52 protein-coding genes and 1 riboswitch (1 of these 53 cut by a window edge) are annotated in these 55,342 nt (G+C 59.3%); of the genes, 24 read left to right on the forward strand and 28 right to left on the reverse strand.

Annotated features, from left to right (window positions below; all coding sequences use genetic code 11):
• Positions 1-199: 199 nt before the first annotated feature.
• A complete protein-coding gene (locus tag OE750_RS17030; RefSeq protein ID WP_263765515.1) occupies positions 200-1,066 on the reverse strand; it encodes a branched-chain amino acid aminotransferase in 867 nt (288 codons plus the stop codon).
• Positions 1,067-1,221: 155 nt separating this feature from the next.
• On the opposite strand from OE750_RS17030, the gene OE750_RS17035 reads away from it, so the two are divergent.
• Positions 1,222-1,737: a MarR family winged helix-turn-helix transcriptional regulator gene (locus OE750_RS17035; RefSeq protein WP_263765516.1), complete on the forward strand. Its 516-nt coding sequence runs from the start codon at positions 1,222-1,224 to the stop codon at positions 1,735-1,737.
• A complete protein-coding gene (locus OE750_RS17040) occupies positions 1,734-2,435 on the forward strand; it encodes a response regulator (RefSeq protein WP_263765517.1) in 702 nt (233 codons plus the stop codon). Before OE750_RS17035 ends, OE750_RS17040 begins: the two co-directional genes overlap by 4 nt.
• Before the next feature lie 92 nt (positions 2,436-2,527).
• Here the strand turns inward: OE750_RS17040 and OE750_RS17045 are convergent, their stop codons facing one another.
• Positions 2,528-4,024, reverse strand: coding sequence for a malonate--CoA ligase (locus OE750_RS17045; RefSeq protein WP_263765518.1), 1,497 nt, complete (start codon positions 4,022-4,024; stop codon positions 2,528-2,530).
• Between the two features lie 111 nt (positions 4,025-4,135).
• Here OE750_RS17045 and OE750_RS17050 point away from each other — a divergent pair, with 111 nt between their 5' ends.
• From OE750_RS17050 to OE750_RS17060, 3 genes are read left to right on the forward strand one after another with little or no spacing between them, the layout of a single operon-like run.
• A complete protein-coding gene (locus OE750_RS17050; RefSeq protein WP_263765519.1) occupies positions 4,136-5,059 on the forward strand; it encodes a DMT family transporter in 924 nt (307 codons plus the stop codon).
• A 9-nt stretch (positions 5,060-5,068) separates the two neighbouring features.
• The gene (locus OE750_RS17055) at positions 5,069-6,658 is read left to right on the forward strand and encodes a 5-guanidino-2-oxopentanoate decarboxylase (protein WP_263765520.1); all 1,590 of its coding nucleotides are present in this window, start codon (positions 5,069-5,071) and stop codon (positions 6,656-6,658) included.
• A 10-nt stretch (positions 6,659-6,668) separates the two neighbouring features.
• Entirely contained in the window at positions 6,669-7,175 is a 507-nt protein-coding gene (locus OE750_RS17060; protein WP_263765521.1) for a 2-dehydro-3-deoxygalactonokinase, read from the forward strand.
• Here OE750_RS17060 and OE750_RS17065 read toward each other — a convergent pair.
• From OE750_RS17065 to OE750_RS17075, 3 genes are read right to left on the reverse strand one after another with little or no spacing between them, the layout of a single operon-like run.
• Positions 7,172-8,134, reverse strand: a complete 963-nt coding sequence (locus tag OE750_RS17065) for a sensor histidine kinase (RefSeq protein ID WP_263765522.1) — start codon at positions 8,132-8,134, stop codon at positions 7,172-7,174. The genes OE750_RS17060 and OE750_RS17065 overlap by 4 nt on opposite strands.
• Positions 8,119-8,805 carry a response regulator transcription factor gene (locus OE750_RS17070; protein ID WP_263765523.1) on the reverse strand — a complete coding sequence of 229 codons (687 nt, stop codon included), beginning with the start codon at positions 8,803-8,805 and terminating at the stop codon, positions 8,119-8,121. Before OE750_RS17070 ends, OE750_RS17065 begins: the two co-directional genes overlap by 16 nt.
• On the reverse strand, positions 8,790-10,289 hold the full coding sequence (locus OE750_RS17075; RefSeq protein ID WP_263765524.1) for a DUF4153 domain-containing protein: 1,500 nt from the start codon (positions 10,287-10,289) through the stop codon (positions 8,790-8,792). The genes OE750_RS17070 and OE750_RS17075 overlap by 16 nt, the downstream gene beginning before the upstream one ends.
• A 162-nt stretch (positions 10,290-10,451) precedes the next feature.
• Between OE750_RS17075 and deoC the strand changes: the two genes are divergently transcribed.
• Positions 10,452-11,441: a deoxyribose-phosphate aldolase gene (gene deoC / locus OE750_RS17080; protein ID WP_263765525.1), complete on the forward strand. Its 990-nt coding sequence runs from the start codon at positions 10,452-10,454 to the stop codon at positions 11,439-11,441.
• A gap of 4 nt (positions 11,442-11,445) precedes the next feature.
• A complete protein-coding gene (locus OE750_RS17085; protein WP_263765526.1) occupies positions 11,446-13,794 on the forward strand; it encodes an aldehyde dehydrogenase family protein in 2,349 nt (782 codons plus the stop codon).
• 252 nt (positions 13,795-14,046) lie between these two features.
• On the opposite strand, the gene OE750_RS17090 is transcribed toward OE750_RS17085, so the two are convergent.
• From OE750_RS17090 to OE750_RS17120, 7 genes are all read right to left on the reverse strand, one after another.
• Complete coding sequence (locus OE750_RS17090; RefSeq protein ID WP_263765527.1) at positions 14,047-15,345, reverse strand: M16 family metallopeptidase; 1,299 nt, start codon at positions 15,343-15,345, stop codon at positions 14,047-14,049.
• Positions 15,342-16,682 (reverse strand): M16 family metallopeptidase, encoded by a 1,341-nt coding sequence (locus tag OE750_RS17095; protein WP_263765528.1) that lies wholly within the window; start codon positions 16,680-16,682, stop codon positions 15,342-15,344. Before OE750_RS17095 ends, OE750_RS17090 begins: the two co-directional genes overlap by 4 nt.
• A gap of 99 nt (positions 16,683-16,781) precedes the next feature.
• Positions 16,782-17,309: a DUF3035 domain-containing protein gene (locus OE750_RS17100; protein WP_263765529.1), complete on the reverse strand. Its 528-nt coding sequence runs from the start codon at positions 17,307-17,309 to the stop codon at positions 16,782-16,784.
• Between the two features lie 51 nt (positions 17,310-17,360).
• The gene (lspA, locus tag OE750_RS17105; protein ID WP_263765530.1) at positions 17,361-17,840 is read right to left on the reverse strand and encodes a signal peptidase II; all 480 of its coding nucleotides are present in this window, start codon (positions 17,838-17,840) and stop codon (positions 17,361-17,363) included.
• Positions 17,841-17,893: 53 nt separating this feature from the next.
• Positions 17,894-19,495 carry a bifunctional phosphoribosylaminoimidazolecarboxamide formyltransferase/IMP cyclohydrolase gene (gene purH, locus OE750_RS17110; RefSeq protein WP_263765531.1) on the reverse strand — a complete coding sequence of 534 codons (1,602 nt, stop codon included), beginning with the start codon at positions 19,493-19,495 and terminating at the stop codon, positions 17,894-17,896.
• A gap of 13 nt (positions 19,496-19,508) precedes the next feature.
• Complete coding sequence (locus OE750_RS17115; protein ID WP_263765532.1) at positions 19,509-21,245, reverse strand: heparinase II/III family protein; 1,737 nt, start codon at positions 21,243-21,245, stop codon at positions 19,509-19,511.
• 94 nt (positions 21,246-21,339) lie between these two features.
• Positions 21,340-22,596, reverse strand: a complete 1,257-nt coding sequence (locus OE750_RS17120) for an RsmB/NOP family class I SAM-dependent RNA methyltransferase (RefSeq protein WP_263765533.1) — start codon at positions 22,594-22,596, stop codon at positions 21,340-21,342.
• A 63-nt stretch (positions 22,597-22,659) separates the two neighbouring features.
• Here OE750_RS17120 and OE750_RS17125 point away from each other — a divergent pair, with 63 nt between their 5' ends.
• The gene (locus tag OE750_RS17125; protein WP_263765534.1) at positions 22,660-22,839 is read left to right on the forward strand and encodes a DUF1674 domain-containing protein; all 180 of its coding nucleotides are present in this window, start codon (positions 22,660-22,662) and stop codon (positions 22,837-22,839) included.
• A gap of 100 nt (positions 22,840-22,939) precedes the next feature.
• On the opposite strand, the gene dapB is transcribed toward OE750_RS17125, so the two are convergent.
• Positions 22,940-23,749, reverse strand: coding sequence for a 4-hydroxy-tetrahydrodipicolinate reductase (gene dapB, locus OE750_RS17130; RefSeq protein ID WP_263765568.1), 810 nt, complete (start codon positions 23,747-23,749; stop codon positions 22,940-22,942).
• An 88-nt stretch (positions 23,750-23,837) separates the two neighbouring features.
• Here dapB and rbfA point away from each other — a divergent pair, with 88 nt between their 5' ends.
• The 4 genes from rbfA to OE750_RS17150 are packed head-to-tail and all read left to right on the forward strand — an operon-like array spanning position 23,838 to position 26,475.
• Positions 23,838-24,233 (forward strand): 30S ribosome-binding factor RbfA, encoded by a 396-nt coding sequence (gene rbfA / locus OE750_RS17135; RefSeq protein ID WP_263765535.1) that lies wholly within the window; start codon positions 23,838-23,840, stop codon positions 24,231-24,233.
• Positions 24,217-24,963, forward strand: coding sequence for a phosphodiester glycosidase family protein (locus OE750_RS17140; RefSeq protein ID WP_263765536.1), 747 nt, complete (start codon positions 24,217-24,219; stop codon positions 24,961-24,963). Before rbfA ends, OE750_RS17140 begins: the two co-directional genes overlap by 17 nt.
• Before the next feature lie 16 nt (positions 24,964-24,979).
• The gene (truB, locus tag OE750_RS17145) at positions 24,980-25,885 is read left to right on the forward strand and encodes a tRNA pseudouridine(55) synthase TruB (protein WP_263765537.1); all 906 of its coding nucleotides are present in this window, start codon (positions 24,980-24,982) and stop codon (positions 25,883-25,885) included.
• 8 nt (positions 25,886-25,893) lie between these two features.
• The gene (locus OE750_RS17150) at positions 25,894-26,475 is read left to right on the forward strand and encodes a hypothetical protein (RefSeq protein ID WP_263765538.1); all 582 of its coding nucleotides are present in this window, start codon (positions 25,894-25,896) and stop codon (positions 26,473-26,475) included.
• Here OE750_RS17150 and OE750_RS17155 read toward each other — a convergent pair.
• The 5 genes from OE750_RS17155 to OE750_RS17175 are packed head-to-tail and all read right to left on the reverse strand — an operon-like array spanning position 26,472 to position 29,815.
• The gene (locus OE750_RS17155) at positions 26,472-27,188 is read right to left on the reverse strand and encodes an LrgB family protein (RefSeq protein ID WP_263765539.1); all 717 of its coding nucleotides are present in this window, start codon (positions 27,186-27,188) and stop codon (positions 26,472-26,474) included. The genes OE750_RS17150 and OE750_RS17155 overlap by 4 nt on opposite strands.
• On the reverse strand, positions 27,181-27,528 hold the full coding sequence (locus OE750_RS17160) for a CidA/LrgA family protein (protein WP_263765540.1): 348 nt from the start codon (positions 27,526-27,528) through the stop codon (positions 27,181-27,183). Before OE750_RS17160 ends, OE750_RS17155 begins: the two co-directional genes overlap by 8 nt.
• Before the next feature lie 54 nt (positions 27,529-27,582).
• The gene (locus OE750_RS17165) at positions 27,583-28,407 is read right to left on the reverse strand and encodes a substrate-binding domain-containing protein (RefSeq protein ID WP_263765541.1); all 825 of its coding nucleotides are present in this window, start codon (positions 28,405-28,407) and stop codon (positions 27,583-27,585) included.
• Entirely contained in the window at positions 28,404-29,117 is a 714-nt protein-coding gene (locus tag OE750_RS17170; protein ID WP_263765542.1) for an ATP-binding cassette domain-containing protein, read from the reverse strand. Before OE750_RS17170 ends, OE750_RS17165 begins: the two co-directional genes overlap by 4 nt.
• Positions 29,111-29,815, reverse strand: a complete 705-nt coding sequence (locus OE750_RS17175; RefSeq protein WP_263765543.1) for an ABC transporter permease — start codon at positions 29,813-29,815, stop codon at positions 29,111-29,113. The genes OE750_RS17170 and OE750_RS17175 overlap by 7 nt, the downstream gene beginning before the upstream one ends.
• A gap of 136 nt (positions 29,816-29,951) precedes the next feature.
• Between OE750_RS17175 and OE750_RS17180 the strand changes: the two genes are divergently transcribed.
• From OE750_RS17180 to OE750_RS17190, 3 genes are read left to right on the forward strand one after another with little or no spacing between them, the layout of a single operon-like run.
• Complete coding sequence (locus OE750_RS17180; protein WP_263765544.1) at positions 29,952-30,677, forward strand: 5-oxoprolinase subunit B family protein; 726 nt, start codon at positions 29,952-29,954, stop codon at positions 30,675-30,677.
• A complete protein-coding gene (locus OE750_RS17185; protein ID WP_263765545.1) occupies positions 30,670-31,680 on the forward strand; it encodes a biotin-dependent carboxyltransferase family protein in 1,011 nt (336 codons plus the stop codon). Before OE750_RS17180 ends, OE750_RS17185 begins: the two co-directional genes overlap by 8 nt.
• Positions 31,681-31,683: 3 nt before the next feature.
• Positions 31,684-32,442 carry a LamB/YcsF family protein gene (locus tag OE750_RS17190; RefSeq protein ID WP_263765546.1) on the forward strand — a complete coding sequence of 253 codons (759 nt, stop codon included), beginning with the start codon at positions 31,684-31,686 and terminating at the stop codon, positions 32,440-32,442.
• On the opposite strand, the gene dapA is transcribed toward OE750_RS17190, so the two are convergent.
• Positions 32,439-33,314, reverse strand: a complete 876-nt coding sequence (gene dapA, locus OE750_RS17195; RefSeq protein WP_263765547.1) for a 4-hydroxy-tetrahydrodipicolinate synthase — start codon at positions 33,312-33,314, stop codon at positions 32,439-32,441. The two genes, OE750_RS17190 and dapA, sit on opposite strands and share 4 nt — an antisense overlap.
• 117 nt (positions 33,315-33,431) lie before the next feature.
• On the opposite strand from dapA, the gene OE750_RS17200 reads away from it, so the two are divergent.
• Complete coding sequence (locus OE750_RS17200) at positions 33,432-35,384, forward strand: lytic transglycosylase domain-containing protein (RefSeq protein ID WP_263765548.1); 1,953 nt, start codon at positions 33,432-33,434, stop codon at positions 35,382-35,384.
• On the opposite strand, the gene OE750_RS17205 is transcribed toward OE750_RS17200, so the two are convergent.
• The gene (locus OE750_RS17205; RefSeq protein ID WP_263765549.1) at positions 35,381-36,271 is read right to left on the reverse strand and encodes a DMT family transporter; all 891 of its coding nucleotides are present in this window, start codon (positions 36,269-36,271) and stop codon (positions 35,381-35,383) included. The genes OE750_RS17200 and OE750_RS17205 overlap by 4 nt on opposite strands.
• A 1-nt stretch (position 36,272) precedes the next feature.
• Complete coding sequence (gene mnmD, locus OE750_RS17210; protein WP_263765550.1) at positions 36,273-36,941, reverse strand: tRNA (5-methylaminomethyl-2-thiouridine)(34)-methyltransferase MnmD; 669 nt, start codon at positions 36,939-36,941, stop codon at positions 36,273-36,275.
• Between the two features lie 55 nt (positions 36,942-36,996).
• On the opposite strand from mnmD, the gene OE750_RS17215 reads away from it, so the two are divergent.
• Entirely contained in the window at positions 36,997-38,037 is a 1,041-nt protein-coding gene (locus OE750_RS17215; RefSeq protein ID WP_263765551.1) for an NAD(P)/FAD-dependent oxidoreductase, read from the forward strand.
• 205 nt (positions 38,038-38,242) lie between these two features.
• A complete protein-coding gene (locus OE750_RS17220) occupies positions 38,243-39,568 on the forward strand; it encodes a UDP-glucose dehydrogenase family protein (protein WP_263765552.1) in 1,326 nt (441 codons plus the stop codon).
• Between the two features lie 9 nt (positions 39,569-39,577).
• On the opposite strand, the gene OE750_RS17225 is transcribed toward OE750_RS17220, so the two are convergent.
• From OE750_RS17225 to OE750_RS17240, 4 genes are all read right to left on the reverse strand, one after another.
• Positions 39,578-41,461, reverse strand: a complete 1,884-nt coding sequence (locus tag OE750_RS17225) for a polysaccharide biosynthesis protein (protein ID WP_263765553.1) — start codon at positions 41,459-41,461, stop codon at positions 39,578-39,580.
• A gap of 189 nt (positions 41,462-41,650) precedes the next feature.
• Complete coding sequence (locus OE750_RS17230; protein WP_263765554.1) at positions 41,651-42,442, reverse strand: carnitinyl-CoA dehydratase; 792 nt, start codon at positions 42,440-42,442, stop codon at positions 41,651-41,653.
• Complete coding sequence (locus tag OE750_RS17235; protein WP_263765555.1) at positions 42,439-44,463, reverse strand: acetate--CoA ligase family protein; 2,025 nt, start codon at positions 44,461-44,463, stop codon at positions 42,439-42,441. The genes OE750_RS17230 and OE750_RS17235 overlap by 4 nt, the downstream gene beginning before the upstream one ends.
• Before the next feature lie 101 nt (positions 44,464-44,564).
• A complete protein-coding gene (locus OE750_RS17240; protein WP_263765556.1) occupies positions 44,565-45,728 on the reverse strand; it encodes an acyl-CoA dehydrogenase family protein in 1,164 nt (387 codons plus the stop codon).
• Between the two features lie 75 nt (positions 45,729-45,803).
• On the opposite strand from OE750_RS17240, the gene OE750_RS17245 reads away from it, so the two are divergent.
• Positions 45,804-46,742, forward strand: coding sequence for a GlxA family transcriptional regulator (locus OE750_RS17245; protein ID WP_263765557.1), 939 nt, complete (start codon positions 45,804-45,806; stop codon positions 46,740-46,742).
• A gap of 79 nt (positions 46,743-46,821) precedes the next feature.
• Here the strand turns inward: OE750_RS17245 and OE750_RS17250 are convergent, their stop codons facing one another.
• Positions 46,822-47,565, reverse strand: coding sequence for a class II aldolase and adducin N-terminal domain-containing protein (locus OE750_RS17250; protein WP_263765558.1), 744 nt, complete (start codon positions 47,563-47,565; stop codon positions 46,822-46,824).
• Positions 47,566-47,667: 102 nt separating this feature from the next.
• Here OE750_RS17250 and OE750_RS17255 point away from each other — a divergent pair, with 102 nt between their 5' ends.
• The 3 genes from OE750_RS17255 (at position 47,668) to OE750_RS17265 (ending at position 50,517) form a co-directional block, all read left to right on the forward strand.
• Positions 47,668-49,137, forward strand: a complete 1,470-nt coding sequence (locus OE750_RS17255) for an AMP nucleosidase (RefSeq protein ID WP_263765559.1) — start codon at positions 47,668-47,670, stop codon at positions 49,135-49,137.
• A 129-nt stretch (positions 49,138-49,266) separates the two neighbouring features.
• Entirely contained in the window at positions 49,267-49,554 is a 288-nt protein-coding gene (locus tag OE750_RS17260; protein ID WP_263765560.1) for an HU family DNA-binding protein, read from the forward strand.
• 87 nt (positions 49,555-49,641) lie between these two features.
• The gene (locus OE750_RS17265; RefSeq protein ID WP_263765561.1) at positions 49,642-50,517 is read left to right on the forward strand and encodes a DMT family transporter; all 876 of its coding nucleotides are present in this window, start codon (positions 49,642-49,644) and stop codon (positions 50,515-50,517) included.
• Here OE750_RS17265 and OE750_RS17270 read toward each other — a convergent pair.
• Positions 50,514-51,488 (reverse strand): AEC family transporter, encoded by a 975-nt coding sequence (locus OE750_RS17270; protein WP_263765562.1) that lies wholly within the window; start codon positions 51,486-51,488, stop codon positions 50,514-50,516. The genes OE750_RS17265 and OE750_RS17270 overlap by 4 nt on opposite strands.
• The gene (aroC, locus tag OE750_RS17275) at positions 51,460-52,575 is read right to left on the reverse strand and encodes a chorismate synthase (protein ID WP_263765563.1); all 1,116 of its coding nucleotides are present in this window, start codon (positions 52,573-52,575) and stop codon (positions 51,460-51,462) included. Before aroC ends, OE750_RS17270 begins: the two co-directional genes overlap by 29 nt.
• Before the next feature lie 153 nt (positions 52,576-52,728).
• Positions 52,729-52,827: riboswitch (TPP riboswitch) on the forward strand.
• Positions 52,828-52,863: 36 nt separating this feature from the next.
• Here aroC and thiB point away from each other — a divergent pair.
• On the forward strand, positions 52,864-53,847 hold the full coding sequence (thiB, locus tag OE750_RS17280) for a thiamine ABC transporter substrate binding subunit (protein ID WP_263765564.1): 984 nt from the start codon (positions 52,864-52,866) through the stop codon (positions 53,845-53,847).
• A protein-coding gene (locus tag OE750_RS17285; RefSeq protein WP_263765565.1) for an ABC transporter permease subunit crosses the window boundary here: on the forward strand, positions 53,823-55,342 show its 5' portion. The gene runs 25 nt beyond the window's last position; 1,520 of the gene's 1,545 nt are visible here — the first part of the coding sequence; it begins with the start codon at positions 53,823-53,825; its stop codon lies off the right edge, out of view. The genes thiB and OE750_RS17285 overlap by 25 nt, the downstream gene beginning before the upstream one ends.

Here is a 55,342-nt window from a genome sequence, read left to right on the forward strand (position 1 = left end):
TTTGCGCGGCTGGCTCCGCCCGAATTTGTGCGCCGCCTTTGGGAACGCTTGCGCGGTTTGTCCCGGGGCTTAAAAAATGGGGTTTCGGTTTTCGTTTTGCAAACCCCGAACCCGCCGGGGGGCTTTGCCCCCCGGACCCCCCAGGATATTTTTAGCAATAAGAAAGGCTTTGGGGGAAGGACCGTTGCTTCGGGGGCTTTTAGCTGCGCACGAGCTTGTCGTAGGCCTCGGCGATTTCGCGGGTGAGTGTGCCCACTTCGAAAGTGTAATCACCGATCTGGCCAACGGGTGTGACCTCGGCAGCCGAGCCTGTGAGCCAGCATTGCTCGAAGCTTGCAAGCTCTTCGGGCATGATGTGGCGCACGTGGACCTTGACCCCGCGTTCTTCCAGCATTTTGATCACGGTCTGGCGGGTGAGGCCATTGAGGATTGCGTCAGGATCGGGTGTGTGGACCTCGCCGTCTTTGACGAAGAAAATGTTGGCTCCTGTCGCCTCTGCCACATAGCCGCGGTAATCCATAAAGAGCGCATCGGAGCAGCCCTTGGCCTCGGCGGCGTGTTTGGACATGGTGCAGATCATGTAGAGGCCTGCGGCCTTGGCGGCTGTCGGGATTGTCTCGGGCGAGGGGCGCTTCCATTTGGCGATGTCGAGCTTGGCGCCTTTGAATTTGGCATCGCCGTAATAGCTGCCCCATTCCCATGCGGCCACCGCCATGCGCACAGGGTTGCGTGAACTTGCAACACCCATATCTTCGCCGGCACCACGCCATGCAACCACGCGAACATAAGCATCGGTGAGGCCGTTGGCATCAAGCACTTCACGTTTGGCCGCTTCGATTTGATCCACTGTGTAGGGGATCGGCATGTCGAGCAGATTGCCCGAGTTGAGCAGGCGTTCGGAGTGTTTGCGGCTGAGGAAAACCTTGCCGTTGTAGCAGCGCTCGCCTTCAAAGACAGAGCTGGCATAGTGAAGGGCATGGGTTAGAATGTGGACATTGGCATCGCGCCAGTCGACGAGTTTGCCGTCCATCCAGATTTTGCCGTCACGGTCATCATAGCTTGACATAGTGGTCTCCTCCGCATGCCATTTTGTAATATTGCGCAAACAACGTCCGAAACGGACATAAAGTTGCGTAAAAACTGAGAATCGCTACCAGTTGCGTCTTGGAATGTCAATAAAGCTGACATAAAACTGTTGGACGAACTGAGGGAGGCAATTTTATGAGTGAGCCAGTCAGCGGCGAGAGCCTGTTGTTTTTGACAGACGAGCAGTTGCAGCAGGGTATCGAAGGTATGTTCTTTGCCTATCGCGGTTTCACCGCCGACCCGGACCGCATTCTGGAAGAGCTGAACCGTGAGCGTGACACGAGCTATGGCCGTGCGCATCACCGCGCTGTGCATTTCATTGGCCGTGCGCCCGGAACGACTGTGAAGAACCTGCTGGAAATTCTTGGTGTGACGAAGCAGTCACTTAACCGTGTCTTGCGCACCTTGATGGAGGATGGCCTTGTGGAAGGCAAGGTTGGCGGGAGCGATCGCCGCGAGCGCCACTTGTTTCTGACGGAAGAGGGGCGCACACTGGAGCGTCAGCTCTCGGAGGTGCAACGGGCGCGGATGCGGGACGCTTACCGCGCGGCGGGGCCGGAGGCTGTGCGCGGTTTCAGGCAGGTTCTGGAAGCGATGATGGAGAAGGAGTTGCGCCGCAAATACGGTGCGCTGAGGGACAAGAGCGAATGAGTGAAGTAGACGCGCATCTTTTGATTGTAGACGATGACGAGCGGATCAGAACGCTTTTGCAGAAGTTTCTGATGCGGGCGGGTTTTCTTGTTTCGGGAGCGCGGGACGCGGCGCATGCGCGGCGGCTTATGGCGGGGCTCGACTTTGATCTCATCGTTCTGGATGTGATGATGCCCGGTGAGACCGGAATTGACCTGACGCGTGCTGTGCGGGAAACCTCGCAAGTGCCGATATTGCTTTTGACCGCCAAGGGCGAGACGGAAGACCGTATTATCGGGCTTGAGGCAGGCGCGGATGACTATCTTTCCAAGCCGTTCGAGCCGAAGGAGCTTTTGCTGCGGATCAACGCGATTTTGCGGCGCATGCCTGAAGTTGTGGTTGAGGCTGTGCGCCCCAAGGTGCTTGGGCTGGGCGGGTATCAGTATGATATTGAGCGGGGAGAGCTTTGGGAGGGGGACGCGCTTGTCAGGCTGACCGCGACGGAAAACCAGCTGATGAAGATTTTTGCGGCCTCAGTGGGTGAGGCCATCAGCCGTGTGACGCTTGTTGAGGAACTGGGCCGTGACCACGGGCAGGCGCAGGAACGCGCGATTGATGTGCAGATCACAAGGCTGCGCCGCAAGATTGAGCGCGATCCGAAGCAGCCGCGCTATTTGCAGACGGTGCGCGGGGCCGGGTATATGCTGGCGCCTGACTAGGGTTCGAATTGCGCTTCGCGCAATCCGACCGGCTGGGGGCGCTGCCCCCAGACCCCCGAGGTATTTTTGAACAGAAGAAGAGCTGCGGGCGTTCAGGTGAAGAGGTTGGCGTAGGCTTCGCGGAGGGCCTTTTTCTGAACCTTGCCCATAGTGTTGCGGGGCAATTCGGGCAGAAGCAGGATATGCTTTGGCTGTTTGAACTTCGCGAGTTTTTCGGTTGTGACCGCTTGGACAGCTTCGGTTGTGAGGGCCTTGTCTGACGGAACAACCACGGCAACGACGCCTTCGCCGAAATCGGGATGTGGCACGCCGATGACGGCGCTTTCGAGGACGCCATCGATATCATCAATCAGGCTTTCGAGCTCTTTCGGGTAGACGTTGAAGCCGCCTGTGATGATCAGATCTTTGCCGCGACCGACGATGCTGATGTAGCCGTGGTCATCAATTATGCCGAGATCTCCGGTGATGAACCAACCATCTGCGCGCAACTCTTCGGCTGTTTTTTCGGGCATTTGCCAGTAGCCCTTGAAGACATTGGGGCCGCGCACTTCAATTGTGCCGATTTCGCCTTGAGCAACTTCGCCGTCACTGTCCATGATGCGTAATTCAACGTCGGGCAGAGGCAGGCCGACCGTTCCGGGACGGCGCGCGCCCGAGTATGGGTTTGAGGTGTTCATGTTGGTTTCGGTCATGCCGTAACGCTCAAGGATGGTGTGGCCGGTGCGGGCCTGCCACTGCTCATGGGTATCGACCAGCATGGGGGCGGAGCCTGACACGAACAGGCGCATGTTGGCGCAGAGTTCGGGGGTGAGGCGCGGATCTTGCAAGAGGCGGGTGTAGAACGTGGGCACGCCCATAAGCACAGTGGCGCGGTGCAGGGCTGCGATGATGCTTTCTGGTGAGAAGTTTTGCAGGAAATGCAGAGTTGCGCCCGACACGAGGGCGATATTGGTGGCCACAAAGAGACCGTGGGTGTGAAAGATCGGCAGCGCGTGAATGAGCACGTCCTGATCGGTGAATTGCCAGTAACCTTGCAGGCTTTCGGCGTTTGAAAAGAGATTGCCGTGGCTCAGCATCGCACCTTTGGAGCGGCCTGTTGTGCCGGAGGTGTACAGGATTGCTGCGAGGTCGTCGGCGTTGCGGGGCACCGGAGTGATGACCGCATCTGACAGTGCGCCTGTGAGGGAGCCTTTGCCGTTGGCAGCGAGGGTGAAGACATGCGCCTTGCCGGCGAGTGGGGTGATTTCGGCTTCGCGCGCAGGGTCGCAGACCACAATGCCTGGCGAGGCATCGGTGAGGAAATAGGAAAGCTCGCTTGCCGTGTAAGCTGTGTTGAGAGGCAGAAAGATACCGCCTGCCGCGACTGTGGCGAGGTAAAGCTCGATGGCAGTGAGAGATTTTTCGACCTGAACGGCCACACGATCGCCCGGCGTGAGGCCTGCTTCGGTGAGCACGGCGGCAAGGTGCAGGGCGTTTTGCAGTGTTTCGCCATAGCTTTGCGAAGGCTGAGAGGGCTGCTCGGCAAAGGGCTTGTCGGGGTGGGCTTCGGCATAGGCGGTGAGCCGCGAGAAAAGGTAGTTGTCTGTCATGGGAACCCTCGAAATTGCTGCGTGATGGTGCTGTTTTGGGCGCTTGGGCGCAAGAGGGGAATTGACCTTCGCGTGAGGGATGCGCAAGGTCGGGCAGGAAAAGGAAACCGCATGAACCCGCTCAAAGGCATCGCTCTCAAGCTTTGTTCAGTTGTCACGTTTATCACCATGGCATCGCTCATCAAGGCGAGTGCGGAACATGTGCCGGCGGGGCAGGCTGTGTTCTTTCGCTCGGTCTTTGCCTTGCCTGTTATTCTGGCCTGGTTGGTCATGCGGGGCGATTTGCGCACCGGGTTGAAGGCAGCTTCGCCCATGGGGCATTTCTGGCGCGGATTTGTCGGCACGGCGGCTATGGGTCTTGGTTTTGCGGGGCTGGGGTTGCTTCCTCTGCCCGAGGTGACGGCGATCGGCTATGCCGCGCCTTTGCTTACGGTTATTCTGGCGGCGATGTTTCTGGGCGAGCAGGTGCGTGTCTTCCGGCTTGCCGCAGTTGCGCTCGGGATGTTTGGTGTATTGATTATTTTAGGCCCGAGACTGAGCGCATTTTCGGGTGATACCGTTGAAAAAACAGCCGCACTTGGCGCGATGCTTGTGCTGACGGGTGCGCTGTGTGCGGCTTTGGCGCAGATATACATTCGTAAGCTGGTGGCGACAGAGCAGACCTCGGCGATCGTGTTTTATTTCTCGGTGACCTCGGCGTTTCTCTCGCTGCTCACTTTGCCATTCGGCTGGGTGATCCCGTCAGGGCAGGAGGCTGTGCTTTTGATTATGGCCGGGTTGCTGGGCGGGTTGGGGCAGATATTCCTCACTTCGGCCTACCGTTTTGCGCCTGCTTCTGTCGTTGCGCCGTTTGACTATGCCTCGATGCTGTTTGCGATTCTTATCGGCATGTTCTTTTTCAATGAAATTCCCGATGCGCGCACCATTGGCGGTGCTGCTCTTATCATTCTGGCGGGAGTGATCATCATCTTGCGTGAACACCGGCTTGGAATTGAGCGCGGCCGCGCGCGGCGCGGAATGACACCACAGGGTTAGGAGGCACAAATGCCAACAGTTGGAGAAGCGCTGGTTGCGCGACTTAAGGCTCATGGGGTGAGCCATGTTTTTGGTATCCCCGGCGTACATACGGTTGAGCTGTATCGAGGGCTGGCAAGCTCCGGCATTGCGCATATTACGCCGCGCCATGAGCAGGGCGCAGGGTTTATGGCTGATGGCTATGCGCGGGCCTCGGGTAAGCCGGGGGTGGCGTTTGTGATTACCGGGCCGGGGCTGACAAACACGCTGACACCGATGGCGCAGGCGCGTGCCGATAGTGTGCCCATGCTTGTCGTTTCGGGTGTGAACAAGACCCATACTTTGGGAAAAGGTCTTGGCTGCTTGCATGAACTTCCCGACCAGTTGGCCATGTCAAGAACAGTCTCTATTAAAGCGGAACAGGTGGAGAATTCCGAGAGCCTGATACCCGCGATTGACGCAGCTTTCGAGGGGATGGCTGCTGAACGCGGCGGGCCGTATCATATCGAAATTCCGATTGATGTGGCCAGGCACGAGCACAGCAAAGTGGGTAAAGCGCCTGAGTTGCCTGAGCCGATGGCTGCAGAGGCAGGCCAGATTGCAAAGCTGGCCGAGGCGCTGATGAGTGCGCAGAAAGTGGTTGTTCTGGCAGGTGGCGGAGCCAAACGGGCCGAGGACATGTTGGGCCAGCTTGCCGAGAAGCTGGACGCGCCTGTGGTGCTGACGGTGAATGCCAGAGGCATGATGCACAGGCATCCGCTGGGTATTCCTGCGAGCCCGAGCCTGAACGCCGTGCGCGCCGTGATTGCGGAGGCCGATATGGTGCTGGCCGTTGGCACAGAGTTTGGCCCGACGGATTATGACATGTATGCGCTGGGCAATATGCCCGAGATGAAGCGCCTCGCGCGGATTGATATTTGCGCAGAGCAACTGGCGCGGCATGAGGCCGAGATGACCCTGAAGGCCGATGCGGGCGCGGCGCTTGCGGCGCTCTTGGATGCTGTGAGCGACAAGCCGATTGCGGACGGCGCCGAACGCGCAGAACTTGCGCGCAAGGCGGCCTGGGCCGAATTGAGCGATGACTACCGTCTGATGTGTGGCCTGCTTGATGTGATCCGGGATGCGCGCCCCGGGAGCCTGATTGTGGGCGATAGCACGCAACCGATTTATGCGGGCAATCTCTATTACGATCACGACATGGCTGGTGGCTGGTTCAATGCAGCCACGGGTTTTGGCGCACTGGGCTATGGGATTCCTGCGGGGATTGGCGCACAGTTTGCGCAGCCTGATCGTTCCGTGGTTGTGATTGCGGGTGATGGCGGCGCGCAATTTACGCTGCCCGAGCTTATGACCGCCGCGCAGGAAAACCTGCCGATCACGTTTATCATCTGGAACAATGGAGGATATGGCGAGATCGAACTGACGATGGAAAACGCGGATATTGATGTTGTCGGATGTGATCCGAAACCGCCTTTGTTCGGGCATGTGGCGGCAAGTTGCGGCATGCCTTACACGAAAGTTGCGGCAGAGCCTGAAGCGTTGCGCGAGGCACTTATGCCCAAGGCGGGGCAAAGCGGGCCTGTAATGATCGAGATCGACGCGCCGTTTATTGCAAGCTAAGGAGGCGATTTTGGCCAAGTTAGAGACTGTTCCTGCGAAGGCTGTGCCTGAAAACGGGCTCTGGTGTGACCTGCATCAGGAGCGCCCGCGCGGGCTGCTTCCTATGGAGGAGCGCAAGCGCGTTGCGGCCTATTTGAAGGCGCTGCCCGAGTGGGGCGGAGTGGTCCTGATTGTGGGTGATGTGAGCCATTGGGTGCAGATTTCTGCAGGTGAGATTGTAAGCTTTCAATCGTTTCTCACGGGGCGTCTGGCGCAGGCTTTGGGCGTGGAAGGTGCGCCTGATGATGCGGCCGTGGCCGATGTGATGAGCCAGCCGGAGCGGTTGGCGGGGCTGTTGCGCAGCGCCGAGATTGCGGGCGAAAGCGGTGCAGCTCTTGGCGCTTTGATTGGAGCAGAGCTTGCCGCAACGCGGGCCTTTTGGCTGGGCGCTGATGTGCGCTTGATGGGTGAAGGCGCTTTGGCGGATGGTTATGAAGCAGCTTTGCGCGCGCAGGCGGCCTGGGTGACGCGGGTTTAGAAAACAATCTGGAATTTGGCGCCTGCCGCGGACGGTAGAAGCGTGATTTCTGCGCCGTTGGCCTCGAGCATGGCGCGGGTGATGGCGAGGCCCATGCCTGTGCCGCCAGTGTTTCGGCGGGTTGTGAAAAACGGATCAAAGATGCGGGCGCGGTCGCCTCCGGCGATGCCTTTGCCGTTGTCAGCGATTGTGAGGGTGCTGTCTTTCGCCGAAAGGTGAAGTTCTGTCGCGCCATGGCTGGCCGCATTCTGGGCGAGCTGTTCGAGCACAGCGGTGAGGCCAGTGGCGTCAAACGGGAGCGGCTCGTTTTCGTGCAGGGTGACTTTAAGCGTTTCGGGGATACCTCCCAACACATCAGGCAAGCTTGTTGGCCCTCGTCCGTAGGGCGCGCGGGCAGCAGCGAGGGCGCGCAGGCTGTTGAGCAGGCTCTGCATCCGTTGCGACGACGTGTGGATCGAGGCGAGGAGCTGTGCGCGATCGTCGGCATCATCTACGCCGGCTTCGAGCAGTTCGGCGGCGGCGGTGATGCTTGTCAGGGGCGATTTCAGCTCATGGGTGACATGATCGGAATAGGCACGGATGCCTGCCTCGCGGTTTTGCAGAGACTTGGCCATATCATCGACCGAGGCGGCAAGCGCGGTGAATTCCGGTGTGCCGAAGTGCGGTGGGAGGGGGGCATCAGACTGCCCTGCCTTCACCGCCTTGGCATAGGCCGTGAGGGCATAGACAGGGCGCAGCACCAGCCGCCAGAGAAGCCATGCGAGAAGTGCGGTTGACAGGAAAGCCAGCCAGCCGATGAGCCAGGTGGTTTCTCCCCAGCCGAGGATGTTGCCTGCGAGCTTGAAGTAGCCAATGCCAAGGAGCGGCAGGCAGAGCACGGCGGCAAGTGTGCCGCCGATGACGAGCGCGAGGGGCGGACGCCACTTCTGGATGATGCGCTGCCTTACGCCCCCTGACATGGGCCCATCCTGACGCCGACGCCATGCACCGTCTCGATTGCGTCTGTTGCTCCGTTTTCGGCCAGCTTTGCGCGCAGGTTGCGCAGGTGGCTATCGACTGTGCGGTCAGACACATGGATGGTCGGGCCGTAGACGGCATCGGAGATTTGAACGCGGGAATAGACATTATCGGGCCGCGCCATGAGGAATGATAGAAGCGCCATTTCACGCTGGGTGAGAGACAGATCTTGCGTTTTGAAGCGGCAGAGGTGCTTGGCCGCGTCGACTTGCAACAGGCCGCGTATGAGAGGGCCGTGGGCACTGCTGTTGCCGCCGCTGCGTTTGAGGATGGCGCGCAGGCGGGCAGTGAGCTCGCGCGGGGAAAAGGGCTTTGTCACGTAATCGTCACCACCAATTTCGAGGCCGATGATTTTGTCGATCTCGTCATCTCGCGCGGTGAGGAAAAGCACGGGTGTTTCCTTCTCCGCACGCAGGCGGCGGCAGAGCTCTATACCGTCCATCGCGGGGAGGCCAATGTCGAGGATGATGAGATCGTCCTGACCGTTGAGAGCTTTGGCCAAGCCCTCCGCTCCGTCGCCTGCTTCGCGCACGGTATGGCCCGCTTGCTTGAGCGTGATGCGCAGGACATCGCGGATCTGCGGATCATCGTCGATGATCAGTATGTTGGCCATGTGGTGGCCTCCTCGGACTTTGACAGTGTTGCTAGGCTAGCTTGCAAGCGGAAGTCCCGAAAGCCCCATTCGCGCCAGTCTGTAATTTCGTGCGCTTCGGGTTTGTAGCTGTAGCAGAGACGATGTCCGCGTGCTTTCTCAAAGGCGATGATCGCGGGAAGGGCATGGGGGCCGAGCGCGCAGACATAAACGGGATCAAGCACCACTTCCTTGCCCAGATTGTGCCGCGCGATTGTAGCGGAGAAGCTTATGAGGCTGGCGATATAGAGCGCGGCGAGGCCGAGAAGCGCGGCGCGGCCAAGGAGCCAGCCGGCAGGCTTGTTGCGCAGGGTCTGATAGATAACCAACGCGAGGCCGAGGGCGACGACGATCATCCAGATTGCGGCGGCCATGCGCAGGTGGGTGAGGCCGTATTGGGCAACGTAGAGTTCAAGCCGCAGGAGGGAAGAGAGCACGAGAAAAACGTTCTGCGCGACCCATGCAAGCAACGCGATGCGCAAGCCTTGGCTGCCTTCGGTGAAGGGGCGGGCAAGGAGTGCAAAGACGCCCGCGAGCAGCGCTGTGGCGAGGAGAGGATAAGCGCCGCGGTGTGCGTAGGTGGCATATGTCATCCCATCGGGGAGGGCAACGCCGCCCCAGAGATATGCGATATCTGTAAGGGTTTGCACGGCGAAGAGCGCGTTGAACAGGATGAGAGAGCGGCAAACGGAGCCTGCGTTGAGCATAGCGGGAGCGGCAGGCAGACGAGGGCCGGAGACGCCGAGCTTGAGGCGCTCTTGCATTTGCGGCGCGGTGAGGAACGGCAGCGTGACGATGGCGAGGCCGCACCAGAACAGCAGGCGTGAAACAGCCTCGGGGCTAATCCAGTTGGCGGGAGAAAGGCTGGCAAACCAGCTTTCCATCATCGGGTTGGCTGACAGAAGCAGCGAGGCAAAGACGAGGCCGAAACCGAGCGGCAGAAGCCAGCTTTTGTAAAGGGAGGTAAGCGATGTTTCGGGGCGGTGAGATGTGGCGCGATGTGCTGTTTCTGTAATTTCGGACAGCACAGAGCCTGGCGCACTCAGCACGAAACGCAAGGCAGCTGTGAGCCAGCGGGAGACCCCTTGCCAGCCGCCCAGTGCGATCCAGCTTGCGCCGAGTACGAGGCCGAGGCCGAAGAAGGCGAGCGAGAGCGCCTGCGCCAGCTCGATGAGAGGCAGGGCCAGTAGCGTATAAACCATGAGACCGCCCCAGCCTTTGCAGCCATTGAGGAACCAGAGGGCAAGCAAGACGAGCATCCCGAAAAGAGCGAGCGAGAGGCCCGGCTCAGCCTGCCATGTGAGCGCATCGCCCGCAACGACGAGGGCGAGAAGTGCTATGATGCGGGGAAAAAAAGGTTGATCTGTTGTGCCTGTTTTGGGCGTATTTTCGCGCGGCGGCTCTGACATCCACCAGCCGTCCATCTGGACGGAATTGGGCACGCCGCGGATAAGAAATGTTTTCATTTTACTGTCCTCAAGTTTGTTTGATTGCCCCCTGTATCGGGGGCGCATGTGCAGGGGCTTCGCGGTGTTTGTGCAGTTTTTGCGCAGATAGCATTTTGCGCTCTGTGCTTGCCTTTGGGCCAAGCGCGTGAGACTTTTGAGGAAGGCCAAAGGGGCGATGGGATGAACATGAAAGAGCAAGGACGGGTGGCGCAACTGCCCCAGACAACCGAGCGGCGCAACGAAGGCTCGCCGCTTGATCTGGATTGGGTGGCGCGAGTGCAGGCCAACACATCAGCGATCGAGCGGCGGGCGGGAACGCTGGGTGCGCGACGCTCTGTGAAGAAGGCGCATCAGGCGGCTTGGCTTTTGAAGGCGGTCACCTGCATTGACCTGACCACCCTTGCGGGAGATGACACGGCGGGGCGGGTTGCACGGCTATGTGCCAAGGCGCGCCAGCCTGTGCGCGAGGATATTCTTGAGGCGCTCGGCATGGGGCCGATCACTGTTGGCGCGGTCTGTGTCTACCACGATATGATCGCGCCTGCGGTGGAGGCTCTGGCGGGGTCAGGTATCCCGATTGCTGCTGTGAGCACGGGTTTTCCGGCGGGGCTTTCGCCGTTTCATCTGCGCGTGAAAGAGATTGAAGAGAGCGTGAAAACTGGGGCTAGCGAGATTGATATCGTGATTTCGCGCCGGCATGTTCTGACGCAGAACTGGCAGGCGCTTTACGACGAAATGCGCGCCTTTCGCGCGGCCTGTGGTGACGCGCATGTGAAGGCGATTTTGGCGACTGGCGAGCTTGGAAGCCTGCGCAATGTGGCGCGGGCGAGCCTGATTTGCATGATGGCGGGAGCCGATTTTATCAAGACCTCGACAGGCAAGGAAAGCGTTAACGCGACCCTGCCTGTGAGCCTCGTGATGATCCGCGCGATACGGGAATATGAAGCCGCGACGGGTATTCGCATCGGTTACAAACCCGCAGGCGGGATCAGCAAAGCGAAGGACAGCTTGGTCTACCTGAGCCTGATGAAAGAAGAGCTGGGCGACAGATGGCTTCAGCCTGATCTTTTCCGCTTTGGGGCATCAAGTTTGCTGGGTGATATCGAGCGGCAGTTGGAACATTATGTGACGGGGGCCTACTCGGCCTCATACCGTCATGCGGCGGGGTAAGGCTATGACAGTTAAAGAGATCTTCGAGAGTATGGACTACGGCGAAGCGCCCGAGAGCGCGGCGGAGGCATTTGCCTGGATCACCGATAATGGCGCGCGGTTCGGGCACTTCATCGACGGCGCATTTACCGAGGCGGGAGAGGGCTTTTTGAGCCGCAATCCGGCCAACGGCGAGACGCTGGCAACGTTGACGCAGGCGAGCGTTGCGGATGTGGATATGGCGGTGACTGCGGCGCGCAAGGCGCAGCCGAAATGGGAGAAGCTTGGCGGCCACGGGCGGGCGCGGGTGCTTTATGCGATTACACGATTGCTCCAGAAGCACAGCCGCTTGTTTGCGGTGCTTGAAACCCTCGACAACGGCAAGCCGATCCGTGAGAGCCGCGATATTGATATCCCGCTTGTTCAGCGACATTTTTACTATCATGCGGGCATGGCGCAGTTGATGGAAAGCGAGCTGCCTGACGCCGAGGCGCTGGGCGTTTGCGGGCAGATTATCCCCTGGAACTTCCCCCTTCTGATGCTGGCGTGGAAGGTCGCGCCTGCGCTTGCGATGGGCAATACTGTGGTGTTGAAACCAGCAGAATACACCTCTCTGACCGCGCTTTTGTTTGCCGATATTTGCCGTCAGGCGGGGCTTCCCAAGGGGGTTATCAACATTGTCACGGGCGATGGCGCTGTTGGTGAAATGATCGTAAAGCACAGCGATATCAACAAGATCGCCTTTACCGGCTCGACCGAAGTGGGCCGCAAGATACGCGCGGCTACGGCGGGGAGCGGCAAGGCGCTGACGTTGGAGCTTGGCGGGAAATCTCCCTACATTGTGTTTGACGATGCAGACCTTGATTCAGCCGTGGAAGGGCTGGTTGATGCGATCTGGTTTAACCAAGGGCAGGTTTGCTGCGCTGGCTCACGCCTCTTGGTGCAAGAGGGTATTGCAGAGACGTTTTATGCCAAGCTCAAAGCTCGGATGAACAAGCTGCGGGTCGGCTCGCCTATGGACAAGTCGATTGATGTTGGGGCGATTGTGGACCCTGTGCAGCTGAAATTGATTGAAGGCATGATCGCAGGCAATGATGAAGGAAGTCTTTACGCGGCACCCGTGGAGCTGCCAGCGGAGGGGAGTTTCTATCGACCAACGCTGATCACGGGGCTTTCGCCCTCTTCAAAGTTGATGCAGGAAGAGATTTTCGGGCCTGTTTTGGTGGCCATGACCTTCCGCACGCCAGACGAGGCGGTGAGCCTTGCCAACAACACGCGCTACGGGCTTGCGGCGACGGTGTGGAGCGAGAATTTGAACCTTGCTCTCGACATAGCGCCCAAGCTTGCGGCGGGGGTTGTCTGGGTGAATGCGACCAACCTTTTTGATGCGGCTGCCGGCTTTGGCGGGGTGCGCGAAAGCGGGTTTGGGCGCGAGGGCGGATGGGAAGGCTTGCAGGCCTACACGAAGCCCAAGGGCAAGCTGAAAACGCTGTCCAAAGTCGAGCCGAATGCGGGCAAAGGCGGGCTGGAAAGCGGCGTGCTCGACCGCACCGAAAAGCTCTATATCGGCGGCAAGCAGGTGCGGCCTGATGGCGGCTATAGCCGCGAGATTTTTGCGAAAAACGGCAAGCTTGTATCGCAAGCGCCGATAGCGGGCCGAAAGGATATCCGCAACGCTGTCGAGGCCGCGCGCGGGGCGGCTGGCTGGAGCAAAACCACGGGGGCTTTGCGCGCGCAGATCCTTTATTATATGGCCGAAAACCTTGAAGCGCGCGGCGCGGAATTTGCCCGCCGTATTGACGCGATGAAGGGCGGAAAGAGCGGCGCTAAGGAAGTTGAGACCTCTGTGAAACGGCTGTTTTCCTATGCCGCTTGGGCGGATAAATATGACGGTGCGGTCAAGGGTGTTCCGATCCGCGGGGTGGCGCTGGCGATGCGTGAGCCGATAGGTGTTTTGGGCGCGTTTTGTGATGATGCGCACCCGCTTTTGGGGCTTGTCTCGGTGATGGGGCCAGCGCTTGCGATGGGCAACAGATGTGTGCTTGTGGCGAGTGAGGCCTACCCGCTGGAGGCGCTGGATATGACGCAGATTCTGGAGACATCCGATGTGCCTGCGGGGGTTGTAAACCTGCTGACAGGGAGACACGGCGAACTGGCCAAGCCGCTGGCGAGCCACATGGATGTGGATGCTGTCTGGAGCTTTTCATCGAGCGATATTTCTGCCGGAATCGAGGCGGAAAGTGGCACGAATTTGAAGCGCACATGGGTTAATAACGGCTATGCGCGCGACTGGTTTGGTGCCAGTGGTGAGGGCCGGGAATTCCTTGCTCAGGCGACGGATGTGAAGACCATTTGGGTGCCTTACGGGGAGTGAGGGAAGCGGTGGATTAACTTCCACGCCACACAGCGTTCAGCTTGGTTAACGGCGCTGGAAACGGCTCATTCCAGGGGGGTGATATGCGTGCACATGCCGTGCACCATGCGTGCACCGCGAAATCGGAAACGTATTAACGCGAGTTAAGTTAATGCGGCGTGCGGGAGGCTTGCCGCCGCCAACGCGACGCAGTTTGGCCTGCGGTGCGCTTGGATATTTACAGCAATAAGAAAGAGCGGGGTGGGCTGCGCCTCAGAGGCCTTCGGGCTGGCCGACGACTGTGAAGCTGAGAAGCTCCGGCTTGAGATATTCGCGGGCGACGCGATTGACTTGCTCCAGCGTTACCGCATTCACACGGTCATTTCGGGTGGCGATGTAATCGGTCCCCATGCCTTGCATTTGCATGCCGACAAGGATGTTGGCGATCGGGCCGTTGCCATCAAACCGCAGAGGATAGGCGCCTGTGAGGTAGCGCTTGGCGTCTTCCAGTTCTGTTTCAGTGACGCCTTCGCTCTGCATCCGTGCCCACTCGGCTTTTATCACTTCCATGGCCTCACCGACGCGGTTGTTGGCGGACTGAACCGAGCCGAGCCAGACATCTGCGCCGTCTTTATCGACAAGGTAGGAGTAAACCCCGTAGGTGAGGCCGCGCTTTTCGCGGACCTCTTGCATGAGGCGGCTTTCAAACCCGCCGCCACCGAGGACGACATTGAGCAGGTAGGCGGCGAAATAATCGGGGTGATCAAACGGGACGCCGGGCTGGCCGAACATAGCGACGGACTGGGGTGTCTCGAAGGGAATGATGACTGTTTCGCCGTCAAACGCGGGTGTGGCATCGGCGGGCAGGGGCGCGCCTGTGTCGGGGATACCGGCGAGCAGCGCATCAAGGATCGGGCCGAGTTCGTCGCGGGAAATATCGCCGACGACGCCTATATAGAGCCTGTCTTTGGCCACAGTTGCTTTGAAGGCGGCGAGAAGATCATCGCGCGTGAGAGCGGAGACTGTCTCGATGCTGCCGCTTTTGTCGGAGCCGTAGGGGTGGCTTCCATAAATGCGTGCATCGAAGGCTTGCCCTGCGATTGAGCTTGGGTCTTTTTCATCGGAGCGGATGCCCGAGATGACTTGTGCACGGACGCGCTCGATGGCGTCTTGATCAAAGCGGGGGCTGGTGAGGGATTGGCGCAGAAGCTCCAGTGCCTCGGCGCGGTTTTCGGAGAGGAATTTGGCGGAGACTGTGAGGGTATCGTCATAGACGGAATAGGAGAAGGAGGCGGCGAGGGCATCGCGGGCCTTGGCAAATTCGCGGGCGTCAAGATCGCCCGCGCCCTCTTCGATGAGGCCTGTCATAAGGTTGATTGCGCCGCGCTTTTCGGGCGTATCAAGCGATGCACCGCCTTTGAAGCGCAGTTCAAGCGCGACGAAGGGGATGCTGTTTTCCTCGACATGCCAGACGGTGAGGCCACCCTCGGTTTTGAACGCGTCGATGGTGACTTCGGCCATGACGGGGAGGGCGAGGGCAATGCTGAAACAGGCGGCGAGAAAAGCTCTCATGATGCGTCTTCTTTCTCTTTCATCAGATAGCCTGTGACGGCGCGATCAAGGTTGAACACCGATTTGGCGGCGGCGATGATTTCATCGGGTGTGATGGACTGAAGCACCTCGGGCCACTCCTGCACATCGGCCACGGTGAGGCCGCTGGCGAGCGCGCTGCCGTAGACATTGGCAAGATTGCCGACATCGTCACGGGCATAGATTTGCGAGGCGCGAATTTGCATCTTGATGCGTTCCAGCGCTTCCATGTCGATGGGTTTTGCGACGAAATCCGCGATGGCTTTGTCCATATCGGCCTCGGCCTCGGGGAGGGTGACGCCATCGGCGGGAACGACGATGACTGTGAAGCTTGTGTCATCGAGTGATTCGCCATCGTAGAAGGCGGCGGTATAGACGGCTTTTCGGGTTTCGAACTGGAGCTGTTCGGCGAGGTAGCTTGTGCTTCCACCGCCGAGGAGTTCGGCGAGCAGGGTGAGGGCCGCGGCCTCGCGTTGTGCGCCTGCGTCGCGCTCGGGGGCGAGGTAACTGCGGCTTACATAGGGCTGGGCAACGCGGGCATCGCGGAAGATGAGGCGGCGCTCGGCGGTTTGGGGCGGCTCGGAGGGGCGCGCGCGCTCGGAGAGCTCGGGGTTAGGCTCTAACACACCGTAATATTGATCGGCCAGGGCCTTCACGTCATCTGGCTTCACATCGCCAGCGACCACGAGGATCGCGTTATTCGGGGCGTAGAAGCGTTTATAAAAGGCCAGCGCTGCGTCAAGATCGAGGGTGACCATTTCGTGACGCCAGCCGATAACGGGGATACCGTAGCGGTGGTTGAGATATTGCGCGGCGTTCTTTTGCTCGCGGAAGAGTGCGCCGGGGCTGTTCTCGGTGCGTTGGTTGCGCTCTTCGATGATGACTTCGCGTTCGGTGAGAATGTCTTCTTCAGACAGGCGGACGTTGACCATGCGGTCGCTTTCAAGCCGCATCATCAGCTCGAGCCTGTCTGCGGCGACGCGCTGAAAGTAGGCTGTGTAATCGTAGCTGGTGAAGGCGTTGTCGGTTCCGCCGTTGCGCGCGACTGTTGCGGAAAGTTCACCCGGCGCCAGCGTATCGGTGCCTTTGAAAAGCAGGTGCTCAAGGAAATGTGCGACACCCGAGGTTCCGGGCCATTCATCGGCGGAGCCGGCGCGATACCAGACCATATGGGTGACGACGGGGGCGCGGTCATCCTCGATGACCACAACATCCATGCCATTGTCGAGCGTGAAGGTTGTGACGGCGTCTTTTAGCTCGGCCTGTGCAGGCAGGGCGAGTGCGAGGCTTGCGGCAACGGTCAGAAAGAGGGCGCGCATCGGATCACTCCTTGAGAAATGTTAGGATAAACATAGGGCTGCGCACGCGGGCATCAAGCGCGCGTGTGCGCGCTAACGCAGATGTGACAGAGAAAAGGATCACTCGCCGCGGGGCGGGGCCGCAGGTGTGCGCACGCCTGTGCGACGGTATTTATACCATGCGTCATAAGCATTAAGCGTTTGGCGTTTGTAGGCCTGCGCATAGCGGTCGGTTTTGACGATGCGGATTTTGGTGAAGCGTGACTTGCGCGTGCGGAAGGCTTCATCTTCGGCGGCGAGTGTGCCGCGAATGTTGGAGGAGCCGCCGTTGCGTGAGGCGTGGTTGACCAAGGCAGAATCGGACGCAGGCACGCCTTGCGGTGTCAGGCTTGCTGCGTTTCCGCCGAGCGCCGCGATTCCTTCACCTTTGGGGTTGCGATCGGTCAGGCTGGCCTGACCCGGCGTTGGCGCGGGTAATGTGCTGTAATCAGTAGGAGCTTCAAGAGCTTTGCCGGGCAAGATGCTGAACTCGTCCGGCCCTTCATTTGGTTTGTCGAGGGCGCGCATCGAGATATCGCGACCATCGCCGGAACAGGCGGACAGGCCGATTGAAGCGACCAGAATGAACAAAAGATGTGGCACGCGCATTATGCACCCCCAATTAAGTTGGCCCTGTCTTACCCTGTTTTTAGGACGAGGTCACGAAGGGTTTTTACTTGTCTCGCCCGATGTAAAAAGCACGAGGCCCACTGCCCCGAAAAATACCGCTATATCAGCTATATTAAAGGAAAACGGGTTATTAAACCCGCAGCAGGACATGTTCAGGAAATCGGCCACCGCGCCATACATGATACGGTCGATCACATTTCCCAAAGCGCCGCCTACGAGCATCCCTGCCGAGATCTGCCCCGGTGTGCTGGGCTCTTCTCTGGAGATCCAGATGAAGACAGCGGCCGAGATAATGATGGCCACAGTGACCAGAACCCAGCGGGTCAGATCGCTGTTTTCGGCGAAAAGGCCGAAATTGACACCGTAGTTCCACGCCATGCGCAGGTTGAGGAAGGGCGGCCAGACATCTATCGAGAGCCTCTGAGCCAGATTGAGCCAGTGCACCACAAAGTATTTGGTGATCTGGTCGATCACAAAGGTCGCTAGGGCGACCCAAAACATTATGCGCATCGGCGCTCTCCTGCCTTTGAGCGTTTCCCGCCCTGATTGTACTGCTTCGACCTTTAGTGCCTGAAATGGCGCATACCGGTCAAGACCATTGCCAAACCTGCTTCATCGGCTGCTTTGATGACTTCATCGTCGCGCATTGATCCACCCGGCTGGATAATGGCTGTTGCGCCTGCTTCAGCGGCGGCCAAAAGGCCGTCGGCAAAGGGGAAAAACGCATCGGACGCCACAACAGAGCCTTTGGCGAGGCTCTCGGGCAAACCACATTCCTCTGCCATGCGCGCGGCTTTGAGGGCTGCGATTGTCGAGCTGTCAACGCGGCTCATCTGGCCTGCGCCCACACCGACTGTGGCGCGGTCTTTGACATAGACAATAGCGTTTGATTTCACATGCTTGGCGACTGTCCACGCAAAGAGCATATCGGCCAGTTCGGCCTCGGAGGGGGCGCGTTTTGTCACCACCTTGAGATCATCCAGCGTGATGTGACCATTGTCTTTGTCTTGCACGAGCAAGCCGCCGGACACCTGACGATAGCTGAGCTGAGCTGCGCGTGGATCGGCGAGAGCGCCTGTGGTGAGCAGGCGCAGGTTTTTCTTGGCGGCGAAGATTTCGCGGGCCTCGTCGGTGGCATCGGGGGCGATGACAACCTCTGTGAAGATATTGCAAATTTCTGATGCTGTCGTGGCGTCAAGTGTCTGGTTGAGCGCGATAATACCGCCGAAAGCAGAGGTGCGGTCACAGTCAAACGCGCGTTTGTAGGCCTCGATGAGCGTATCGCCGCGGGCAACGCCACAGGGGTTTGCGTGTTTGATGATGGCCACGGCGGGGCCATCGGCAGGTGCAAACTCGCTGACCAGCTCAAACGCGGCGTCTGTGTCGTTGATGTTGTTGTAGCTGAGCTCTTTGCCTTGGTGCTGGGTGGCTGTGGCCACGCCTGCGCGCGAAGAGCCGTCTTTGTAGAACGCTGCCTTCTGGTGCGGGTTTTCGCCGTAGCGGAGTGTTTGGGCCAATGTGCCTGCAAAGGCGCGGCGGCGGGGTGTTTCAACGCCGATGGCTGCCGCCATCCATGTGCTGACGGCGGCGTCATAGGCGGCTGTGCGGGCGTAGGCTTTTTGCGCCAGTTTCTTGCGGAACTTGGGGCAGGTTGCGCCATCGTGCTGCGCCATATCGCCAAGCAGACTGTCATAATCCTCGACATCGACCACCACGTTGACGAAGGCGTGGTTCTTGGCGGCGGCGCGGATCATGGCGGGGCCGCCGATGTCGATATTTTCGATGCAGGTGTCATAGTCGGCGCCTTTGGCGACGGTTTCTTCAAAGGGGTAGAGATTGACGACGAGAAGGTCGATCGGGGCGATGTTGTGTTCGTCCATTGCCGCTTTATGGCCCGCATCGTCCCGCAGGGCGAGGAGGCCGCCGTGAACCATCGGGTGCAATGTTTTGACGCGGCCATCCATCATCTCGGGGAAGCCTGTGACTTCGGACACATCTTTCACCGCGAGGCCGGCTTCGCGGAGCGCTTTGGCACTGCCGCCTGTTGAGAGAAGCTCGACGCCCTGCTCGGCAAGGGCGCGGGCCAGATCAACGAGGCCGGTTTTGTCGGAAACAGATAGAAGCGCGCGGCGGATGGGCGAGTGGGAAGTCGTTGACGAAGTCATTTGGCAGCAGTCCTTAGGTCAGATCAATATCGTCGCGCCTTATGTCGCGCAGGGCAATGGCGCTGTCATGCGCCTTGGCCAGCGACCAGCGGATGCGCGTGGCATACTCCATTGCGCGGGCAGATAGAACGATTTGTTTTGCCGCACGGGGCTTTAAGCGGCCTGTTTCAAGGTAAACACTTGGTTCGACGCTCATTTCGGCGTTGGCTTCGCAGCGCAGAACCCAGATTTCACCGCTGCGCAGGGCGAGAGAAATGGCCGCGCCGCCCATATCGATTGCGGCGTCGACTTCGGGGTGAAGGTGAAAGCGGATCTGGAAGAGGAGGCCCGCATCGACGCCGTGATCGAGCGCTTTCTGGAAGGTGGCTTTCTCGGTGTCCTCCACGGCGAAGAGCATATCCTCGCCCGCGAGGCCGCGGCCATCGAATGTGAGCTCGAGGGTGCGCGCGTGGGTGAGGCCGTGGGTTTTGGCCCAGCCGTTATGACCACCCTGAAAGCGGATGCCATCGGTCACGCTGCTGATTTCGACGGGCACATGGGTTGGCCCTGAAGAGATCAGCTCGGAGCCGTCGCGGGAGGGGCTGGTGAGGCGGGAAGAGGAGACGCCCTCGATACAGAGTGTGCTATGGGAGGGTGTGGCGCGGCCTGCGCGGCGCCAATCGGCCCCGAAACAGGCCCCTGAGCCGCAGTTGACGATAAGCGGGCGGCGGCCTGATGTGAGCTCGAACGCCAGTGTGGAGGCGTGGGCGTTGTGGCTGGCTTTGCCCTGTGGCGGCAGGGCGGCATCGACGATGATGCTGGTGCGGCCAGCGGAGAGGCGGGCGTAGCCCATCGAGAGACCTTCAGGTGCTGCGGGCTTGACGCCGGAGGCAGCGAGCGCATGCTCCAAGCGGCCTTCGACACCTTTGCCGCCACCGTGAAAGCGCGCCAGAGCGCCATCGGCATGGCGCAAGCTGCGCAAGGTGGGCGCGATACGCAGAAGCGCGGCCTCATGTTCGGGGGTGACGTGATGCCCCGTTTCGCGCAGCGCGAGGGCAGACCAGCTGAGCAAGGTGAAGACTTCCAGCAACTCTTCGGGGTTGCGGGTGGATAAGCCGCCCATGTCATCAATCTGGCTGGCGCATTCACGGGCGAGGGCTTTTTGCGCGGGAGGGATATGTCGCTCCATGCCTTCGAGAGAGAGCGCGGCATACAGCAAGCCTGTGAGCGCCTCGAACCGCGCAAGGCCGGGGCGTGCGGCGTGCCAGCGCTTGCCCAGAAAGTTGGTCTGATGCGCAAGGGAGCGAAAGAACAGATCGGATTGCGCTTTTTCGCTGTTTTGCAGCAGAAAGAATGCGTGGTTGATCCAGCGGATAAGGCGGCGGCCTGTAAGATCGGGTGTCCAGCCAACGCCCTGTCCGCGCCCGTAACGCTCAAGCCATTGCCAGACCCATGTTTGCGCGCAATTTCTCGCGGGAATGTCGCCGACTGCGGCCAGATCATCAAGCCATGCGCAGCCGTGGGCCTCGGCCTGAAACTCGGCACCGGCTTGCGGCAGATCCCAGAATTCGAGCCGCGCGCCGGAGAGGAGCTGGCCAGCGAAAAGGTAGTTGCCTGCAATGAGCTGTTTGCCCCGTGCGAACATGCCGATGGTGCGCGGCTCGGGAGAGGAGATGAAGGCCGTGGGCGCGGCAGAATAGGCCCCGCTGCGCGCTGCAACACGGTTGAAAAAGCGCGCGATAAACGTGCCTAGCGGGTCTTGTTGTGACATACTGCTGTGCCTCTTGCGCTCTTTTCGGCGTCTTTAAGGGTGACTTTACACACCAAGGCGGCATTGGTCACCACAGAAAAACGCGCAGGGCGAATTAGGCGCGATTCAGCACAGCGATGTAGAAGCCGTCCATGCCGCCGATCTCGCTGAAGTAGTCGGGGCGCAGGCGCAGCCCGCCCTCTTCGGTGATCCATTCGGGATTGATTCCGTCATGTGCGAGCACAGAGGTATCGGCGGTGAACTCGGGGTGGGTTTCGAGGAAATCCTCGATTTGCACTTCGCCTTCGTCGGGCAAAAGCGAACAGGTGCAAAACACCAGCCTTCCGCCGCTTTTGACGAGGGTTGAGGCGTGGGCGAGCATCTGCGCCTGAAGCTCGATCAGCGCGCCGAAATCATCGCCCGTTTTTGCGTGTGGCAGATCGGGATGGCGGCGGAGCGTGCCTGTGGCGGAGCAGGGGGCATCGAGCAGCACGGCATCATATGTGCCCTCGTGCGTGAGCGCGTCTTCGCAAAGGACTTTGGCTTTGAGATGTGTGCGTGCGAGATTTTCGGTAACGCGCGCAAAGCGGGCCTCGGAGGCATCAAGCGCTGTGACGGTTGCACCGGTGTTGGCCAGCTGCATGGTTTTGCCGCCCGGAGCGCAACACATATCGAGGACAGTTTCGCCTGACCGGGCGTTGAGCAGTTTGGCGGGGAGAGCGGCGGCGGTGTCTTGCACCCACCAGTCGCCTGCTTCAAAGCCCTCAAGCGCCGTCACCTGCCCTGCGTCGGCGAGACGGACAGAGCCAAAGGGGGTGAGCGTGCCGCCGAGCTTTTGCGCCCATGTTTCAGGATCGGATTTCACTGACAGATCGAGGGGCGCGCCTGCGAGGTGTGCGGCTTCCATCGCGCCGACGATTTCGGCTGAGTAAGCCTGCGCAAGCGGGCCGCGCAGCCATTTGGGCAGGCGGGGCGCGCGCAGGATTTTGACTTTCTCGGGGGCTTCGGCGGCGACCTTGCGCAGGACCGCGTTGACCAGCCCTTTCATGGCGCCGTATTTCTTGTGCCTGGACACAAGCGTGACCGCTTCATTGACCACGCCGTGGGCATCACCGCCGTGGGCGAGCTCGATTGTGGACAGGCGCAGAAGGTTCATCACATAGGGCGCGGGGGCTTTGCGCAGGTGGGGCTTCAGGATCTTGTCGGCGCGCTCGAGGTTGCGCAAAGTTTCGTTGGCCAACCGCATGGCGCGGGCTTTTGAAGCTCCATCAAGGCCTTCAAGTGCACGCAGGGCGGCAGATTCAGAGAGCAGACGGCCCTCGTTGAGAACCTGATTGAGCATGGAAAGCGCGGCTTGGCGGGGTGTGGGCATGAGGCGTCCTTGGCATTGGGTTGCCTGCGGCATATATCAGGGCGAGCCTGAAAGGAATATGCCATGTCGGAGAAGAAAGACTTGCCGGAAGCCGCGAAACGGGCGCTGGCCGAGGCCGAAGAGCGCCGTGCGGCGCGTGACGCCGAGATGAAAGCGCGGCCCAAGGAGCTTGGCGGACGCGACGGGCTTGACCCTGCGCGCTATGGTGACTGGGAGAAAAAAGGCATCGCGATTGATTTTTGAGGGATTGCGCCCCAGCTTTGCTGGGTCGCTACGCTGGGGGCTTTGCCCCCAGACCCCCAGGATATTTCGAGCAAGAAAAAAGGGTGAAGGGGTTTCAGGTTTAGAGGCCGAGAACGTCGATCATGTCGTATTGGCCGGGGGATTTGTCCTGACCCCAGAGAGCGGCTTTGAGAGCGCCACGGGCGAAAACCGAGCGATCAGAGGCGATGTGGCGCAGGATGATGCGCTCGCCCATGGCTGCAAACATCACGTCATGTTCCCCCACGATATCGCCGCCACGAATGGCGGCAAAGCCGATATCGCCGCGTTTGCGTGCGCCTGTGAGGCCGTCGCGGCCACTTTCGCGCACATCATTGAGCGAGATGCCACGGCCTTCGGCGGCGGCTTCGCCGAGCATAAGGGCGGTGCCTGACGGGGCATCGACCTTTTGGTTGTGATGCGCCTCGATGATTTCGATGTCGTAGTCTTCATCCAAAGCGGCGGCGACCTTTTTGGTGAGCTGTGTGAGAAGGTTGACTCCGAGACTCATGTTGCCTGCGCGGATGATGACGGCGTGGAGAGAAGCAGGCTCTAACTTGGCGATTTCGGCCTCAGACATGCCTGTTGTGCCGATGACATGCACGGCGCGGGCCTGAGCGGCCAAAGCGGCGAACTCGAGTGTGGCGGACGGCGCGGTAAAATCAATCACCGCTTGGGCGCGCGCAAAACTTGGCAGTGGGTCGCTCTCCACCATCACGCCAACCTCGCCGAGGCCGCAGAGCAGGCCGATATCCTGCCCTATGGCATCGCTTCCTTCACGCTCTATTGCGCCGACGAGGCGGGCCTTGTCTGACTGCACGACTGTTTTGACAAGCATCTGGCCCATGCGGCCTGTTGCGCCTGTGATGACTATTCCTGGCAGATCGGACATGGAAAAACTCCGGTAAATTCTTGCTGAGTTGCTCATAGCGCAGGCATGGACGCTTGGCAAAGCTTTGCAGAACGATTAGGTGCTGCACATGGCTAAGAATAATTTTCAAGACGGGGCTGGCCCCACACAACGGCAACTGCGCGTGGGCGAGCTTATCCGCCGCACGCTTGCACAGGTATTGGCGCAGGGTGATATCCATGACCCCGAGTTGAACCGGCTGTCTATTACGGTGGGCGAGGTGCGTTGCTCGAACGATCTTAAGATTGCCACGGCTTATGTGATGCCTTTGGGCGGAATCGGGCGTGAGGATGCTGTTGCGTTTCTAGCGCGCAACAAGCACGAGCTGCGCCGTATTATCGGCAAGAAAGTCGGCTTGAAATATACGCCTGATTTGCGCTTTCGGCTTGATGAGACGTTTGACCAGATGGATGCCACGCGCGAGATGTTTGAGCGCGATGAGGTGAAGCGTGACCTTGAAGATTAGAGCTGCGCTGGCGCTTGTGCTGGCGTGGGCTGCAAGCGGGGCTGTGGCTGTGCAGTGCGCAGACCGCGTGCATGAGGGGCAATCCTATACAATTTGCGAAGTGGACGCCACGCAGGAAGAGATGCGGCTGTTTCTGAAAGACGGAAGCGGCAAGCTCCTGGGGCAGTTCTTTACTGTGGACAGCGCTTTGAAACCCGAGGGCAAGCGGCTTGGCTTTGCGATGAACGCGGGGATGTATCACGAAGACCGCTCGCCTGTGGGCCATTACCTTGAGGATGGCGAAGAGCTTATGCGAGTGATTCCCAATGCAGGGCCGGGCAACTTCGGGCTGTTGCCGAACGGGGTGTTTTGCATTGGAGAAGGGCGCGCCGATGTGATCGAGACCATGCGGTTTTTAGATGAGAAACCGCAGTGTAAATACGCAACCCAAAGCGGGCCGATGCTTGTGATTGACGGGAAGTTGCACCCGCGGTTTCTCGTTGACAGTGACAGCCGCTATGTGCGCAACGGGGTTGCTACATCCGAGGACGGGACGCGCGCTGTGTTTGTGATCTCGAACGGGCGGGTGACCTTTCATGAGATGGGAATGTTTGTGCGTGACGGGCTGAAGCTGCCGCAGGCGCTTTACTTTGACGGCAATGTGAGTCGGATTTATGCACCCGATTTGAACCGCGCGGACGCGGGTTTTTTACTGGGGCCGATTGTGGGTGTGGTTGAAGCCGCCGACTGAAATTTACGAGGGATATATGGGACGTAAACGCAAAGGGCGCGATATTTCGGGCTGGCTCGTGGTGGATAAGCCTGCGGGGCCGACATCAACCGCAGTGGTGAACAAGGTGCGTTGGGCGCTGAATGCTGCCAAGGCGGGCCATGCGGGCACGCTTGACCCCGAGGCGACAGGTGTTCTTGCTGTGGCGCTGGGCGAGGCGACCAAGACGGTGCCTTACATCACAGATGCGCTGAAGGCCTATGTGTTTGATGTGAAGCTTGGCGAGGCAACCAACACGGACGATGCCGAGGGCGAAGTGATTGCCACCTCTGACACGCGACCAAGCGACGAGGAGATCAAGGAAGCGCTTCTGAAGTTTGTGGGTGATATCGAGCAGGTTCCGCCGAAGTTTTCGGCTGTGAAAGTGGACGGGCAGCGCGCTTACAAGCTTTCGCGTGCGGGAGAGGACATTACGCTGGAGGCGCGGCCTTTGTATGTGGACGAACTCACAATGGTTGAACGCACGGATGCGGACCATGTGACGCTGGAAATGGTTTGCGGCAAAGGCGGTTATGTGCGCTCGATCGCGCGCGACCTCGGTGAAGCGCTGGGCTGTAAGGGGCATGTTTTGCGCCTGCGTAGAGTCTGGTCCGGGCCGTTTGAGGCCGAGAACGGGCTGACCTATGAGCAGATCGAGGAGTTGGCGAAAACGCCCGAGCTTGACGCTTATGTGCAGCCGCTCGAAATGGGGCTGGAAGACTTGCCCGAAGTGAAAGCCACCGCAGAAGGCGCGGCCAAGCTGCGCAACGGGAACCCCGGAATGGTCTTTGCCGCTGACGTCGAATATGGCGAGGAATGTTGGGCGAGTCTTGACGGCAAGGCTGTTGCCGTGGGCATGTATAAGGCAGGCGAGTTGCACCCCAGCCGCGTGTTCAACCAGTGAGGGGCGCTATGCCATCTGTTGTGAAATCAAAACTGTTTGTGGGTTTTGCAGCGGTGCTTTTGGCGATGGTTGTGGGCTTTGGCTTTGCGCAGATGCGCGGGTACGCGGAGCATATGAACGGGCATGGCCACGGCGCGGGGCATCAGCACGACATGGTCAATATGCCCGGCCTCAAGGGGCGTGATGCGACGGCTGAGGAGAGCGAAGAACTCGCCGTGATGTTCAACCGTTTTGAGGAGATTTCCCGCAGCGTTGAAAACTTGCCGAACGGCATCCGCACGGTGACCTTTGGGCAAGACGAGGAGCTGATGGGTGTTGTCACCAGCCATGTGATCGGGATGATCGACCGTGTCGATATGGGGCGCGACCCTGAGGTGATCATCCAGTCGCCCACGCTTGACATCTTGTTTGAGCGGCGCGCGAGCATTGTGACCGAGATGGACATTACCGAGGCGGGGATTGTTGTGATCCAGACTTCGGATGACCCCGAGGTCGTGGAGGCGCTGCACGTTCATGCCGGTGAAGTGAGCGCGATGGTGGAACGCGGCATGGCGGCTGTGCACGATATGATGGCCGCACGGAAGCCTTAGAAAAACAACCCCCAGAGGATTGGCAACAAAAGCGCTGTTGCCAAGGCGTTGAGCCCCATGGCGAGGCCGGAAAATGCGCCTGCTGTTTCGTTGACTTGCAAGGCGCGGGCTGTGCCTATGCCGTGGCTGGCTGTGCCGATGGCAAGGCCACGGGCGCGCCAGTCTTTTACGCCAATGAGATTGAGCAGGAGCGGGCCGAACATGGCTCCGAAGATGCCTGACACGATGACAAGCACGGCGGTGAGCGAGGGTAGGCCGCCCAGCTCTTCGGCGATGCCCATGGCCACAGGAGCTGTCACCGATTTGGGCGCTATGGTTGCCATGAGCGCCTCGGAGCTGCCCGCGACCCAGAGCACGGCCACAGCAGAGGCCACTGCGGCAAGCGAGCCCGTGAGGAGGCTTGCGCCTATGGCGAGCCACGAGCTGCGCACATGATGCCACTGGCGGTAAAGCGGGATTGCGAGCGCCACTGTGGCAGGGCCAAGAAGGAAGTGAACGAACTGCGCCCCTTCGAAATAGGTGAAATAATCTGTGCGCGTGAGGGCGAGTACGGCGACGACGATTGCGACCGCGCCAAGCACCGGGTTGAGTAGAGGATTGCGCCCGCCTTTTTCAAAAACGAAGCTGGCGGCCTGAAAGGCGGCAAGCGTGAGCGTGAGGTGAAAGAGCGGGGAGGCGGAGAGGTAGACCCATGTTTCGGATAGGTTATTCATCGGCCGCCGCCTTGCTGAGAAACCGCATCATGAGGGCAGTCACAATGATGGCGGCGGAGGTGCTGATTGCCACGGCGAGAGAGAGCGGAACGAGCGCTTCTGAAAGAAGCGTGAGGTGCATGATGACACCTGTGCCGGCTGGCACGAAGAGAAGCGACATATTCCGCAAAAGACCATCGGCTGTGCTTCCGAGAGCCTCGGGAACATGGCCACGGACAAGCAGGAAGATGAAGAGCAGGGCCATGCCAAGCACAGGGCCGGGAACAGGCAGACCGAGCGCGCCGACGATGACCTCACCGAACAACTGGCAGCAAAGAATGAGAGTGAGATAACCGACCATGCGCGCCTCCGAATTAGGGCCTCACTTTACGCGAGGCCCTTGAAGGCGCAAGGGTTACTCGGCGGCCTTGAGCATCTGCTCGGCATTGAAGGTGAAGAGCGTTTCACCGTTGATAGTGTAGCTGTTGATCAGCTCTGCGGCACGCGCACTTGTGAGCCAGTTTTCGAGGTTCATCGCCAGGTCGTGCTTCACGTGGGGGTGCATTTCGGGGTTCACAGGGAGGAAGGCATATTGGTTGAAGAGCACAGGATCGCCTGAAAAGAGCAATGTTAGAGACTGTTTGTTGCCAAAATTGAGCCAGCTGGCACGATCTGTCAGCACGTAGGCGTTGAGGCCTGCGGCTGTGTTGAGTGTGGCGCCCATGCCTGCGCCGGCTTCATTATACCAGCTTGTTCCGCGCTTGGTGTCGTCAATGCCTGCGGTATTCCAGAGCGCGAGTTCCATTTTATGCGTGCCGCTGTCATCTCCGCGCGACGCAAATGGCGCTTCGTTTACTGCGATGGCTGTGAGCGCTTCCTTGGCTGTTTCTACACCAGCGATTTTGGCAGGGTCATCCGACGGGCCGACGAGAACAAAATCGTTATACATGATCTCGCGGCGGTGCGTGCCAAAGCCGCCTTCGAGGAAGGCTTCCTCGGCTTTACGCGAATGCACGAGAATCGCATCGACATCGCCCGCTTCGCCAAGGCGGATGGCCTGCCCTGTGCCGACAACGATGAGCTGCACTTCAAGGCCGATGTCTTTCTGGATTTCGGGCAGCAGGATTTCGGACAGGCCCGAATTGTGAAACGAGGTTGTTACCGCCATTTTGAGTGTGTCGGCGGCGAGGGTGCTGGCCGAAGCAAAAAGTGCTGCGGCTGTGAGGATGGAACGTATCATAAGACTAGGTCTCCTTTCAGAAAGGCTTGCGCCTCGGGGGTTTTGGGACTGTTGAAAAAACTCTCTGCGCTGGCAGATTCGGTGATACGGCCTTTGTTGAGGAAGAGAACATCAGTCGCCAGGCGGCGGGCTTGGCCAAGGTCGTGTGTGGCCATGAGAATGCGGGTTCCTGTGTTACGCGCCTCAAGGATGAGGCGCTCGATATCGCGGGTGGAGGCTCCATCAAGGTTGGCGCAAGGCTCATCGAGGAAGAGCAGTTGCGGTGCGCGGATAAGCGCGCGGGCGAGGGCCAGTTTCTGCCGTTCGCCGCCTGAAAGCGCGCTGGCGAGCTGGTGCTCGTGGCCGGCAAGGCCGATAGAATTAAGCCATATTAGAGCCTGCTTTTCGGCATTGGCGCGCTTTGTTCCATGGAGTGTGAGCGGATAGGTGAGATTGCCTAGAACGGTGCGGCGCAACATCACGGGTGTCTGGAAAACAAAGGCTTGCTGCGCATAAGCTTCGGCGCGCGGCGCAGCAAAGCGGACGCGGCCGCCGGAGGGCTTTTCCAGCCCGTGCATAAGCCTGAGCAAAGTGCTTTTGCCTGCGCCATTGGGGCCGAGGATGATTGTGAGGCCGTTTGCCATGATCTCAAGATCAACAGGGCCGAGAAGGCGCTTGCCGTTACGCGTGACGGAAGCGTTTTGCACGGAAAGGGGAGGGATGCTTACCATCTGTCGCGCACCTCCGTGCCAGAGAGAACATGCAGCGCGAGGTTGACAGCTATGGCGAGACCAATGAGCACGAAGCCCAGACCGATCGCCAACGCGAAATCGCCCTTGGAGGTTTCGAGTGCGATTGCCGTTGTCATGACGCGGGTAACATGGTCGATGTTACCGCCAACGATCATTATTGCGCCGACCTCGCCTATGCCGCGGCCAAAGCCTGCCAGCGCGGCGGTGAGAAGGGCGCGGCGGCTGTCCCACAGCAGGGTTTTGATCCGCTGGGAGCGGGTTGTGTTGAGCGAGATGAGCAGGTCGTGATATTCGGCCCAAAGATCGCGGATAGACTGGTGCGCGATGGACGCGATGAGCGGTGTGAGGATGATCACCTGCGCGATGATCATGGCCCATGGGGTGAACAAAAGACCCATGACGCCGAAGGGGCCGGAGCGTGACAGCATGAGATACACCACAAGGCCTACGACGACGGGGGGCAGCCCCATGAGCGCGTTGAGCATGGCGATGACGAAGCGGCGGAACCGGTAGCGCGACACGGCGAGCCATGCGCCGAGTGGCAGGCCGACAAGTGCTGCGATGGCCACGGCAGAGCACGTCACAAACAAGGAGCGCGCCGCGATCTCGTAAAGATCGGCGTCAAATGTGACGATCAGCCAGAACGCGGCCTGTATGCCTTGCCAGATTTCGAGCATGTGCTCCCCTTTTCATCTGCATAGTGGCGCGGGTTAGTGCTGACCATGGGCCCATTTGCGGATAAGCACTTTCAAATTGCGACATCATGCGTGAGATTGGGGTGTGAAAGTTTCGGATAGGAAAACCATGGTCGAAATGCCGCAAATTGCCCCGATCGGGACTGAAGGCTACCTTGTGCGCTTTGCCGACCGCCTGGATGATGCGGCGAACAAAGCGCTTCAAGGCTATGCCGAGGCCCTTGAGGCGGAAGCTGTTGAAGGCGTTGTCGAGATTTCGACAGCGCTGGCTTCGGTTTTTGTGCGTTTTGATGTGCTGCGGATTACGCGGGCAGATCTGGTGGCGAAATTGCAAACGCTTCTGAGCAGTCGCGACTGGAAAACAGAGACTAACAAGGCCAAACCACGGCTTTGGCGCGTGCCGACCCTTTATGGAGGTGCGGCGGGGCCGCAGCTTGGCGAGGTGGCAAAGCTTGTGGGTGTGTCTGAAGAGGCCGCCGTGCGGGAGCTGAGCGAGGTGCGCGTGCGTGTGCTCGCTATCGGCTTTGCGCCGGGGCAGCCTTACCTGGGGATGCTTCCCGAGCGTTGGGATGTGCCGCGACAGACGGAGCTTTCCCCCCGTGTGCCGCAGGGAGCGCTTGTGCTGGCGGTGCGGCAGCTCAACCTTTTTGCAAACGAGACACCCACAGGCTGGCGGCATATCGCGACCACGCATATGAAGCTGTTTCGCCCGAAAGAGCCACAGCCCTTTGCGCTGAGGCCAGGGGACGAGGTGCTCTTCCCTGCGGTATCAGAGCACGATTGGGCCATGTTAGAGACTGAACCTATGGGTGGAGCAAAGCTTGAGGAGGCGAGTGATGCCTGAGCTGACGCTGCACCAGATTGGCCCGAACGCGAGCCTGCAAGACCTTGGCCGTGAGGGCTATCTGCGCTTTGGCCTGTCGCGCGGTGGGGCGATGGACAGAGTAGCCATTCTGGAAGCGGCGGCTTTGCTGGGGCAGCGGCTTGATCTGACGGCGATCGAACTGCCGAGCGCGTCTGTGAAGCTGGGTGTGAGTGTTGCCCAACGGGTTGCGCTGACGGGAGCGCCCATGCTTGCCGATGCAGACGGGCGCGCCTTGCAGTGGGGGGCGAGCCATAAACTTGAGGCGGGAGAGGTTCTTTCTCTGCGGCCAACGGGGCGAGGCCTTTACGGTTATATTGCATTTGGCGGTGGAATAGAGACTGATTTGACGCTTGGTCACCGCTCGGCGCACTTTACTGGCGGGCTTGGCCGGGCGCTTCAGGCGGGGGATGTTCTGCTGCTGGGGGACGATACCAAAGCCGGTGAACCACCAAGACGATTGAAGCCTGATGCGCGGTTTGACGGCGGGCGCTTGCGCTTTGTTACGGGGCCGCAGACGGGGCTTTACAGCGCCGATATGCTGGCGGCCTTTGAGGCCACGCGCTTTACCAAGAGCGGACATGCCAACAGGCAAGCGGCCAAGCTTGAGCATGAGGGCGCGCCTTTTGCCGCCGAGGGGCAACTTGGCATTGTTTCGGAAGTGATTGTGCCCGGTGATATCCAGATGACGGGAGAGGGCGAGCCGTTTGTGTTGCTGGCCGAGCATCAGACGATGGGCGGCTACCCGCGGATTGGTGCGGTGATTCCGCAGGATATGCCGCGCATTGCGCAGGCGAGCGCGGGGGCCGAGCTTTGGTTTGAGCGGATTTCGCTTGAGGAAGCGGATGCGCTCTACCTTCCAGAAAAAGAGCTTTTGCGCAGGATTAGAGACGCATCAGAGCCTTTGGTGCGTGACCCCAGAGAAATGAGCGACCTGCTCAGCTATCAGCTGATCAGCGGGATGATTACAGGACAGGAGGACTAGGACATGGTCATGAAGGTAGATCTCAATTCGGATATGGGCGAGGGCTTTGGCCCTTGGCGCATGGGCGACGATGCAGCGCTGCTTGATGTCATCACCTCGGCCAATATTGCTTGCGGCTTTCATGCGGGTGACCCTGATGTGATGGCACAGACCATGCGATTGGCGGCGAAAAACGGTGTGGGCATCGGGGCGCACCCCGGGTTTGCAGACCTGAAGGGCTTCGGGCGCAGGCGGCTTAATATTGGCGCAGAAGAGCTGGGCAACCTGATTGCCTATCAGTTTGGCGCGGCTGAGGGGATGGCCAGAAGCGTGGGTGCGGGCGTTCGGCACTTCAAATTGCACGGGGCACTGGCGAATATGTGTGCGGAAGACGCGACGCTGGCAAAGACTTGCTATGAGGCGGCGCTGCGGGTGAACCCCGAGATTATCCTGATGGTGCTGGCACAAACGGCGCAGCAGAGTGCTGCGGAAAGTCTTGGCGCAAACTGGGCCGGCGAGATATTTGCCGACCGCGCTTATGAGGATGATGCAACGCTTGTGGACCGTTCAAAGAAGGGCGCTGTGCTGCATGACGCCGATGTGGCGGCAGAGCGCATTCTGAACATGCTGCGCGAAGATGCGATTATTGCGGAGAGCGGCAAGCGGATTGCGGCGAAGATCGACACGATCTGTTTGCACGGGGATACGCCAGAAGCCGTGGATATGGCCCGCGCGCTCAGAACGAAGCTGAGCGCGGCGGGTGTGACGCTGGCGATGTTTTAGTTGAGCAAACCGGCGTGGCGCAGGGCGTCATCTATCAGCGCTTCTGTCTCGGAGCTGACTGCCGTGAGCGGGAGGCGCACCTCGGCTTTGCAGAGGCCCAGACGGGACATCGCGTATTTTGCGCCTGAAACACCCGGCTCTTTGAAGATCGCGATGTGCAGCGGCATAAGACGGTCTTGCAGCTCGAGTGCTTTGGCGTAGTCACCTGCAAGCGTTGCTGTCTGGAACTCGGCGCAGAGCTTGGGGGCCACGTTGGCCGTGACCGAGATACAGCCGATGCCGCCGTGAGCGTTAAAGCCGAGCGCTGTTGCATCTTCGCCTGACAGCTGGATGAACTCCTTGCCGCATGTGATACGCTGCTTGGGCACGCGGGAAAGGTCGCCAGTGGCGTCTTTGACACCTACGATGCGTGGCAACTCGGCGAGCTCACCCATGGTTTCGGGGGACATATCGACAACCGAACGGCCGGGGATGTTGTAGATAATGATCGGTAGATTGCAGCAATCGTGCACCGCTCGGAAATGGGCGATAAGGCCCGCTTGCGTGGGTTTGTTGTAATAAGGCGTGACCACGAGAATGCCGTTTGCGCCCGCTTTTTCAGCGGCCTGCGCGAGGCGGATCGACTCAAGCGTGTTGTTTGAGCCGGCGCCCGCGATTACGGGAACACGGCCAGCGGCGGCTTTAACCACGACCTCGACGACTTTGTCATGCTCGGTATGTGTGAGCGTGGGGCTTTCACCCGTTGTGCCGACAGGAACGAACCCGTGCGAGCCTTCGCCGATGTGCCACTCGACCAGTTGTTTGAGTGTATCTATATCCAGCTCACCGTTCTTGAACGGCGTGACCAATGCAGGCATGGATCCTTTGAACATGATACGCTCCTTTTAACTTCTTTGATGCAGTGCGCCGCCTTTCGTGATTGGAGGGGCGCTGAATTGCAGGATATGGTGGGCCTGTTCTATCCTGTCTCATAAGGGAAAATGCAAGAGATGTTTCTGCGAGCCGCTGTTCTTTCGGGTCTTACCATGCTGCCTATTGCCGCTTTTGCCGAGGCTTTCGCAGCGCCGCGCCCTTTGAGCAGTGCGATGCACGCTGCCGGGAGAGGTGATTGGGCGGCGGCGGATATGCTGGCTGCAAAGGCCGCTCCCGAGGCGCGCGTGCTCATGCAATGGATCAAGCTGCGGGCCGGTAAGGGCAGCGCCGGGGAGGTTTTGGCCTTTTTGCGCGATTATCCGCACTGGCCCGGGCTTGAGCGGTTGGGCCAGCAGAGTGAAGACGCCTTTGCCGAGGCAAGCAATGCCGAGCGGCTGGCGTTTTTTAAAACCCATACGGCGCAGAGTAACCGCGGTGTCTTGAGCTATGTTGAGGCGCTTTTGGAAGCAGGTGAGCGTGGTGAAGCGGAGGCGACGCTTGTTATGGCGTGGCGCAGCTTTGATATGGATGATGCCTTGCAGGCGGAATACCTGGAGAAACACGCCGATTTGCTCGCCCCGCACCATGAGGCGCGGCTGGATATGGTGCTGTGGCGCGGCCTGTCGGACGATGTGCGACGTATGCTGCCTTTGGTGAGCGCCGATCAGCGCGCGCTGGCCGAGGCGCGGCAGGGTTTGCGCGCAGGTGCGCCCGACCCCGAAGTGCTTTTGGCAGCCGTGCCAGAAGATTTGCGAGGGCATCCGGGCCTCGCTTATGAGGAGTTTCTCTGGCACTACCACCGCGGCAGCAAAGAGCGCGCGATCAAGCTGATGATTTCCAATAGCGCGGCGGGAAACCTTGGCGAGCCTTTGCGCTGGTCTGGCTGGCGGCGTAGCCTTGTACGCCAGATCATGCGCGAGGGCGATGTTAAGACAGCCTATGCGCTGAGTCTCAACCACGGGCTGTTTGATGGTAGCGCCTATGCGGACCTTGAGTGGCTTGGCGGTTATCTGACACTGAAAAAACTGGATGACGCCGCGAAAGCACTCGCGCATTTCGAGCGGATGAAAGAGACGGTCGAGTCGCCCATTTCGCTGGGGCGTGCGGGCTTTTGGAAGGGCGAGGCTCTTGAGAAGCTGGGCCGCACCGAAGAAGCGCTTGCGGCCTATAAGGCAGGTGGGCAGCACCAGACGAGCTTTTACGGGCTTTTGGCGGCGGAGAGGGCCAATTTAGGCTCTGATATTGCCCTAAAGGGCGCTGAGTATTTCCCTGCGTGGCAAGCCGCAGCTTTTGCCAAGAGTGATCTGGCACGGATTGTCGAACTGGCTGTGAAGAACAATATGCTGAGTTTGGCGGAACAGTTTATTCTTGCGATGGCCGAGGATGCGGACCGCACCACGCTGGGCCAGCTGGGCAACTTTGCCACCGATCTGGGCGCGCCGCATCTGGCTGTGATGCTCGGCAAGGATGCGGCGGGCCGTGGGATTGTTTTGCCTGCGCATTACTACGCGTTGCACCCGATGACGGAGATGCCGCTGCCTGTGCCAATGGAGATGGCGCTTGCGATTGCACGGCGCGAGAGCGAGTTTGACCCCTCTGTTGCCAGCGGCGTGGGCGCGCTTGGATTGATGCAGGTGATGCCCGCTACGGCCAAGGAAGTGGCTGAGGGGATTGGGCTTGAATACGAGCGCGCGCGCGTTCTGAGTGACTGGCGGTATAATGTCACCCTTGGTTCGGCCTACCTTGCCACGCTTTCAGAGCGTTATGACGGGAATGTTGTTATGATGTCGGCGGCCTATAATGCGGGACCGTCGCGGCCTGACCGCTGGATGAGCGAGCGGGGAGACCCGCGCAAGGGCGAGGTGGATATGATCGACTGGATCGAGAGCATCCCGTTTGACGAGACACGCAATTATGTAATGCGCGTGGCGGAGAGCTTGCCTGTATACCGTGCGCGGATGGGCAAGGCGGCGCATCCTGTGCCGTTTAGCCAGGAGCTTGTCGGTGCAACGCTACGAGCGGGCAACTAGGCCTCTTCCTGCGCTTTGGCCTGTGCTTTGGCCTGCGCGCGCCAGAGCGTAAACAGGCCCGCACAGACAACAACCGCCGCGCCGATGGCGACATTGGCCTCGACGCTTTCGCCAAAGACCAGAACGCCGATGAAGCTGACAAAAACCAGTTGCAGATAGGCGAAGGGCTGCACGGCGCTGGCTTCGGCGACCTCGTAGGTTCTGATCAGAAGCCAGTGCGCGAAAGCGCCTGTGAAGCAGAGCGTAATCATCCAGATCCAATCTGGCCGCGCCATTGGCTCCCAATAGTTGAGGCCTATGGCTGTCATCATCACGGCGCCTGAAACACCTGTCCAGAAAAACGAGGTTGCGGCTGTATCCTTGCGCGCGGCGAAGCGGGTGAGCAGGCCGTAGAGGGCAAAGAGCAAGGCCGCGACAAGTGGGACAATGGCGGCGGGCGCAAAAACGCCAAAGCCGGGCTTGAGGATGATCAGCACCCCGACGAAGCCGATAAAAATAGCAGCCCAGCGCCGCCAACCGACAGCCTCGCCGAGGATCGGGCCTGAAAGCGCTGCGATGAGCAGGGGGTAGCTTGTGAAGACGGCGTGTGATTCTATGAGGCCGAGGAGTGTGAAAGCGTAGATCATCACGCAGATTTCGGTGGCGAGGATGAGGCCACGGCATATCTGCAAAATCGGCTGTTCTGTGCGTGCGGCGGCGCGAATGCCGCCAGCTTTGCGATAGGCAATGGTTGTGACGAAAGCCGCGAAGAACCAGTAGCGGACCATCACCACCATAAGCACGTTATACTCGGCGGCAAGGTGGCGCGAGATACCATCTTGCACGGCGAAGACAAAGGTTGTGGCGATCATCAGCCAGATGCCGAGGCGGGTGTTGTTTTCGGCCATGTTACGGCATCCTTGCTGTGGTCATGTGGCGTTTGCGCCCGAAGCCTGTGCGGCGGGTCACTTCAAAACCCGCATCGGCCAGAGCGCGGCGCACGAAGCCTGCGGCGGTATAGGTAGCGGCTGTGCCTTGGGTTGCGGTTTGAGCAGCGAGTTGCGCCATGAGTTGCGGTTCCCAGAGCTCGGGGTTTTTGGCGGGAGAGAAGCCGTCAAGAAACCAGGCATCGGCTTTTTGGGCCATGTTAGAGACTGTTTCACGCGCATCACCGAGAATGAGATTGAATTTTAGATCGTCGGTTTCAAAAGCGGTTGCGCCCGTGTGCCACTGCGGGGCCAGTTCGGTGCTGAGTGTGGCGAGATCAGGGAAGGCGGCTTGAGCGGCGAGCATATCTTCGGGCTTCATCGGGAAGGCCTCGAAGCTGGTAAAGTGAAGTTTGCCTGCCTGCTTTGTATCGCGCCAGAGTTTGAGGGCGGCGAGCAGGTTGAGCCCCGTGCCAAAGCCGAGTTCGGCGATGTGAAAACCATCACGGAAGCGCGTGGGCAGGTCATTGCCATCCAGAAAGACATAGCCGGTCTCTTCCAGCCCGTTCTCAAGGCTGAAATACGGGTCGTCAAAGCGCTGCGAGACGGGCACTTGGCCGTCGCGCCAAGTGAGCTCGGCTGGCTGGTTCATCTGTGGCAAATCCGATAGAGACGTAACTGAATGACCATGCAACCGCTGTGAGGGAATGGCAAGGATGGACGTGACTGTGAAGGGTGCCGGGATATTCGGCCTGTCTATCGCCTGGGCCTGCGTTGAGCGAGGTGCACGGGTGCGGGTGATCGATCCGAACGGAACCGGCGGTGGTGCGAGCGGCGGCATTGTAGGCGCGCTTGCGCCGCATGTACCGGAGAACTGGAACGGGAAGAAAGAGTTTCAGTTCCAAAGCCTGATTGCGGCAGAGGATTTCTGGAAGAATGTGGAGAATTATGCAGGAATAGAGACGAGTTATGCCCGCACGGGGCGTGTGCAGCCTTTGGCGGATGCGCGCGCTGTGGAGCTTGCGCAGGCGCGAGAGGAAACGGCGAGAGAGCTTTGGCGGGGGAAGGCCGATTGGTGCGTTGTGAGCGCTGAGGCGCTGAGCGGGCCGCTGCCCGAAAGCGAAACGGGACTATATGTGCACGATACGCTTACGGCGCGGATGTTTCCACGGCAGGCCTGCAAGGCGCTGGCCGCGGCGATTGTTGCGCGGGGCGGAGAGATTCTGCGTGACGGGACAGACGCGGGGCAGGTTGTTTGGGCGACGGGGGTGCATGATTTGGAGCGGCTCTCGGCACATTCTGGCAGGCCCGTGGGCAATGCCGTGAAGGGACAAGGGGCACTTCTGGAGTTTGATATGCGGGAGGCGCCGCAGATTTTTGCCAATACTGTGCATATCGTGCCGCATTGGAACGGGACGGTGGCCATCGGATCGACCAGCGAGCGCGATTATGCGGAGGCGGACAGCACAGATGCGCAGCTTGATGCGGTTTTGGAGAAGGCTTTTGCGGCTGTGCCCGCTTTGCGCGAGGCGAAAATACTGGAGCGTTGGGCAGGGCTGAGGCCACGCGCGAAGAGCCGTGCGCCGATGTTGGGGCGGCATCCGCTTGAGGAGGGGGCGTTTATTGCCAATGGCGGTTTCAAGATCGGATTTGGGATGGCGTGCGAAGTTGCGCGAGTGATGGCTGCGTTGGTTCTGGATGGGATAGATACCATTCCAGCTGATTTCGTGCCTGAAGTATCGCTTTAGGCTTCGAATTGGCTTCGCCAATCCGACCATGTGGGGGCTCTACCCCCACACCCCCGAGGTATTTTGAACAGAAGAAGAGTAGGGCGTGAAAGACAATCGTTACCTTTTTGCGCCAAGGTCGTGCGTGGTTTTTGTGCTGCGTTGACAGGGGCGTAGACCGCTGCGAAAACTGTTTAAAAAGAACATAAAAATAAAGGGCAGTTAGATGAAGATCGCGATGATTGGCACGGGGTATGTTGGCCTTGTTTCTGGTGTGTGCTTTTCGGACTTCGGGCATGATGTTGTTTGTGTGGATATGGACCCCGACAAGATCGAGATGCTGAAGCGTGGCGAAGTGCCTATCTTCGAGCCGGGGCTGGATGCGCTTATGGCCAAAAACGTGGCGGCGGGGCGGCTGTCATTTACCACTGACCTCAAGACTGCGGTTCAGGATGTGGAAGCGGTGTTTATCGCTGTGGGCACCCCGACGCGGCGCGGCGATGGCCATGCGGACCTGACCTATGTGATGGCGGCGGCAGAGCAGGTTGCGCAAGCGCTCACGGGGTATGCTGTGATTGTGACGAAATCGACCGTGCCTGTGGGCACGAACCGTCAGGTGAAGCAGGCGGTGCGCAAGGCCAATCCGACGCTTGACTTTGACGTGGCTTCAAACCCCGAATTCCTGCGTGAAGGCGCTGCGATTGACGACTTTATGAAGCCTGACCGTGTGGTTCTTGGGGTGCAATCTGACCGCGCTGACGAGATTATGCGTGAGGTGTATCGCCCGTTGTTTTTGCGCGACTTTCCGATTGTGACGACCGATCTTGAGAGTGCGGAGATGATCAAATATGCGGCCAACGCTTTTCTGGCGACGAAGATCACCTTTATCAACGAAATTGCGGCACTCTGCGAACTGACGGGGGCGGATGTGAAGCAGGTGAGCAAGGGCATCGGGCTTGACGGGCGGATCGGTAACAAGTTCCTCCATGCGGGGCCGGGGTATGGCGGCTCGTGCTTTCCGAAAGACACGAAGGCCTTGGCGCGGATCGGCCAGGAGCACGGCTTGCCCATGCAGATCACCGAGACGGTGATTAAGGTGAACGAAGAGATCAAGGACCGGATGATCCAGAAGCTGCTCGACCTTGTGGACGGGAGCTTTAACGGCAAGATCGTGGCTGTGCTTGGCGTGACTTTCAAGCCCAACACTGACGATATGCGCGCGAGCCCAGCTTTGAAGATTGTGCCTGCGATGATTGGCGGTGGTGCGAAAGTGCGCGTTGTGGACCCGCAGGGACGGCACGAAGGCGAGGCGTTGCTTCCCGGTGTGCAGTGGGCGGAAGATGTATATAAAGCGGCGCAGAATGCCGACCTTATGGTGATCCTGACGCAGTGGAACGAGTTCCGCGCGTTGGACCTCAAGAAAATTGCCAAGAAGATGAACGCGCCGAAACTTGCCGATTTGCGCAATATCTATTCGGAACAAGACGCCAAGAAGGCGGGCTTTGATGCCTATGTCTCTATCGGGCGGCGCGATTATTTTCGCGAAGAGTAATGCTGCGGGTTAGCTGCTCAGCGGGGCGGCAGCCTTCTCGGCTTGTGCCGTGTCTTTGGTGATCCAACGGGTCACAATAGAGCGGGCGATGCTTTCGTCATACTGCTCTACGGCGCTGCGGATATCGCGCAGGGCATTGGCCACTTCGATCTCTGATAACGCGCTTTCCTGAACCCTGAGGATTTTGGGGTGAGGGGTTGTGAGCATGTCGGACGAGATGAGCAGCTCTTCGTGCATCTTCTCGCCGGGGCGCAGGCCAGTCACCTCGATTTCGATATCGCCGTGGGGATTCTCTTTATCTTTTACCGAATAGCCGGAAGCTTCGATCATCTGGCGGGCCAATTTGGCGATGGGCACAGGTTTGCCCATGTCGAGGACGAATACATCTCCGCCACGCGCATAGGACGCGGCGAGAAGAACAAGGCGGGCAGCCTCGGAGATTGTCATGAAGTAGCGCGTAACTTCGTTGTGCGTGAGTGTGAGTGGGCCGCCACGGGCGATTTGCTCTTTGAAGAGCGGGATGACGGAACCTGATGAGCCGAGGACATTGCCAAAGCGAACCATCGAAAAGCGCGTATTTGTGCTGCGCGAAGCGAGGTCTTGCACCACAAGCTCGGCAAGGCGCTTGGAGGCGCCCATAACATTGACGGGGCGCACGGCCTTGTCTGTGGAAATCAGAGTAAACCGGCGGACGCCAGCGGCGCGGGCGGCTTCAGCGACAATCTTGGTTCCGAGCACGTTGTTTGCCAGCCCTGCGATGGCGTTTTCTTCAACCAACGGCAGGTGTTTGTAGGCTGCGGCGTGAAGAATGACATCAACGTCATGCGCGCGCAGCGTATGTTCGATCAGGCGCTTGTCGGTGACAGATCCAAGGATCGGCACAATTTTGAATTCGGCGGGAGTTTCCGAAAGCTCTTTGTGGATTGTGTAGAGCGCGAGCTCGGAGTGATCTATCAGGATGATGCTTTTGGGCGAGCAACTGGCGATCTGGCGGCAAAGCTCGGAGCCGATGGAGCCTCCTGCGCCAGTAATCATCACATGTCTGCCGGAATAACTTTCTGCCACACGCGGTAACTCGTGAGAAAGGTGCCCGCGCCCGAGAAGCTCGTTGATGACCACTGGCGTTGATTTGGAGCCGATGGTGCCCTTGCTGAGCAGGGTCGCAAAGCTGGGCAGCGAGTGAACCTCACAGCCGAGAGACCGGAGCTTGTAAGCCAGGCGCGCCTGTTCGGTTTGTGATGCGGAGGGCAGGCACAGAACGATGCGGTCAATGTTCTCGGAGCGGACCAGATCGGCAAGTTTGAGCGGAGAATATACGGGCAAGCCTGCGATAGTCAGGTTTTGCAGCGTCGGATTTTCTTCTATGAAGGCAACAAGCTCGAGGCTCTCATCAGATTGCAGCGCCATGGCAAGCTGCTGGCCGGTTTGCGACGCACCGTAAACAAGAATGCGCGTGCGCGATCCGCCTGTCTGGTAGGCGCGGATGAGAAGTTGACGCAAGATCATGCGCATGGCCACGGTTGAGAGCATCAGAACCATGGTGAAAACGATAAACACGGCATAGCCGTTGAGCGCGCCTACGCCGAGGTTGAGCACAAATGCCATAACGCCAAGTGAGACCGCGAATTTTGCGGTGCGCAGAATTCCTTGCATTTCGTAGGAGTTAAGCTTGATTCGAGTCAGGCCCAGAAAGTTGCTGGAGAGCGCGGCGGCTACCATGAGTGTCGCGACCAGAAGAACGAGAGACACCTGCGAGGCTTGCGCCAAGGCCCCCGCACCCAGAACGAGAAGAGCAACACCAAGAGAGAAAGGAACGATGAGTGTGTCGAGCACCATAAAAATAAGGCGCTTTTGGGGGCGTTTCAGGCGCGTCGCAAATTTGAGGGCCAACATAGCTGAAAAATTCCTAACTCGTTAAATCCTAAATGCCACTGCGCGCCGCGAACCGTTTACGAGAAAATGCGCTATTTCCGACAGATAGTTTTTACAAAACAATATTAAGATATGGTTAATTGGCTATGGGTGGCAACACAACAAATGCTGCAACCGCAAAGTGGTGGATTTTTGCCGCTTTTGGCCTGTTTAGCGGCCTTTCCAGACTGGATCGCGCTTCTCGGAGAAGGCGCGCGCACCTTCCAGGCCGTCTTCAGAGCCATAGAGGATATCGACGCTGGCCAACTGGCGCTTGGTGATGCGGTTCATGGCGTCTTGAAACTTGCTGTCTTCCGCATCGCGCGCGATTTCTTTGATTGCCGCGTAGACGAGCGGGGGGCCGGAGGCGAGCAGGCGTGCCATCTCCCAAGCCTGGTCCATGAGCGCATCAGACGGGTGAATATGGTTCACAATGCCCCAACCGTGCGCCTCTTCGGCATCAAACCAGCGGCCCGTGAGCAGAAGTTCCATCGCAATATGATAGGGGATGCGCTTGGGGAGCTTGATGCTGGCAGCGTCGGCCACAGTGCCAGAGCGGATTTCGGGCAGCGCAAAGGTGGCGTGCTCGGCAGCGAGGATGATGTCGGCTGAAAGCGCCCATTCCAGACCGCCGCCGCAGCAGATGCCGTTTACCGCTGCGATGACCGGTTTGTTCAAGTCGCGTAGCTCTTGCAACCCGCCGAAGCCACCGACGCCGTAGTCGCCATCAACCGCATCACCATCGGCTGCGCCTTTGAGGTCCCATCCAGGGCAGAAGAATTTTTCGCCAGCACCGGTGATGATACAGACGCGCAACTCGGGGTCATCGCGGAAGGCGGCAAATGTTTCGCCCATGATGCGGCTTGTGGCGAGGTCGATCGCGTTGGCTTTCGGGCGGTCGAGTGTAACTTCGAGGATGCCGCCTTCACGGCGTGTTTTGACGGGGCTTTCTGAGGGGCTCATGAGAGTGCCTTTCTGATAAGGGCGTCCACAGCAACGGCGCGGTCTGGCGTGCAGAGGAGCGGGTTTATTTCAACTTCCCCAATAAGCGGCGCATGTGCAACGACATAGTCTTGCACACTCAGGATCACCTGCGTGATCGCCTCTATATTGGCGGCGGGCTTGCCACGGTAACCTGTGAGCAAAGGGGCACATTTAAGCCCTGTTAGAGCCTGTTTTATACCTTGCGCCGTGACAGGTAGGAGCATGGAGACGGTGTCTTGCAGCAGCTCGGTCATCACACCACCAGCGCCCAACGTCAGCAAAAGGCCATGGGCCTCGTCGCGGGTGACTCCAACGAGCAACTCGGCGACTGTGCCGATAGTCATTTCCTCGACAAGCCAGCTTGTACCGCCCATTTTGGTTGCTGCGGAATGCACTGCGTCAGGCGTTGTAAGGCCGAGTGCCACACCGCCCGAATCCGATTTATGGGCCATACCTTCGGCCTTGAGCACGAGAGGAAAAGTGAGGTTGGCAAGCTGTGTGTCCAGACTTCCAAGCGAGGTGATCCTCAGTGATGCGGGCACAGGCACGCCAAAGCGGGCAAGCTCGGCTTTCGAGGCATGTTCACTCAGCGTTTCGGCGGAACCGAGCGCACCGCCCGCAAGAGGCGCCTCAGGCGCAATGATGCTTGGCTGGGCGGCGGCCTCAACAGCCGTAATCGCCTCGGTCAGCCCCATGAAAGGCACAACACCCGAACCCATGAAGCGCGCAGCCACATCAAGCGGCATAAGCTCGGGCAGGGTGGCGACAACTCCGTAAGGCCGCCCCGTGCGCTTGGCCGCGCCAAGCACTGCGTCGGTGGCGCAGATCCAGTCGGAGGCATCTGTGTGTGGGTAATCCACAATGGCAAGTGTGATGCCCGTTTCGGGGCCCGAGAGGGCTGCGAAAGTATCGGTCATCCGCGCAGTGTCGCGCCAGATGTAGGTGTGGTAATCGAGCGGATTGGCCAGTGCTACCTTGGGGCCAAGGGCTTCAAAAAGCGCTGTGCGCTGGGGGGCAGAGAGTGGCGGGAGGCGCAAGGCGCGGCCATGCACGGTATCTGCCGCAAGGCTCGCCTCACCGCCGGAGCAGGAGACAGTGGCAAGGCTTGGGTGGTCTAACCGCCCGACTGTGTGCAAAAGCTTGAGCGTTTCCAGAAATGAGGGGATGTCTGGCACGCGGGCAATGCCGAGGCGTTTCAGGAGCGCGTTTGCGCCGGCATGGCTGCCTGCAAGTGAAGCGGTGTGTGAGACAGTCGCCGCCTGGGCATGCTCAGATTTGCCGACCTTGAGCGCGAGAAGCGGGATGCCTTTTGCCGCAGCCTTCAGCGCCAGCGCGTGCCACTCGGCGGTGTCACCGAAGCCCTCGATATGCAGGCCAATCGCACTCACGCGCGAATCATCGAGCAAGGCCAAGGCAATCTGCGCCTGCGAAGTTTGCGCCATGTTTCCGCAAGCGACGACATAGGCAATCGGCAAGGCGCGCTTTTGCATGGTAAGGTTAATGGCAATGTTGGAGCTTTGCGCAAGGATCGCCACACCACGCTCGACGCGCTTGCAGCCGTGTTGGTCCGGCCAAATCGCGGCCCCTTCGAGGGCGTTGATAAAGCCGTAGCAGTTTGGCCCGAGGATCGGCATCTCACCTGCCGCTGCCACAAGCTCTGCCTGCAAATCGGCCCCGTCGGAAAGCTCGGCCCCGGCCTCGGAAAACCCGCTCGCAAAACAGACTGCTCCGCCAGCCTTGAGCGCGCGCAACTCGCGCACCACACTAATTGTCGCGTTGCGGTTCACTCCGATAAAGGCGGCATCAATCGGCCCATCCCATTCGGCTAGAGAACGCACGGCCTGCCGCCCTGCAATCACCTTGCCTTCAGGGTGCACAGGGAAAATCTCCCCGTCGTAGCCGATCATTTCAGCGGCCTTGATGATGGATGAACACCAGACGCCGCCGCCGATAACGGCAATGGCGCGGGGGTTCAAAAGTCTGAAAAGATCGCGGCTCATGTTTATGTCTTTTTCTTGCTAAAAATATCTTGGGGGGAGCGCGAGGGGGGGCAAGGCCCCTCTCGCACCACCGCGATTTGGCACAGCCAAAGCGCAATACTTCAGCCCCCGAGCGGCCGCAGCAGGTCGCGGCTGATGATGTGGCGCTGGATCTCTGAAGTGCCTTCCCAGATCCGTTCGACCCGCGCGTCGCGCCAGATCCGTTCAAGCGGCAATTCGTCCATAAGGCCCATGCCGCCGTGTATCTGGATCGCCTCGTCAGCGACCATAGCCAAAACTTCGGTGGCCTTCAGCTTGGCCATCGACATATCGGCCTCTGTCACAGAGCCTTGGTCAAACTTCCAGCCAGCTTCCCAAGTGAGCAGGTTGGCCGCTTTGATCTCGAGCGCCATATCAGCGAGCTTGAAAGAGACACCTTGGAACTTGGAGATTTGCTGGCCGAATTGTTTGCGCTCGGCGGAATAGGCCAGCGCATGCTCAAAGGCGCGTTCGGCGCGGCCAAGGGATGTGGCGGCGACTTGCAGGCGCGTCGCGCCGAGCCAGTCATTCGCGACCTGAAAGCCCTTATGCACTTCACCCAGAACGGCGGAGCGGGGTAGGCGGCAGTTGTCAAACTCCAGCACCGCGTTGGTATAGCCGCGGTGGCTCACGTTGCGGTAGCCTTCGCGAACAGTGAAGCCGGGTGTGCCTTTGTCGACAAAGAACGCGGTGATCAGTTTCTTCTTGCCGCGCGGGGTTTCTTCTTCGCCTGTTGCCATGAAGACGATAGCAAAATCGGCGATGTCGGCGTGAGAGATGAAGTGTTTCGTGCCGTTGAGGATAAAGTCGTCGCCGTCTTCTTTTGCCGTCGCCGTCATTCCGCGCAAGTCCGAGCCTGCGCCCGGTTCTGTCATGGCGAGGCAGTCCCATTTTTCGCCTTTGATGCAAGGGTAGAGATATTTCTCTTTTTGCTCCTCGGAGCCTGCGAGCAGGATGTTCGAGGGCCGCGCAACGCAGGTCCAGTGGAGCGCATAGTTTGCGCGGCCGAGTTCTTTTTCATACATGAGCCATGTGAGCGTATCGAGCCCTGCCCCGCCGACCTCTTCGGGCATATTTGCGGCATAAAGTCCTGCGGCCATGGCCTTGGGTTGAATCTCTTTAATGAGTTCCATCGGCAAATGGCCTGTGCGCTCGACAAACGCCTCATGTGGGTAAAGCTCCTTTTCGACAAAGGCGCGGGTGGTTTCGATGATCATCTGTTGTTCTTCGGTGGGCGCGAAATACATGGGGCTGTCCTGTCTTTGGTTTTGAGCCAGCCTAAGGGGCTTGCGCAAACTCACCATGCAGAATTAGAAAGAATCATGCAGATTTGGAAAAATCAGAACGCTGCAGTGCAGCAGATTGACGTGCTTTTGTTTGATGCCTTTTCAGGGCTGTGTCTGGCCAACACGATCGAGCCGATGCGCGCGGCCAATACGCTGGCGGGGCGCGAGCTTTACCGCTGGCGTTTGCTCACGCTGGATGGCGCTGCCGCAACATCTTCGAGCGGAATGTCGGTGGCTGCGCATGGGGCGCTGAGCGGGCAGCGCGGGGATATGCTGGTTGTTATGCCGAGTTATGGCTTTGCCAGCCACGCCAGCGGGACCACACGGCGCGCGCTGAGGGCGGCGGCGGAGCGTTACAAAGTGATGGCGGGGTTTGATACGGGCAGTTGGCTCTTGGCCCATGCGGGGCTTCTCAGCGGGCGGCGCGCGACGATTCACTGGGAGGAGCTTGAGCGCTTTGCAGAGGCTTTTCCCGAGGTGCAAGCCGAGCGATCGCGCTATGTGGAGGAGGCGGATCGCGTGACATGTTCGGGCGCGCAAGCTGCCTTTGATATGATGACCCACCGCATCGGCGCGCGCCATGGGCAAGCTTTGAGGCTGGAGCTGGCGACACTGTTTATGAGTCCTGACGAGGGGACTCCCCAAGATGTGCCCGTGGCGCGCGGGCGTTCTGTGGCGCGGGCGATCAGGCTGATGCAGGAGCATATCGAGCAGCCCTTGCCGATGAATGAAATTGCGCGGCGGATCGGGCGGAGCCAGAAAGACCTCGAGACGCGGATGAAGCGGGAGCTTGGGACTGTTCCGCGCTCTGTTTACCGCCGCCTCAGGCTTCTGGCCGCGCGAAAGCTTTTGAAGGAGAGCGATCTGCCGATGACGGAAGTGGCGTTGCGTGTGGGCTATCAGGATTCCAGTGCGATGGCGCGGGCGTATAAGGCGGAGTTCGGGCTGAGACCGAGGGACGAGCGTTTGGTCTAGGGGGTTCGGATGCTTCGCATCCGACCCGCCGGGGGCTTTGCCCCCGGACCCCCAGGATATTTATGGCAAAAAGAAAGGGCTACGAGGCGTAGCTGGAGCCTTCTTCATCGAGGATGGCTTTGAGCTCTGCGAGGTGGCGGGTGTCCTGCTCGGGGTAGCTTTCGATCTCCTGCGCGGTTTTTTCGGCGATGTTGTCGGGCAGAATACGAAGGGGCTGGCCTGTTTGCAGCGCGCGGATGTAAGTTTCGGCTGCGCGCTCGAAATAGTAGAGGCGATTGAAGGTTTCCGCCACTGTCGTGCCGATGATCAGCACGCCATGGTTGCCCATGATCATGACCTTTTGTTTTGGATCTTTAAAGAGCGCGGCGCAGCGTGCGCCTTCTTCCTCGAAAGCGAGGCCGCCGTAGTGATCATCAATCACATAGCGGTTGAAAAACGTGGCGCAGTTTTGGTCAATGGGCGGGAGTCGGCTGTCAGCGAGGGAGGCCAGCACGGTTGCGTGAATCGAATGCACGTGCATAGCGCAGCGCGCGTGCGGGCAGGCGCGGTGCAGCCCGCCGTGCAAGCCCCATGCTGTCGGATCTGGTGCGTTCGGGCCTGTGAGCGTGCTAGGATCATTCGCGTCGATCTCGAGCATGTCGGAAGCTTTGATGCGCGAGAAGTGCATCTGGTTCGGGTTCATCAGAAAGCGCGTGCCACTGTCATTTACGGCGAGGCTGAAATGATTGGCCACGCCTTCGTGCATATTGAGCCGTGCTGTCCAGCGGAAGGCGGCGGCGAGATCAACGCGCTCTTGCCAGTGGGTGAGATTGGGCATGGTCATGGTTTGGCTCCTTGAACAACTCGGGGCTTCGTGCCAACCTTTGGCCAAATCCGGCAGCGCGGGGCGTATGCCGGTTTCGTTTTATAAGCCGAGGAGTGGCACATGCCTTCACAATTTGTGACACCGGAACGGGGCGAATTCCAGCGCTTTGAAGATGCGCGTGAGGCTGTGGCGCGTCTTGAGGTGCTTTATGAAGCTTCTTGCGATTTTCTGTGCAAAGCGTTTTCCAAGGCGATGAAGACACCGCCAAAAGACAGGCGGATTCGGGCATTTTATCCTATGGTGCGGGTTGAAACGACGAGTTATGCGCAGATCGACAGCCGGCTGAGTTATGGCCATGTGTCCCAGCCCGGGCGGCACGAGACAACGATCACGCGGCCTGATCTGTTTCGTAATTACCTTATTCAGCAGCTTGAGCTGATTATGGAAAATCATGGTGTGCCTGTAGAGATCGGGTATTCGGAAACGCCTATTCCGATCCATTTTGCTGTGGCCAATGACACACGCATTTCCGTGCCGCAGGAAGGCGCGGCAGAGTTTACCTTGCGTGATGTGTTTGATGTGCCTGATTTGAGCACAACGAATGATGATATCGTCAACGGAACATTTCAGGGCGGAGAAGCTGGCGCGGAGCCGCTTGCGCCTTTTACGGCGCAGCGCGTGGATTATTCATTGGCGCGGCTTACGCATTATACGGCGACAGAGGCGGAGCATTTTCAAAACCACGTTTTGTTCACGAACTACCAGTTCTATGTAAACGAGTTTGAGGCCTATGCACGGGCCATGCTGGCGGACAAGGCAAGCGGCTATACCAGCTTTGTTGGCACGGGCAATGCCGCGATCACCGAGGCGGATGCGCCTTTGGAAATTTCAGAGAAACAGCCGCAGATGCCGACCTATCATCTCAAGCGTGCAGACGGCTCCGGGATTACACTGGTGAACATCGGCGTTGGCCCGTCGAATGCCAAGACGGCCACGGACCATATTGCTGTTTTGCGCCCACATGCCTGGATTATGGTGGGGCATTGTGCGGGGCTGAGAAACAGCCAGCTTCTGGGTGACTTTGTTCTGGCGCACGCCTATTTGCGCGAAGACAAGGTGCTGGATGATGACTTACCTGTATGGGTCCCTATTCCGGCGCTGGCAGAAATCCAGATTGCTCTGGAAGAGGCGGTTGCGGATGTGACGGCCCTGAAAGGGTATGACTTGAAGCGCGTTATGCGGACCGGGACTGTGGCCAGCCTCGACAACCGCAACTGGGAGTTGCGCGAGACCGATGGCCCGGTGCAGCGCCTGAGCCAGAGTCGTGCCATTGCGCTTGATATGGAAAGCGCGACGATTGCGGCCAATGGCTTCCGCTTCCGTGTGCCATACGGGACGCTTTTGTGCGTGTCGGACAAGCCGCTTCATGGCGAACTGAAGCTCCCCGGAATGGCCAGCGATTTCTATAAATCACAGGTTGAGCGGCATTTGATGATCGGGATCAAAGCGATGGAGTCGCTTCGTGATATGCCTCTGGAACGGCTGCATAGCCGCAAATTACGCAGTTTTAACGAAACTGCCTTCCTTTAGAGGCAGAAAATCGCCGCAAAATGCAGTTTTTCTTGAGGTTTTGGCACACAATTCGTTGTGTTGCCGCGCTTCATACAGTTATATGACGCCGATGGGGCCCAAGATCGGGCAATTACAGGAGACTATCCAATGACAAAACCAATGACAAAGACCCAGCTTGTTGCAGCGATCGCAGACGAAATGGGTGCGGACAAGAAGACAGCGACAGGCGCGCTGGATTCAATCATCGCGATCATCACCAAAGAAGTTTCAGGCGGCGGTGCCGTGACCCTTCCAGGCGTTGGCAAAATCTATTGCCGTGAGCGTCCAGAGCGTATGGTCCGTAACCCTGCCACAGGTCAGCAAATCAAAAAAGAAGCTGACAAGGTTGTTAAAATGACAATCGCGAAAGCATTGAAAGACAGCGTGAACGGCTAAGGCCTTTCTACGAAGCTTGAATGTTTCACAAGTTTACGAAAGGGTCGCCCCAGAGGCGGCCCTTTTTCGTATTTGGAGACAAAACGCGTGGACATCAGAGCAATTTTTATGGGCGTGGCATTTGCCTTCATGTGGTCAAGTGCGTTTACCTCGGCGCGGATAATTGTGGAATATGCCTCACCGCTCTGGGCGCTGTCGTTGCGCTTTCTGATCTCGGGTTTGCTGGGTGTTTTGATTGCACGACTGATGGGGCAGACGTGGAATTTGACACGTAATCAGTGGCGCGCAACGATTGTTTTTGGCCTCTGTCAGAACGCGCTCTACCTTGGGCTCAACTTTGTAGCGATGCAGACCATCGAGGCGTCACTCGCTGCGATTATTGCTTCGACCATGCCTTTGCTTGTCGCGGTTGCGGGGTGGCTTTTCTTTGCGGATAAGGTGAAGCCCCTGGCGCTTGCCGGGCTTATTGCGGGTGTGATTGGCGTGAGCATCATTATGGGTGCGCGGATGGGTGGCGGGGTCGATCTTTACGGCCTCGGGCTTTGTGTGATCGGGGTGCTGGCGCTGACGATAGCGACGCTTGTGCTACGCGGAGCAACATCGGGGGGGAACTTTCTGATGGTTGTCGGTTTGCAGATGCTTGTCGGTTCTTTTGCGCTGTTCCTGGCGGCGCTGGCTTTGGAGCCGCCGCATATGGAAATGAGCACGCCGCTGGTTCTGGCATTTATCTACACCACGCTCGTTCCGGGGCTGGGGGCGACTTTGATATGGTTCCTGCTCGTTGATCGCATCGGCGCGGTTAAGGCGGCGACGTTTCACTTTCTCAATCCGTTCATCGGGGTCAGCATTGCAGCTGTTGTGCTGAGTGAAGCGCTCGATTGGCACGACTTCCTCGGTGTGGCTATCATTGCGCTGGGTATTCTTGCGGTTCAGCTTTCAAAGCAAAAGCCGGTGGCTTCCTAGAGCAGCCAGAGCATCAGCGCGCTGAGGGTGATGAAAGAGGCTCCTGTGGCGACCATCTGGGCGATAGAGGCCATGCCTTCGTGACCCAGTTCTGATGCAAAGATCGCGTAAACTGCGAACATCGGAACCGCCGCAGAAAGCACGACCGCTGCCGCCAGCTCGCGGCTGAGAGGTGGCAGGCCGAGTGCTGTTGCCAGAGCAAGCGCGAGGGCGACCATGGCAGGGTGAAGCAAAAGCTTGCCCGTGGCTGTGAGTGCAGCGAGCGCGCGATGACCCTTGAAAGGCAAACCCACAAGTGCGCCGCCGATCGAGAAGAGCGCCAGCGCCGAGGCCGAGGCCGCGAAGAGGCCGGTTGTGCGAGTGAGCGGCTCGGGGAGAGGGAGCTTCAGCAGCGAGACTGTAAGCCCAAGAAGTAGCGCAATGACCATCGGACGGCGCAGAACATTGAGAGCGATTTGTGCGACGAGGCGGGGAATGCTCGCGCTGCCGCGTTCTTTAGAAAGCTCGAAAAGCACGAGACAGAACGGGATAATCAGGAAGTTCTCCACCAGCATGTTGAGGGCAAGAATTTGCCCCGCCACATCGGGGAAAGCCAGCAGCATCAGAGGATAACCGATGAAGCCCGAGTTGGGGCAGGACGTGCCCATGACTGCGACAGCGCGGCGGCTGGAGGAGGTTTTGAGCAGGGTGAGAACGGTGTAAGAAGCGGCGATGGTGAGGAGTGCGCCAACGGCGAAAACGGCGATATAGGTCAGGTTGAAAACCTCGAGCGCATCACGGGTGGCCACAGCCAGAAAAAGCAGCGCGGGCAAGGATACGTTTAGCACGAAGCTGCCGAAAAGGCGCATGTCGGAGGGTTTGAAAAGCCCGCCACGAACACAGATATAGCCAAGCGCCACGGCAGCGAAGATGGGAAGGGTGATACCGAGGACGGCGAGCATATCAGCCGATTTTTCCGCGGGTCTCGCCAATAGCGCCGCCGACCTGGCCACGGTGCAGGAGAATGTGATCAAGGATCACGCAAGCCATCATCGCTTCGCCCACAGGCACGGCGCGGATGCCGACGCAAGGATCGTGGCGGCCTTTGGTGACAACTTCGGTGGCGCTGCCATCAAGCTTGATAGAGGCGCGCGGCGTGAGGATCGACGAGGTCGGCTTCACGGCGAAACGGACGACAATATCCTGCCCCGTAGAGATACCTCCGAGGATACCGCCCGCGTGGTTGGAGCTGTATTCGGGGCCGTTGGCGCCCATGGTGATTTCGTCGGCGTTATCTGTGCCAGAGAGGCGGGCGGCGGCCATGCCTTCGCCTATTTCGACGCCCTTCACAGCGTTGATGCTCATCATCGCGGCGGCGAGATCGGTATCGAGCTTGGCGTAAATCGGAGCGCCAATGCCTGCAGGAACATTGCGCGCGACAATTTCAACGGCGCCGCCGACGGAGTTTTTGTCTTTGCGCACGCGCGTGAGGTAGGCTTCCCATGCTTTGGCTGTAGCCTCGTCCTGTGGAATCCAGAAATCGTTCTGGTCGATCGCGGCCCAATCAAACTTGGAGCGGTCGATCTCCATTTCGCCCATGATTGTCATGTAGCCTTTGATCTCAAGCTCGGGGGCTAGGGCTTTGAGAGCTGCGCGGGCAACCCCGCCAGCGGCCACGCGTGCAGCTGTTTCGCGGGCCGAGGAGCGGCCACCCCCGCGATAGTCGCGCAGGCCATATTTTTGGTGATATGTGATATCTGCGTGCCCGGGGCGAAATGTCTGTGCGATTTCGCCATAATCCTTTGAGCGCTGGTCAGTGTTTTCGATCATCAGCTGGATCGGCGTGCCTGTGGTGACGCCTTCAAAGACGCCCGAGAGAATGCGCACCTGATCGGCTTCCTGCCTTTGGGTGGTGTTTTTGTTCTGACCGGGGCGGCGTTTGTCGAGCCAGACTTGCAGCATGTCTTCGGTGAGCGGGATGCCCGGGGGGCAGCCATCGACTGTGGCGCCGAGGGCGGGGCCGTGGCTTTCGCCCCATGTGGTGACGCGGAAGAGGTGTCCGAATGTGTTTAGGCTCATGGGGCGGCTCCTTTGCGCTGAGGTTTATGTCGAATTGCGCTTGCGCGCAATCCGATCCGTGCGAGGGGGGCCAGCCCCCCTCGCGCTCCCCCCGGGATATTTTTGGCAAGAAAAAAGACAGGGCTTGTGCAGCGCGTGCGGGCTGCATAGGTTGAACTTACCTCGGGGGGCTCATGTGAGCTGAGATGCGAAAGCGGACCCGTTGAACCTGAACCGGTTAGGACCGGCGGAGGGAAGGTCGGATATTCATCCCACTATCTCCGCCCGTCGCAATATGAGGAGGATGAGATGAAACATCTTGCATTTGCTACGGGAGTTTTTGTGTCGGCTGCGGGAATCGCAGCGGCAGAGACGCCTGAACTTGTTGTCTATACCTACGATAGTTTTGTATCAGAATGGGGCCCCGGGCCGCAGATTGAGGCGGCTTTTGAAGAGGTCTGTGGCTGTGATTTGAAGTTTGTCGCGGCAGGGGACGGCGCGGGGCTGCTCTCGCGGCTACGTCTTGAGGGCGCGCGCACCGAAGCAGACATTGTGCTTGGGCTTGATACCAACCTGACGGCGGCGGCAAAGGAAACGGGGCTGTTTGCGCCGCATTCTGTGAGTGCTGAATATAGCCTGCCTGTGGACTGGGCGGATGACTTTTTTGTGCCGTATGACTGGGGCTATTTTGCCTTTGTCCACCAGGCGGAATTTGATGCGCCTGTAAGCTTTAAGGCGCTGGCCGGGAGTGATGCGAGAATCCTTATTCAGGACCCGCGATCATCAACCCCCGGGCTTGGCCTGCTCATGTGGGTGAAGGCGGCTTATGGTGAGGAAGCTCCTGCGATCTGGGAAGGGCTTGCGGACAATATCGTCACCGTGACCAAGGGCTGGTCAGAGGCTTATGGGTTGTTTCTGGAGGGTGAGGCGGACATGGTTTTGTCTTACACGACATCGCTCGCTTACCATATGATTGCCGAGGACGACCATGGCAAGAAGGCGGCTTTGTTTGAGGAAGGGCATTACCTGCAAGTGGAAGTGGCGGGCAAATTGGCCGGGAGTGATGTGCCTGAACTGGCCGACAGTTTCCTTGAGTTTATGGTTACGGATGCTTTCCAGAGTGTCATTCCGACGACCAACTGGATGTATCCAGCCGTGACTCCTGAGGCGGGTTTGCCTGAAGGGTTCGAGAGCCTTGTGCAGCCGGAAAAGGCGCTGCTTTTGTCGGCGGATGAGGCGGCAGAAATACGTGCGGAAGCCTTGGAAGAATGGCGCGCCGCGCTGTCGCAATAAGCAAGGCCACCAGCGCGGTAACGGCTGCGCTGGTGCTCTTGTTGGTGCTGGTTCCTATCGGGGCTGTGAGCCTGCGCGCGGGATGGCCAGAGGCCCTGGTGGTGGCGGATTGGGCGGCGCTGAAGTTTACGATCTTGCAGGCGGTTCTCTCGGCTTTGTTTAGCGCAGCGTTGGCTGTGCCTGTGGCACGCGCCCTTGCGCGGCGGCAGTTTTATGGACGGGGCGCGCTTGTTTTGCTTATGGGAGCACCGTTTATTTTGCCTGTTATTGTGGCCGTGATGGGCCTTTTGGCAGTTTTTGGACAAGGCGGTTTTTTGAATGAGGGGCTGAGCGCTCTGGGCCTGCCAAGAGTACAAATTTACGGGCTGCACGGAGTTGTCCTGGCGCATGTTTTTTTCAACCTGCCACTGGCAACACGGCTTTTGCTGCAAGGCTGGGAAAGTATTCCGCAGGAGCGGTTCCGCCTAGCGGCGAGCCTTGGGATGGGTCCGCGAGAGGTGATGCGGCGGTTGGAACTGCCGATGCTGAAAGAACGGTTGCCCGCTGTGCTTCTGGTGGTTTTTCTCATATGCCTCAGCAGCTTTGCTGTAGCGCTAACGCTTGGTGGCGGACCTGCGGCGACAACACTGGAGCTTGCGATCTATCAGGCGTTTCATCTGGAGTTTGATCTTGGGCGGGCGGCACTTTTGGCGCTTGTGCAGTTGGCTCTGGTGCTTGGCGTGGGGCTTATCGCGCTACAGCTTGGGCGGGTGGCCGGATTTGGAGCGGGGCGGGGTGCTGTGCGGCAAAGGTGGGATGCGGGCGCGCGTTGGCTGAGAGTGCAGGATGGGCTGGTGCTTGGGCTTGCCGTATTGTTTATTATGCTGCCTCTGGTGATGGTTGCTGTGCGCGGTGCGGGGCAGGTTCTGAGCCTGCCTGCTTCGGCCTGGAGCGCGGCGTTGGCCTCGGTCATCATTGCGCTTTGCTCGACTGTTTTGTGTATAGCAGCGGCGCTTGCGCTGGCCTCTGCACAGGGGCGCGCCGCCGAGGTGATCGGGCTTTTGGGCTTGGCGATTTCGCCTCTTGTTTTGGGCACCGGATTGTTCCTTCTGATCAACCCCTACGCGAGCCCGCAGGCGCTTGCCTTACCTATTACAATGTTGGTGAATGCCTTGATGGCGCTGCCCTTTGCGTTGCGGATCATTGCGCCTGAATATGCCCGTGCGGAGGCAGACTTTGGCCAGCTTGCCGATGCTTTGGGGCTGCGCGGATTGGCACGTATGCGGCGGATGATATGGCCGCAGATCCGCGCCAGCCTTGGCTTTGCGGCGGGGCTGGCAGCGGCGCTTTCTATGGGCGACTTGGGCGTTATCGCGCTTTTTGCCGACGGGGAAACCGCCACTTTGCCGTTGCAGGTTTATCGCCTGATGGGGGCCTACCGTATGGAGGCGGCAGCGGGGGCGGCGCTTTTGTTGGTCATGCTGAGCTTTGGCCTTTTTGCGGTGTTTGATTGGGG

Source organism: Lentibacter sp. XHP0401 (assembly GCF_025751535.1).
Taxonomy (GTDB): Bacteria; Pseudomonadota; Alphaproteobacteria; order Rhodobacterales; family Rhodobacteraceae; genus Lentibacter.

What these genes read in the sequence shown, in the direction of transcription:
- OE750_RS17050 (WP_263765519.1), top strand. Translation starts at nt 4,136, where the DNA reads ATGAACCCGCTCAAAGGCATCGCTCTCAAGCTTTGTTCAGTTGTCACG.
- OE750_RS17205 (WP_263765549.1), bottom strand. Translation starts at nt 36,271, where the DNA reads ATGGCCGAAAACAACACCCGCCTCGGCATCTGGCTGATGATCGCCACA.
- OE750_RS17190 (WP_263765546.1), top strand. Translation starts at nt 31,684, where the DNA reads ATGGTCATGAAGGTAGATCTCAATTCGGATATGGGCGAGGGCTTTGGC.
- lspA (WP_263765530.1), bottom strand. Translation starts at nt 17,840, where the DNA reads ATGCGCATAATGTTTTGGGTCGCCCTAGCGACCTTTGTGATCGACCAG.
- OE750_RS17065 (WP_263765522.1), bottom strand. Translation starts at nt 8,134, where the DNA reads ATGTCAGGGGGCGTAAGGCAGCGCATCATCCAGAAGTGGCGTCCGCCC.
- OE750_RS17200 (WP_263765548.1), top strand. Translation starts at nt 33,432, where the DNA reads ATGTTTCTGCGAGCCGCTGTTCTTTCGGGTCTTACCATGCTGCCTATT.
- OE750_RS17255 (WP_263765559.1), top strand. Translation starts at nt 47,668, where the DNA reads ATGCCTTCACAATTTGTGACACCGGAACGGGGCGAATTCCAGCGCTTT.
- OE750_RS17235 (WP_263765555.1), bottom strand. Translation starts at nt 44,463, where the DNA reads ATGAGCCGCGATCTTTTCAGACTTTTGAACCCCCGCGCCATTGCCGTT.
- OE750_RS17040 (WP_263765517.1), top strand. Translation starts at nt 1,734, where the DNA reads ATGAGTGAAGTAGACGCGCATCTTTTGATTGTAGACGATGACGAGCGG.
- OE750_RS17085 (WP_263765526.1), top strand. Translation starts at nt 11,446, where the DNA reads ATGACAGTTAAAGAGATCTTCGAGAGTATGGACTACGGCGAAGCGCCC.
- OE750_RS17100 (WP_263765529.1), bottom strand. Translation starts at nt 17,309, where the DNA reads ATGCGCGTGCCACATCTTTTGTTCATTCTGGTCGCTTCAATCGGCCTG.
- OE750_RS17165 (WP_263765541.1), bottom strand. Translation starts at nt 28,407, where the DNA reads ATGATACGTTCCATCCTCACAGCCGCAGCACTTTTTGCTTCGGCCAGC.
- OE750_RS17260 (WP_263765560.1), top strand. Translation starts at nt 49,267, where the DNA reads ATGACAAAACCAATGACAAAGACCCAGCTTGTTGCAGCGATCGCAGAC.
- thiB (WP_263765564.1), top strand. Translation starts at nt 52,864, where the DNA reads ATGAAACATCTTGCATTTGCTACGGGAGTTTTTGTGTCGGCTGCGGGA.
- OE750_RS17055 (WP_263765520.1), top strand. Translation starts at nt 5,069, where the DNA reads ATGCCAACAGTTGGAGAAGCGCTGGTTGCGCGACTTAAGGCTCATGGG.
- OE750_RS17180 (WP_263765544.1), top strand. Translation starts at nt 29,952, where the DNA reads ATGCCGCAAATTGCCCCGATCGGGACTGAAGGCTACCTTGTGCGCTTT.
- OE750_RS17070 (WP_263765523.1), bottom strand. Translation starts at nt 8,805, where the DNA reads ATGGCCAACATACTGATCATCGACGATGATCCGCAGATCCGCGATGTC.
- dapB (WP_263765568.1), bottom strand. Translation starts at nt 23,749, where the DNA reads ATGTCCGATCTGCCAGGAATAGTCATCACAGGCGCAACAGGCCGCATG.
- OE750_RS17240 (WP_263765556.1), bottom strand. Translation starts at nt 45,728, where the DNA reads ATGTATTTCGCGCCCACCGAAGAACAACAGATGATCATCGAAACCACC.
- OE750_RS17220 (WP_263765552.1), top strand. Translation starts at nt 38,243, where the DNA reads ATGAAGATCGCGATGATTGGCACGGGGTATGTTGGCCTTGTTTCTGGT.
- rbfA (WP_263765535.1), top strand. Translation starts at nt 23,838, where the DNA reads ATGGCTAAGAATAATTTTCAAGACGGGGCTGGCCCCACACAACGGCAA.
- OE750_RS17125 (WP_263765534.1), top strand. Translation starts at nt 22,660, where the DNA reads ATGTCGGAGAAGAAAGACTTGCCGGAAGCCGCGAAACGGGCGCTGGCC.
- OE750_RS17030 (WP_263765515.1), bottom strand. Translation starts at nt 1,066, where the DNA reads ATGTCAAGCTATGATGACCGTGACGGCAAAATCTGGATGGACGGCAAA.
- mnmD (WP_263765550.1), bottom strand. Translation starts at nt 36,941, where the DNA reads ATGAACCAGCCAGCCGAGCTCACTTGGCGCGACGGCCAAGTGCCCGTC.
- OE750_RS17035 (WP_263765516.1), top strand. Translation starts at nt 1,222, where the DNA reads ATGAGTGAGCCAGTCAGCGGCGAGAGCCTGTTGTTTTTGACAGACGAG.
- OE750_RS17160 (WP_263765540.1), bottom strand. Translation starts at nt 27,528, where the DNA reads ATGGTCGGTTATCTCACTCTCATTCTTTGCTGCCAGTTGTTCGGTGAG.
- OE750_RS17250 (WP_263765558.1), bottom strand. Translation starts at nt 47,565, where the DNA reads ATGACCATGCCCAATCTCACCCACTGGCAAGAGCGCGTTGATCTCGCC.
- OE750_RS17245 (WP_263765557.1), top strand. Translation starts at nt 45,804, where the DNA reads ATGCAGATTTGGAAAAATCAGAACGCTGCAGTGCAGCAGATTGACGTG.
- deoC (WP_263765525.1), top strand. Translation starts at nt 10,452, where the DNA reads ATGAACATGAAAGAGCAAGGACGGGTGGCGCAACTGCCCCAGACAACC.
- OE750_RS17095 (WP_263765528.1), bottom strand. Translation starts at nt 16,682, where the DNA reads ATGCGCGCCCTCTTTCTGACCGTTGCCGCAAGCCTCGCACTCGCCCTG.
- OE750_RS17150 (WP_263765538.1), top strand. Translation starts at nt 25,894, where the DNA reads ATGCCATCTGTTGTGAAATCAAAACTGTTTGTGGGTTTTGCAGCGGTG.
- OE750_RS17115 (WP_263765532.1), bottom strand. Translation starts at nt 21,245, where the DNA reads ATGTCACAACAAGACCCGCTAGGCACGTTTATCGCGCGCTTTTTCAAC.
- OE750_RS17175 (WP_263765543.1), bottom strand. Translation starts at nt 29,815, where the DNA reads ATGCTCGAAATCTGGCAAGGCATACAGGCCGCGTTCTGGCTGATCGTC.
- purH (WP_263765531.1), bottom strand. Translation starts at nt 19,495, where the DNA reads ATGACTTCGTCAACGACTTCCCACTCGCCCATCCGCCGCGCGCTTCTA.
- OE750_RS17155 (WP_263765539.1), bottom strand. Translation starts at nt 27,188, where the DNA reads ATGAATAACCTATCCGAAACATGGGTCTACCTCTCCGCCTCCCCGCTC.
- OE750_RS17215 (WP_263765551.1), top strand. Translation starts at nt 36,997, where the DNA reads ATGGCAAGGATGGACGTGACTGTGAAGGGTGCCGGGATATTCGGCCTG.
- OE750_RS17230 (WP_263765554.1), bottom strand. Translation starts at nt 42,442, where the DNA reads ATGAGCCCCTCAGAAAGCCCCGTCAAAACACGCCGTGAAGGCGGCATC.
- aroC (WP_263765563.1), bottom strand. Translation starts at nt 52,575, where the DNA reads ATGAGCCTAAACACATTCGGACACCTCTTCCGCGTCACCACATGGGGC.
- OE750_RS17045 (WP_263765518.1), bottom strand. Translation starts at nt 4,024, where the DNA reads ATGACAGACAACTACCTTTTCTCGCGGCTCACCGCCTATGCCGAAGCC.
- OE750_RS17090 (WP_263765527.1), bottom strand. Translation starts at nt 15,345, where the DNA reads ATGAGAGCTTTTCTCGCCGCCTGTTTCAGCATTGCCCTCGCCCTCCCC.
- OE750_RS17185 (WP_263765545.1), top strand. Translation starts at nt 30,670, where the DNA reads ATGCCTGAGCTGACGCTGCACCAGATTGGCCCGAACGCGAGCCTGCAA.
- OE750_RS17075 (WP_263765524.1), bottom strand. Translation starts at nt 10,289, where the DNA reads ATGAAAACATTTCTTATCCGCGGCGTGCCCAATTCCGTCCAGATGGAC.
- OE750_RS17225 (WP_263765553.1), bottom strand. Translation starts at nt 41,461, where the DNA reads ATGTTGGCCCTCAAATTTGCGACGCGCCTGAAACGCCCCCAAAAGCGC.
- OE750_RS17120 (WP_263765533.1), bottom strand. Translation starts at nt 22,596, where the DNA reads ATGCCCACACCCCGCCAAGCCGCGCTTTCCATGCTCAATCAGGTTCTC.
- dapA (WP_263765547.1), bottom strand. Translation starts at nt 33,314, where the DNA reads ATGTTCAAAGGATCCATGCCTGCATTGGTCACGCCGTTCAAGAACGGT.
- truB (WP_263765537.1), top strand. Translation starts at nt 24,980, where the DNA reads ATGGGACGTAAACGCAAAGGGCGCGATATTTCGGGCTGGCTCGTGGTG.
- OE750_RS17170 (WP_263765542.1), bottom strand. Translation starts at nt 29,117, where the DNA reads ATGGTAAGCATCCCTCCCCTTTCCGTGCAAAACGCTTCCGTCACGCGT.